The organism is Lentzea aerocolonigenes, assembly GCF_000974445.1.
In the GTDB taxonomy this organism is placed as follows: domain Bacteria; phylum Actinomycetota; class Actinomycetes; order Mycobacteriales; family Pseudonocardiaceae; genus Lentzea; species Lentzea aerocolonigenes.
Window position 1 is genome coordinate 56,123 of sequence record NZ_BBOJ01000019.1, and the last position, 56,488, is coordinate 112,610.

Consider the following 56,488-nt stretch of genomic DNA (forward strand, 5'->3'; position numbering starts at 1 on the left):
CGCCGCCAGGAACGAGATCAGGATGCTCAGCACCACCACGACCAGCGCGACGATCACGCTGTTCAGGAAGTAGCGCCCGAAGTTCGCGACGGTCAGCGCCCGCGTGAAGCTGTCGAGGGTTGGCCGCGTCGTCCACGGCACCGGGTCGGCCGAGATGATCTCGTCCTCCGGCTTGAACGCGGACAGCACCATCCAGAACAGCGGGAACGCCACGACCGCGGCGATGATCAGGACGAATCCCTCGGTCAGCCGGCGCTTCACAGGACCTCCCCCGACCGCCGCAGCGCGCGCAGGTAGAACAACGTGATCACCAGCAGCAGCACGGTCATCACGACACCGATCGCCGCGCCCAGGCCGTACTCCGAGGCCGCGAACGCCTGCTGGTAGGCGTAGACGTTGAGCACGAGGTTGCGCCCGGCGATGCCGCCACCGTTGGTCATCACGTAGATCTGTGTGAAGACCTTGAAGTCCCAGATGATCGACTGGATCGTCACCACGAGGATGATCGGCCGCAGCAACGGCAGCGTGACGCTCCACGCCGTGCGGAACGCCGACGCGCCGTCGAGTGCGGCTGCCTCCAGCACCTCACCCGGAATCGCCTTGATGCCCGCGTAGAGCGTCACCATGACGAACGGGAACGAGCACCAGATCACCTGTGCCGCAACGAGTCCGAACGCCGTCCACTTGTCGAACGTCCAGGAGAAGCCCTGGATGCCCAGGACCTCGTTGACGAACCCGAAGTTCGCGTCGAACAGGAACAGCCAGATCGTCGACCCGGCGACGGCGGGCGTGGACCACGCGCCGAGCGCCGCCAGGAACAACGTCATCCGCACCCAGGTGCGGACCCTGGTCGCGAGGATTGCGAGAAACGCGCCCACCAGCAACGTGCCGACCACGCAGACCGCCGCGAACGCGACGGTCTGCCCGAGGACCGTCCAGAACTGCTGGTTTCCCAACAGGTTCTGGTAGTTCCCGAGGCCGAGGAAGGTGAGCGGCGCGCCGCCGCTCACCTGCTCCTGGCCGTAGTCGTAGAGCGAGATGAGCACCAGCTGGTAGATCGGGTAGGCCAGCAGGCCCGCCAGCACCAGCAGCGCCGGTGTCAGGTAGGCGAACGCGGTCCGCCCCTGACCTCTGGCCGTCATGCTCACGATGAGAAGGCCGCGTTCATCGTCTTGGTGGCGTCCGCGGTGGCCGTGTCGACGTTCTTCGCGCCGGTGACGACCTCCTGCAGCATCGTCGGCACCACGGCCTGCGCCTCGATCTTCGCCCACGCCGGCGTGACGGGGACGAACTTCGTGCCGGACTGCAGGGTCTTCGTGAACGGCTCCAGGAACTTGTCTGAGTCGCTGACCTGCTTCTGCACGTCGCTGAACGTCGGCAGATTGCCCATCGCCGTGTACATCTTCTGCTGGTACTTCTTCGACGCGAGCAGCTGCGTGAACTCGTTGGCGAGCGTCTTGCGCTGCGTGCCCTTCATGACGCCGAGCAGGTTGCCGCCGGCGAACGCGGGTGCGATCGAGCCCGAGGTCTTGCCGGGCAGCGGCACGACGGCGTACTTGCCCGCGGCACTGCTGGCGTCGACGGACTTGCGGTTGAAGTCGCCGCCGATGGTCATCGCGGCCTTGCCCGCGCGGAACTGCTCGACGCTCGCGTCACCGCCGTTGCCCGCGCAGGTGGCGGGCGGGCAGATGTCGTCCTTGATCAGCTCGGTGTACTTCGCGACACCGGCCTTGGCCTCGGCGCTGTCGACGGTGGCGGTGAACTTGCCGCCGTCCTGCTTCGCGATGTCGCCGCCCTGCGCCCAGATGAACGGCAGTGCCGCGAAGAGGTACTTGCCACCGGCGGAGATGCCGAGCAGGTCCGGCTTGCGCTGCCGGATCTGCCTGGCGAGCGGCGCGATCTCGTCGAGCGTGGCCGGCGGCTTGAGGCCGAGCTCGGTGAAGACGTCCGTGCGGTAGTAGAGCGCGCGGACGCCGACGAACCACGGCACGCCGTAGGTCTTGCCGTCGACCTTGGCCGTGTCGAGGATCGTCGGGACCAGGTCCTTGGACTCGCTCCAACTCGACAGGTCCAGCTCGGAGAAGCCACCCGCGGAGACGTAGCCCGCGAGGTCGGTGTTGCCGAACTCGGCGACGTCCGGCGCGCTCTTCGGGTCGCTGAACGCGGCCTTGAAGCGTTCCGCCCGGCTGGACACCTGGATGTACTGGACGTCGACGGTGACGCCGCTGTGCTTGCCCTGGAACTCGGAGATCGCCTCCTTGACCACGGCTTCCTTGGGACCGCGGTTGACCTCGTCGAACAGCCACACGCGCAGCTGCCCGGTCTTCTCGTCGGTGCCTGAACCGGTCGGTCCGGACTGCACCGGTGCGCAGGCGACCACCGCGCCCACGCCCAGCACGGCCACGAGTGTCTTCAGCCTCATCGCACCCTCCGATTGCACATGTTGCAACGGTCATTTCACAGGAAGCAACGTGACTGTAGAACGGTCTCGAGCAAGGGTCTAGACCAGACGATTGACCCATTCGCGAACCGACGCACTGGAGACCGCTTCGTCCCACCCGCCGGGCCGCACCGCACTGCCGACGTGGAAGCCGGTCACACCCGCTGCCAGCAGTTCCGCGACGTGCCGTTGCTGGAGGCCGCCACCGACGAGCAGCGCGGGCGGAGCCTGGGTGACGAGTTTCTTCAGGTTCTCGATGCCGTCCTCGACACCCTTGGGGCTGCCCGCGGCGAGAACCGTGTCGCAGCCGAGGCCCTGGACGGTCGCCCACGAGCGGAAGACGTCGGCGGAGTTGTCGAGCGCGCGGTGGAACGTCCAGGCGCACCCTTCGAGCTCGGCGACCAGGTTGAGCGTGACGCCCTCGTCGATCTCCCCCTCGGCGTCGAGGAAGCCGAGGACGAACTCCGTGGCGCCGGCCTCCCGAAGCTCCCACGCCTGCCGCCGCAGCTGCTTGAGGTCGGCGGGCGCGAACCCGGTGGCGTCCCGAAGCATCACGCGAATCGGCAGATCGGTCGCCGATCGGGTTTCCTTGAAGGTGGCGACAGACGGGGTGAGACCGTCGGAGGCCATGTCGGCGACCAGCTCCAGCCGGTCGGCGCCACCGGCCTGCGCGGCCTCGGCGTCCCTGGCGTTCAGTGCGATGACTTCGAGAATCGACATGGTCTAGACCATAACGGCGATCGGGCGACCCGACCCCGCCATGTGCTTGCGCGAATCGGGAGCCACGTGAGCAGTTCGTGCGTCAGAACCTGTATCTGCTCGCCTGAGTTCCGCTCTGTTCCAGTGAGCGCATCGTTCAGGCGTGGAGCACGCGTCAGCCGGTTCGAGGGGTGCCGGCCGGCGCGGCTCCCAACACTGGCGGCCCGTGATCTTGAGGGGGAATCACGGGCCGCTGGCACGTCCGGGAGAAGATGAGGGCAACTGAGGCGGCAATACTGCTCCAATCGAGTGAATTTTGTATCTACCGCCCAGTTAGCCCTTCATGAGTTGGCGGACGGCGCTGACAGGGCGGCCGATCGGAGGTGCTGCATGGACGAGCTGCACACGGCGGATGACCGTCCGCCGTGGGACGGGCTTGAAGGCACCGAAAGGCACGCCGTGTGCGTGGCGGCCGCACGCGAGGGCAACCGCGACGCGATCAACGTCCTGGTGGACGAACTGACCCCGCTGTTGTGGCACGTAGCCCGCGGCCAGGGCCTCGACAGGGCTGCTGTCGAAGACGTCGTGCAAACCGTCTGGCTGGCGTTCTTGAAGAACATCAAGAACATCAACGAGCCAAAAGCCCTGGTGGGCTACCTGGTCGTCACGACGAGGCGTGAAGCACGCCGAACGTGGACACCCAACAAGCGTGAGACCCACCTGTCCGACGAATTCGCCGAACAACTCGAGTCCGACACCGGTCTGCCCGAGGACGTGACGCTGATGGACGACCGCGACCGCCGCCTGTGGCTCGCGTTCGGCCGCCTGACCACGAGGTGCCAGGAACTGCTCCGACTCACCGTGCTCGCGGGGCGCGCGGAGTACCGAGCAGTGGCCGCAGTGGCCGAGGCACTCGCCATGCCCCACGGCAGCATCGGTCCGACCAGGGGACGGTGCCTGACACTGCTGCGCAACTACCTGGAGACGGAAGGAGGATCGCGGTGAACGAGATCGACCCGCGCGACGACCGCAGGGGCCTTGAGGACACCGCAGTCCTCTCCGAGTTGAATCGTCTGGTCGATGAACTGGACCCGCCACCCGCAGACCTGGTGGACAGGGTGAAGTTCGCGATCGCCCTGGAATCCCTGGACGTCGAGGTCGCGCGCTGGGAGCGAGCCGGCTCGTTCGCCGGGGTCCGCGGAGGGCAGACCGGCACCATCACGTTCACCGTCGACAACCTGACCCTGATGGTGAACTTCACCTCCACCGGGTCTCGTCATCGGATCGACGGGTGGTTGGTGCCTGCCGGGGAGCACACGGTTGAGGTGCGGGTGGCCGATCACAAGTCTTCTTGCACTCGGGCGGACGATGGTGGGCGGTTCGTGCTGCCTGATGTGCCGGCTGGGACCACGCAGATTTTGGTGCATTTGGTGAATTCTCGTGGGGAGCCTGGGCGGACTGTGGTTACACCCACGATCATGCTTTGAGGTTTTGACGGCGGTTGAGGCGGCGGATTTCTGGGGTTTCTGGGGATTGACGGCGGGTGTTGCGCGGGTCGGCTTGGCTTGGTTCCGTGCCGGTTCCAGCGGAGGGGTCACCTTTTGCTGGTCTGGTCGCCTTGCGTTGGTGGGCGCGTGGGTCGTATGACGAGCCGGGTCATTTCATCGCCGCTTCGCGACGATTGCGATTGGGGCTTGACTTCGGGGCCCTTGCGAGGTGCTGTGTCGGGCGGAAAAGGTCGGATGCTTCGCACCCGCCCGGTCCGGAAAGGCTAGCACCTCGCTCCCAAAGTCAAGCCCCAATCGCAATCGTGCGTGGTTGCGTTCGGTTGTTCGGCTCACCCCATTACCGGTTGCCCGCGTTCGCATAGCCCTGTCCGGCTCGGCTTCGCCATCGCGGTTGTTGGGTGCTCGGCTTCGCCATCGACAGCGGTTTGGTGGAGCGGGTCGTGCTTTGCCATCGCGGCTTGTGGAACGCTCGCCGTTGCCTTCGTCTTCGCGGAATTGTTCATCCCGACCCGATCGCCACGCGGCAGGCAAGAAGGCCGCAGCCCATCCAGCCGTCGGGCAGGCAGCATCACTACGCCTGCCCGACCGTGGTCAGGCGGTGTTGATCAGATTGCGTCTGGGACTTCGCTGCGGATCGAGCCACGCCGGGGCGTAGAACGTCGGTATCCCGGTGACCAGCCTGACTTCCCACTCGCTCTGGTGGATCAGCGTGTGGTGGTGGCGGCAGAGCAGCACTGCGTTGTCGACGGAGGTGTCACCGCCGTTGGCCCAGTGTTTGATGTGGTGGGCGTCGCACTGTCTGGGTGGTCTGCCGCAGCCGGGGAAGGCGCAGCCCCGATCCCTGGTGACCAAGGTCCGGCGGATCGCGGCGGGGAAGGTGCGGGTTTTGCGGCCGACGTTGAGTGGCTGGCCTGCTCCGCCCAGCACCATCGGGATGATGCCCGCGTTGCACGCCAGCTCACGCACCTGCTCCACCGGGACGCGGTCGCCGCTGTCGAGCGTGGCGTGGCCGACTCCGTTGGCGAGGTCGTCGTAGGGCATGGTCAGCGTCAGGGTGACCGGCTCGCCGCCGTGTTCGGGGAGTTGGTCGGTGCGCAGCATCAGGTCGATCAGGTCGGCTAGGGCGTCGCCTTCGCGTTCCTCGCGGGTGCGCGGGTCGGGGCCTTCGTCGGCGGTGGTCGGGCGGGGCTTGGCCAGCGGGTCGAGCAGCGCCTCGTACTTGGCGCCGGTCACCTTGTCGAGCTTGGCCCGGATCTCCAGCTTGCCGTTCTTCCAGAACATCGAGTGCTGATTGCCCGGCGGCGCAGGCTTGGGGTCGCGAGGCTCGGGGTCGTTCTGGTGGATGGTGTAGGCGAGTTTCGTGCCCAGACGGCGGACCGTGACGGGCTCGAAGTCACGCGCGTAACCCACCACCGTGACCTCGTGCTCGGCGGGCACGGTCTTCATGATCTCGGCGACCACGGCGACGTGGTCGATCGACAGCGCGCCTTCGGCGACCGCCTCGGCGGTGAGCGGGAGTTTGGGAGCGAGTTCGCTGCCGGTCGGGGTGATCTCATTGGTCAGCAGCGCGGCATTGGCTATCCAGCGCCTGGCGGTGTGGAGATCCCAGCGGACGGCATGCCGCAACACGTGCGGCAAATCCTTGTAACCCAACTCGGCCGCAACCCCACGCCGCTCCAACTCGGCAAGCTTCTGCAATGCAGCGTTCTCACGAACCCGAATTTCCGTCACCTCATCGACGAGACTGCGGAGCAGCTCGTCTGTGGAGAGGAGACGGGTTTCGATCACGTGTTCTAATCTACCGCAAGATCACGACAAGATAACAGGGAAAGCTCGACACAATCGAGTGAATCACCCGACCCCACCCCACCGGGAACGCGATGGCGAAGCCGAGCCGGACAGGGCTATGCGAACGCAGGCAAGCGGTGATGACGGAAGCCGAACAACAAACGCAACCACGCACGACTGCGATTGGGGCTTGACTTTGGGAGCGAGGTGCTAGCCTTTCCGGACCGGGCGGGTGCGGAGCATCCGACCTTTTCCGCCCGACACAGCGCCTCGCAAGGGCCCCGAAGTCAAGCCCCAATCGCAATCGTCGCGAAGCGGCGATGAAATGACCCGGCTCGTCATAAAACCAATGCAACCACGCTGGAACCGCAACCCCCGCACAACCAAAGGCCCGGCCCCACCGAAAGGTGGAGCCGGGCCGATCAGGTCAAGCAGCTGGACCTCAGAAGTCCATGCCACCGGCGTCCGGCGCGGCCGGCGCGGCGTTCTTCTCCGGCTTGTCCGCGACGACAGCCTCGGTCGTCAGGAACAGCGCGGCGATCGAAGCAGCGTTCTGCAGCGCGGAACGGGTCACCTTGGCCGGGTCGATGATGCCCGCGGCGACCAGGTCCTTGTACTCGCCGGTCGCGGCGTCCAGGCCCTCGCCAGCCGGCAGGGACTTGACGCGCTCGACCACGACGCCGCCCTCGAGGCCGGCGTTGACGGCGATCTGCTTCAGCGGAGCCTCGACCGCGACCTTGACGATGTTGGCACCAGTGGCCTCGTCGCCGGTCAGGCGCAGGCCCGCGAAGGCGGCCTCGGCGGCCTGGAGCAGCGCGACGCCACCACCGGCGACGATGCCCTCCTCGACGGCGGCCTTGGCGTTGCGGACCGCGTCCTCGATGCGGTGCTTGCGCTCCTTGAGCTCGACCTCGGTGGCCGCGCCCGCCTTGATGACGGCGACGCCGCCGGCGAGCTTGGCGAGGCGCTCCTGGAGCTTCTCGCGGTCGTAGTCGGAGTCCGACTTCTCGATCTCGGCGCGGATCTGGTTGACGCGGCCCTGGATCTGGTCGGCGTCGCCCGAGCCCTCGACGATGGTCGTCTCGTCCTTGGTGACGACGACCTTGCGGGCCTTGCCCAGCAGCGAGATGTCGGCGTTCTCCAGCTTCAGGCCGACGTCCTCGGTGATGACCTGGCCACCGGTGAGGGTGGCGATGTCCTGGAGGATGGCCTTGCGGCGGTCACCGAAGCCCGGGGCCTTGACGGCGACGGACTTGAAGGTGCCGCGGATCTTGTTGACGACCAGCGTGGCCAGGGCCTCGCCCTCGACGTCCTCGGAGATGATCAGCAGCGGCTTGCCGGACTGCATGACCTTCTCGAGCAGCGGGAGCAGGTCCTTGACCGTGGAGATCTTGGAGCCGAACAGCAGGATGTACGGGTCCTCGAGGACCGCTTCCTGACGCTCGGGGTCGGTCACGAAGTAACCGGAGATGTAGCCCTTGTCGAAGCGCATGCCTTCGGTGAGCTCGAGCTCGAGACCGAGGGTGTTGCTCTCCTCGACGGTGATGACGCCTTCCTTGCCGACCTTGTCCATCGCCTCGGCGATGAGCTCGCCGATGGTGGGGTCAGCGGCGGAGATGGACGCGGTAGCAGCGATCTGCTCCTTCGTCTCGATCTCCTTGGCGGCCTTCAGCAGCTGCTCGGCGACGGCCTCGACGGCCTGCTCGATGCCGCGCTTGAGGCCCAGCGGGTTGGCGCCGGCGGCCACGTTGCGGAGACCTTCGCGCACCAGAGCCTGGGCGAGAACGGTCGCGGTGGTGGTGCCGTCACCGGCAACGTCGTCGGTCTTCTTCGCGACTTCCTTGACGAGCTCGGCCCCGATCTTCTCCCACGGGTCCTCGAGCTCGATCTCCTTCGCGATGGAGACGCCGTCGTTGGTGATCGTCGGCGCACCCCACTTCTTCTCGAGCACGACGTTGCGGCCCTTGGGACCGAGCGTCACCTTGACGGCGTCAGCGAGGGTGTTCATACCCCGCTCGAGACCGCGGCGGGCGTCCTCGTCGAACGCAATCATCTTGGCCATTGCGGTGTGTTCCTCCGCCTTTGTGGATTCTGGGCCACTGCGGGCCGGCAAAGCCCACAGCGGAACACGGTGCAGTGGCCAGGACCGGTGCCCGCGACGGACGACCCCCGGAGGGGCCTCACCTTCCCAGCCTCACTGCTTTGGCACTCGACTCAGCCGAGTGCTAGTTCGTGTTTAGCACTCGGGCACGTCGAGTGCAAGCGAACCCCGGGCGAACGTCAGCGTGAGGTGCGCACCGGCACAGAGGTGGGCAGCGGCTTCTTCGAGGCAGATCCGTCCTCGAGGTTCAGCGTCGGCGAGGAGTTCGTCTTGGGCTGACGTGCGGGCTCGTCGCGCGGCGTCAGGATCAGCACCACGATGATGATCACCACGATCGCCGCGGCGGCCGCGATGACCGGCGCGAACCACGCCGGGCGCTCCTTTTTCGACGACGTGAACGCGCTCACGCCCACCTGGTTCGGCGGGCGCAGCCGGACCGGGTCGGACAGCGGCTGCTGCTGGTAGCCGCCCTGGTACGGCGCCTGCTGCGCGGCCATCGGGCCGGACATCGGCGACTGCACCGGGATCGAGCCGGACGGGGTTCCGAGTTGAGCGGGAGCCGAGCCCTGCGCGACCCCGGCGAGAGCGACGCGGGCGGCGTTGACCAGCTCGGCGCAGTTCGCGTACCGCTGCGACGGGTCCTTCGAGGTGCCCTTGCGGATCACGTCGTCGATGGCCGGCGGCAGCGCCACGAGCTGCGAGAGCGCGGGAACGGTCTGGCCGAGGTGACCCTGGATGACCTCCTGCACACCGCCCTGGAACGGCGGGCGGCCGGACAGGCAGGCGAACAACATGCAGGCCAGCGCGTACTGGTCGGTGCGGCCGTCGACGGGCTCGCCGCGCAGGTGTTCCGGCGCCGCGTAGGTCGGCGAGCCGAGGAAATCACCCGTTCGAGTGCGGTGGCCGGTGGCGCCGCGGCGGGTCAGGCCGAAGTCGGCGACGTAGACGTGCTCGCGCGAGCCTTCCTTGGTGGTCACCAGGACGTTGGCCGGCTTCACGTCGAGGTGCACGAGCCCCTTGCCGTGCAGCATGTCGAGGGCCTCGGCGACCTGCGCGAGCAGCGTCAGCGTGCGCGCAGGGGTGAGCGGCCCCTCCTTGATGTGACCGGAGAGGTCCTGGCCGTCCACCAGCCGCATGGCGATGTACAGCAGGCCGTCGACCTCGTCGAAGTCGTACAGCGGCACGATGTTCGCGTGGTCGATGGCGGAGGTGTTGCGCGCCTCGTCGACGAACCGCTCGCGGAACTCCGCGTCGGGCGCGAGGTGTTCGCCGATGACCTTGAGCGCGACCTTCCGGCCAAGCCTCACGTCCGTGGCCTTGTACGTCACGCTCATGCCGCCGCGACCGAGCACGCCGTCGATCCGGTAGTGCGCGATCCGCCGTCCGCTCAGGTCCTCAGACACGCGAGGCAGCCTAACGCGCGCTCAGATCGTCGTGCTCCGGGTTGGTCGAAGCTGTGATCAGAAGTGCGCTCGGGTGCGGGTGTCCCGCAAGGCACTAACCGGCGCGGCGCACGTCCGATGCCTGGCTGCGTCCGTCCCGTCCGGCCTGCACCTCGAACTCCACCCGGTCGCCCTCAGACAGCGTCCGGAAGCCTTCCATCTGGATAGCCGAGTAGTGCACGAACACGTCGGGCCCGCCGTCGGTTGCGATGAAGCCGTATCCCTTTTCGGAGTTGAACCACTTGACGGTACCGAGAGCCAAGGCGTCCTCCTTCAGACCACGCAAAGAGCAGAACGCAACGCTAAAAGAAGAGGAGTCACTCGGATACCTCCTTACGGAGTCATGAACTCCAGCTGACTCCGTTGGCGCGCAACCAGGTGGTGAGCCGGCGAGGTCCCCGCGTCTGGGTCAGCACGGCACCGGGACCGGCGAAGTCGAACACCAAGCCCTCACCGGTGTGAATGGATTGCACGCCATCAGGCACGGATGGCCGAAGACGGCATTGCACGGTGTCCGCGAACGCCACCACGTGATCGCTGCTGATGGTCACCGCCTCTCCCGCTTCCAGCGTCACCAGGTCGAGCGCGCCGCAACAGGCGAGCACCACCGCGCCCTGGCCCTGTGCGTAGTTCAGGAAGCCCTCTCCACCGCCCAGCAGCGCCTGCAACGGCGGAGCCTCCGGGTTCATCGCCACCGTGCTGCTCGACGCGACCCAGGACAGCCGGTACAGCAGCCACCCGTGCGTCCCGTCGAGCTCGACGAGGTGCAGATCACCCGGCAGCACGGGCGCCGCGTCGATCCAGCCGCCCTCCGCGCCCGCCGTGCACAGCGCGACGGCCTTGACGCCCGTGCCCTTCACCTCGACCGCGAGCCCGTAGCTCGTGGCCGCGATGGTCAGCGGGTCGGCCAGCACCATCTCGCCGGGTGCGAGCACGAGTCTCGCCACGCCGAAGTTCGGTGTGTGCCTGGTCCGGACCTGCACGAACAACACCTCCGGGGAAGAACTCGGCCCAGCGATCGTCACGACCGCCACGACGTTGGCAGTATGCAGTCGTGTCCCCCACCACTGTCGCCGAACACCGCAAGCGCGTCGCGGAGCTCGTCGGGCTGATGCCCGTGTTGCAGCTGCCGCTCGACGAGTGCCTCGGGCTCGTGCTCGCGGCCGACGTGATCGCACCGCTGTCCCTGCCGCCGTTCGACAACTCCGCGATGGACGGGTACGCCGTGCGGGCCGCTGAGCTGGCCGGGGAAGGCCCTGTCACGCTCCCGGTCGCCGACGACATCCCCGCGGGCCGCACGGAGATCTCGCCGCTGGAGCCGGGGACCGTGCAACGGATCATGACCGGCGCCCCGGTGCCGCCCGGTGCGGACGCGGTGATCCAGGTCGAGCTGACCGACGGCGGCACGGAGACCGTGACGATCAACGGAAAGGTCCGGCCCGGCGCGAACATCCGGACCGCGGGCGACGACGTGCAGAAGGGTGATCCGGTGCTGACCGCGGGCACGGTCCTGCGCCCGTCCACCGTCGGTCTCGCCTCCGCGCTCGGGCTCCCCGAGCTGCCGGTGCGCCGCCGTCCGCGGGTGCTGGTCCTGTCGACGGGTTCCGAGCTGGTCGAACCCGGCCGGCCGCTGCAGCCGGGCCAGATCTACGAGTCGAACGGCACGATGCTCGCCGCGGCCGTGCGCGACGCGGGAGGCACCGCCGTGCAGCTGAAGTTCGTGCCGGACGACGTGGAGGAATTCCACCGCGCGCTGACGCCCTACCTGGGCTCGGTGGACGTGATCGTGACGTCCGGCGGGGTGAGCGCGGGCGCGTACGAGGTGGTCAAGGACGCTCTGGCCGGCCACGACGTGAAGTTCACCAAGGTCGCGATGCAGCCGGGCGGGCCGCAGGGCTCCGGGCGGTACGAGGGCGTGCCGGTGCTGACGCTGCCGGGCAACCCGGTGAGCGCGCAGGTGTCGTTCGAGGTGTTCGTGCGGCCCGCGCTACTCGCGTCGATGGGGCACACGCAGGTCGAACGGCCGACCGCGCGCGCAACCGTGACGAGCCCGCTCACGTCTCCTGCGGGTAAGACGCAGTTCCGCCGCGGCCTCTACGACCCGTCGTCCGGTCAGGTCGTGACGCCGGTCGGCGGGCCGGGATCGCACCTGCTGTCCGCGCTGGCGCTGTCGAACTGCCTGATCGAGGTGCCGGAGGACGTCACGGAGGTGGCGGCGGGAGCCGAGGTCGTCGTCAGACACCTGCAGTAGAAGGGCGGACTGGGGGATGAGGGCCGTACTGGCGCTGGTGATGCTCGCGGGCTTCTTCGTGCTCGCGGTGGCACTCGCCGGCGGTCTGGCGGCGATCGCGGTCTGGCGGTTCTCGCTCGGCGACGTCGAGGGCGGCACCTGGGCCCTCACGATCGCGCTCGTGCTGGGCGGACCGGCACTGTGGGCGACGCTGCGGGCGTTGTTCGCGCGGCCGGAGCCGAGCGGGTTCGGGATGACGCGCGACGCCCATCCCGAGCTCTGGCGGCACGTGGACGAGCTGGCGCGGCTCGCGGGCACGCGCGGTCCGGACGACATCCGGCTCGTCGACGGCGCGAACGCGAGCGTGTGGGAACGGCGCGGCGTGCGGTACCTGGAGCTCGGGCTGCCGCTGGTCGCCGGGCTGAGCGTGGGCGAGCTGCGGTCGGTGCTGGCCCACGAGTTCGGGCACTACGGCGGCGGCCACACGCAGCTGTCGGCGATGACGTACCGGGCGAAGCTCGCGCTGGAACTGTCGCTGCGCGAGGGGCACACGTTCGGGCTGCTCAGCGCGTGGGCTCATCTCTACGCGCTGGTCGCCGCGTCGGAGAGCCGTGATCACGAGCGGTTCGCCGACGAGGTGGCGGTCGCCGCGGCCGGGCGGGACGCGGCGCGCAGGGCGTTGCTGCGCAGCGGACCCGTGGGCGAGGCGTGGAACGACTACCTCACGTCGTACGTGTCGTTGGCTTTGACGGCCGGCCGCACGCCGCCGTTGCTCGAAGGGTTCCGCTCCTACCTGCGCCACCCGCGGCGCGTGCACGAGCTCAGGGTGCTGGAGAACGTGATCGCCGAACGCGAGCCGAAGTCGGTGTTCGACAGTCACCCGCCGATCCGCGAGCGGGTGGCCACCATGGCCCTGCTGAGCGGCGAGGACGTCCCGATCGACGAGAGGCCGGGCTGGACGTTGCTCTCGGGCGTCCCGCCGGAGGCCGTGTCGCACCTGCTCGGCGTGCGAGGACCGCGCGCGACGTGGGAGGAGCTCGTCGAGCTCAGCGGACCGGCTCACGTGCGGCGCTACGCCGACGCGTTGCGGCACGCGGGCAAGGTGAGCAAGGTCGGCGAGACGCTCCCGGACGTGCTCGCGGCGTTGGAACGCGGCGAGCTGCACAAGCTCACCGGGGCGCCGGTGGACGCCTCGCTGACCGCCGAGCAGGTGCACGAGGCGGCCGTCGACACCGTGACGGAACTCCTCGGGTACGCGGTCGCCGACCAGCTCCTCACGGCTAATCGCGCGACGCTGCACCTGAACTGGGGCGGAATGTTCGTGCTGCGCCTGCCCGACGGAGCTGCGCTCTACCCGGACGATCTCGTGGCACCCGCCGTCCGTGACGCTAACCGGGTTCCGGAGGTGCGGCTCCGGTTGCAGGCCGTTGGAGTGGACGGATTGTGACGGAACGCTCACCCACCGGCGTTGTTCACCCCATGTGACGGGGATTACACTGAACGCAGGTGCCGGTTCGGCCCGTGCATTCGTCGGGGGATGCACGGGGCGGACCGGCCACTTGCCTTTTCCGGGTCTTCCTGGCAGGCCCGGCGGGCGATTTGGCGTGTTGGCGTAGCGTGATGCCGCCCGACAACCACCGAAGCTACGGAACCCACAGACACGATGAGCAGCGAGAAGCCCGTCTCTCACTTCCTCGAACTCGCGCGCGGCATGGTGCCGCCGATGCACCCGGCCGGTCGCCCGTTCGTCGCCGGCGCGGCGATCGCGACCCTCCTCGTCCGGCTGCGCTTCAAGCGGCTGGGCGTCGTCCTCGCCCTGGTCACGGCGTGGGTGGCGTGGTTCTTCCGCGAGCCGAAGCGCGTGACGCCGACCCGCCCGAACATCGCGACGGCTCCGGCCGACGGCACCGTCTCGCACGTGGTCGACGCCGTCCCGCCCGCCGAGCTCGGCCTCGGCTCGCAGCCGATGACGCGCATCAGCGTGTTCCTCTCGGTCTTCGACGTGCACGTGCAGCGCGTGCCGGCGGACGGCGAGATCGTCCAGGTCTCGTACCACCCCGGCAAGTTCCTCTCGGCCGACCTCGACAAGGCCTCCGAGGAGAACGAGCGCAACACCGTGTGGCTGCGCACCGTCAACGGCCACGACCTCGTCGTCGTGCAGATCGCCGGCCTGGTCGCGCGCCGCATCGTGTGTGAGGTCTCCGAGGGCGAGAAGGTCGCCGCGGGCCAGACCTACGGCCTGATCCGCTTCGGCTCGCGCGTGGACCTCTACGTGCCGCGCGGCAGCCGCGTCCTGGTCGAGGCCGGCCAGCGCACGATCGGTGGGGAGACCGTCCTCGCCGAGCTTCCGGAAGCCTGATGGCTCCGAGCGGGCCGGGCGTTCGTCTGCTACCGAACGCGATCACGGTCCTCGCCATGTGCGCGGGCCTGTCCGCCGTGCACTTCGCGAACGTCGGCATGTGGGGCGCGGCCATCGCCTCGATCGCGGCGGCCGCCGTGTTCGACGGCCTCGACGGCCGCATCGCCCGCCTGCTGGACGCGACGTCGAAGATGGGCGCGGAGCTGGACTCGCTGGCCGACGCCATCTCGTTCGGCGTCGCGCCCGCCCTCGCGATCTACCTCTGGAAGTTCGAGGGCAACCGCGCGGGCTGGGTCATCGCGCTGATCTTCGCGGTCTGCATGGTGGTCCGCCTGGCCCGCTTCAACACGTTGCTGGAGAAGGAACAACCGCCGTTCGCGAAGGAGTTCTTCGTCGGCGTCCCCGCTCCGGCAGGCGGCCTCCTGCTGCTGCTCCCCCTGATCATCGAGGAGCAGGTGCGCACCGACGGCTGGTGGAACGACCCGATCGTCGTGGGCGTGTGGACGGTGATCGTCGCGATGCTGCTGGTCTCCCGCATCCCGACGCTGTCCGTGAAGACCGTGAAGGTCCCGCCGCGCGCGGTGGCACCTCTGCTGGTCCTGATCGCCCTGCTCGGCGCCGCGATCATCACCTACCCGCTGGTGGCACTGATCGTCGCGATGGTCGTGTACCTGGCCCACCTCCCGTACTCGGTGCGCAGGTACATGTGGCTGTCCAAGCACCCGGAGGCCTGGACCGTCACGGGTGTGGAGCGCCGCGCGATCAAGCGCGCGCACGGCGTCGCGGCTCGACGGCTCGGGCTGCGTCAGCCGTTGCACGGTCGTGTGGCCGGTGCGGCGATGCGCGCGGTGCGTCGTCCCCGGCGTGACGCGTCCACGGCGGCGGCCGCGGAAGGCGCGGTGCCGGCGGGCGGGCGTCGCCGTTCCTGGCGGCAGCTCGGCCTCCGGCGGCAGCCCAAGCGCTGATCGTCAGTTGATCGAACCGCGGGCCCGGACACGATGACCGTGTCCGGGCCCGCGGTCTTCGAAGTCCTCACGGCACCCGACGCGCACATCACGAGCAACTAGAGTCGTCGGGGTGATCACGCTGACGGCTCGCCTGTCCCCGTCCGCACTGGACACCCGGCGCGGCGTTGTCCGCCTCCACCCCGAGGTGCTCGACGCCTTGGGCCTGCGCGCCTGGGACGCCGTGAAGCTGACCGGCGCCCGCGTGAGCGCCGCCCTGGCCGCCTCCGGTGAACAACCTCCCGGCGTGGTCCTGGTGGACGACGTGACGCTCACGAACCTGGGTGTGGTCGAGGGCTCCGAGATCGTCGTGGCGCCCGTGCAGGTGGCCGGCGCCCGCTCGATCACCGTCGCCGGCTCCCGCCTGGCCACCACGGCCCTGACCCCGGATCACGTCCGAATGGCGTTGACCGGCAAGGTCCTCACCGTGGGCGACAACGTCTCGCTGCTGCCCCAGGACCTCGCGCCGCCGCCCGGCGCCAACGTCTCCGAGACGCGCCGCAAGCTGTCCAACGCCATCGGCATGACGTGGACCAACGAACTGATCACCATCACCTCCACCGACCCCGCCGGCCCGGTGGCCGTGCAACCGTCGAGCGTGGTGGGCTGGCGTTCGGCCTCGGCCCCCGCCGCCGAGGTGACCCCGGTCGTCGTGCAGGAGAAGCACGAGGCCCTCCCGGTAACCGACCTGGTCGGCCAGAAAGACCAGGCAAGGCGCCTGACCGAATGGCTGGAACTGATGTTCCGCCAACCAGAACTCCTGACCCGCCTGGGCGCCTCGGCCCGCCTGGCCGCCATGGTCAGCGGCCCGGAAGGCGTCGGCAAGGCAACCCTGGTCAGGGCAGTGGCCCAGTCCGTGGGCGCGGAGATCGTCGAACTGGCCGCACCCAGCATCGCCGTCCTCGAACCGGGCGCCATGGCCAAGCAGCTGGGCGACGCGATCGCCGGCGTTCCGGAGCAGCCCACGGTTCTCCTGCTCACCGACATCGACTCGCTGCTGCCCACCGCACCACCGCCAGTGGCAACCGTCGTGCTGGACATCCTGCGCACAGCCGTGTCCCGCCCCAACCTCGCCCTGGTGGTCACCTCGGCCAGGGCCGAGTCGGTGGACGCCCGCCTGCGCGCACCAGACCTGGTGGACCGCGAACTGACGCTTCCCCTGCCCGACACGGCAGGCCGCACCGAACTGCTGCGCGTACTGCTCAGGGACGTCCCGCTCGAGTCCGATGTGGACTTCGGTGAGGTGGCCGCCCGCACACCGGGTTTCGTGGCAGCCGACATCTGCGCGCTGAGGCGCGAAGCCGCCGTCCGAGCAGCCCTCCGACAGCGCGAGGCACCAGAACCCCGTGTAGGACAGGAAGACCTGCTGGCGGCCCTGGGCACGGTCCGCCCGCTCTCGATGTCGGCCTCCGACACGGTCCAGACCGGCGGCCTGACCCTCGACGACGTGGGTGACATGAAGGAGGTCAAGCAGTCCCTGACGGAGGCAGCCCTCTGGCCCCTGCGTTACCCGGACTCCTTCGCCCGCCTGGGCGTTGACCCTCCACGAGGCGTCCTCCTCTACGGCCCTCCCGGCTGCGGCAAGACTTTCCTCGTCCGAGCCCTGGCAGGCTCAGGCCAGCTCAACGTCCTGACGGTCAAGGGCGCCGAACTGATGGACAAGTTCGTGGGCGAGTCAGAACGAGCGGTCCGGGAACTCTTCCGCCGAGCGGCAGACGCGGCCCCGGCTCTCGTCTTCCTGGACGAGGTGGACGCCCTGGCCCCGAGGCGAGGCCAGTCCTCGGACGCCGGTGTGGCAGACCGGGTGGTGGCAGCCCTGCTCACCGAACTCGACGGCGTGGAACCTCTGCGAGACGTGGTGGTGATCGCCGCGACCAACCGCCCAGAACTGATCGACCCGGCCCTGCTCCGCCCGGGCCGCCTGGAACGCCTCGTCTACGTCCCGCCGCCGGACGCCGAAGCGCGCACGGAAATCCTCAAGGCCGCCTCCCGCAACACCCCACTGGCGAACGACGTGGACCTGCCCGCGCTGGCAACAGAGCTGGACATGTACTCGGCGGCGGACTGCGCGGCCCTGGTGCGAGAAGCGGCACTGACGGCGATGCGGGAGTCCCTGGAGGCAGCCGAGGTGACGCACGCACACCTGGCCAAGGCCAGGCAGGTGGTCCGCCCGTCCCTGGACCCGGCACAGCTGGCGTCTCTGGCGGCCTACGCGGCCAACCGCTGAGCGGCGGGGTGCAGCCCCGAAATCCCTGAACAGGAACGGCGACTGGTCCGCCTGCGAAACAGGCGGACCTTACTTGCTCTTGGAAACACCCTGATAGTCATTGGTGACGATCAGAATGATCCCGGCGGCAGCAGACTGAATCCCCTCGAACCGAGGTTCGACCCGTGCCCGCAACACCACGGCCAGCTCCTTCGCAGAAGCCTCTTCATCAGTGCCAGGCCGGTAATAGACCGTGGTGGTAGGGATGATTCCCTGCGAGTAGTTGCCCTTCTCGGCAACCTCCCACCCGTTGGCCCGAACCTCGTCTGAGGCCTTGTTCGCCAACCCGGTGATGTTCGAGTTGTTGTAAACGCGAACCGGCACCTTCACCGCCCCAGGCTGCTGGGTGACCGGTGGCGCAGCCGCAGAAGTCGTGGTCGGCGGAGCCGCGGTGGTGGTCGCGGCAGGCGCAGAAGACGCGGTGGTAGGGCCAGGCGACTCCGACGTCGTCTGCACAGGCGGCGTCTCGGAAGACGACTGAGCAGCAGGCGGAGACTCCTTCCCACCCCCGAACAAACTGACGACACCAATGATCAACGCCACCGCGGCAACGCCGAGCAGCGCGAAGCCGGCTGCCTTGGCCGGGCGGGACGGGCTAGCGGACTCGGGGGAGGTCATCAGTCCTCGGTGCTCCTGGCGCGTGCGCGAACCCTCTGTCGGCCTGTCCGCACGCCGCGCAACCGCTTGACCAGCATCGGATCGGCAGCCAGAGCGGCTTCCTTCTCAACGAGGTCGTTGAGCAGCTGGTAGTAGCGAGTGGCCGACATGTCGAACAGTTCCCTGATGGCCTGTTCCTTGGATCCCGAGTACTTCCACCACTGACGCTCGAACGCGAGCATCGTGCGTTCGCGGCTGGTCAGGCCATCAGCGGTGGCTAGCGTCTCGGCGTGATCCATCTGGCTCCCCACGGTCGCCACACCATCTCAGGTGCGGGCAATTCAATCACGTGATCGTTCCAACCTACCGCGCGACACCGACAGTTTTGGACGGCTTAAAGTCTGGGCATGGCCGTGCACCGCATCTGCATCGTTGGCGACCCCGTGCTCCACAACCCGACGCGCGAGGTCACCGAGTTCGACACCGAGCTGAAGACCCTCGTCGACGACATGTTCGAGACGATGGCCGCCGCTCGCGGAGTCGGGCTCGCGGCCAACCAGATCGGTGTCGACCTGCGAGTTTTCGTGTACGACTGCCCGGACGACGAGGGCGTCCAGCACCGCGGCGTGATCTGCAACCCCGTGCTGGAGACCTCCGAGATCCCCGAGACCATGCCGGATCCGGACGACGACTTCGAGGGCTGCCTGAGCGTTCCCGGTGAGGCGTACCCGACCGGACGCGCCCAATGGGCGAAGGTGACCGGCCAGGACGTCGACGGGCAGCCGTTCGAGGTCGAGGGCACCGGCTTCTTCGCGCGCTGCCTGCAGCACGAGACCGACCACCTCAACGGCTACCTCTACATCGACCGTCTCGTCGGCCGGTACAAGAAGGAGTCGAAGCGGATGCTGCGCGACAACGAGTGGGGGCAGCCGGGCCTCTCGTGGGACCCGGCCGACCCCGCGAACTTCGACGACGACGAGGACTAGGGCCGCAGCACCGACTCGACCTGGGCCAGTTCGTCCGCCGAAAGCGGCCCGAACGCCAGCGCACCCGCGTTCTCCTCGACCTGGGCCACCGTCCGCACGCCCGGAATCGGGATCAGCCGGGGAGAACGCGCCCAGAACCACGCCAGCGCACCCTGCACGAGGGTCCGTCCGCCCGACGTCAGCACGTCGCGCACGGCCTCCCTGGCCTGCAAGTACTCCGATGAGGGCTTCCCGTCGACGAAGAACCGCAGCCAGGTCGGGTTCGTGACGCGCACGTCGTCGGCGGGCAGCTCGGTGAACGTCTCCCGCGCGAGCAAACCCATCGCGAGCGGACGGCGGCACAGCACCGCGTACTCCCCCGCGTACATCTCCGGGTTGTCGAACAGCAGGTTGATGTCGGCCTGCGCCGCGACCCCGTGCTCACCGGCCGCGAAGAACCGCGCCCGCTCCACGTCGTCCGTGCTCCACCCGTAGCCGAGGATCTTGCCCTCGCGCACGAGCACCTCGCACTCGTCTCGCAGCAGCGCGGCCTGCTCCAGCGGCAAGTCACCGACGTGCAGCTGGTACAGGTCGATCCGGTCGGTACCCAGTCGCCGCAACGACCCCTCGACGGCGCGGCGCAGGTACTCGACAGACCCCTCGTCGCCGGTCATCCGGCGCGCCGCCGGGTCGAACCCGCAGCCCCACTTCGTCGCGATCACCACGTCGTCGCGCACTGACGCAAACGCTTGCCCGACCACCGTCTCCGCATGGCCGCAGCCGTAGACGTCAGCGGTGTCGAACAGCGTCACGCCCAGCTCGAACGCCCGTTGCAACGACTTCACCGACTCGGCGTCGTCAGCCGGTCCCCATCCAACCGGCGCACCGTCCGGGCCGGAGAACGGGCCACCCATCGCCCACGTGCCGAAACCCAGCTTCCCCATGTCCGTCATGAGCACCACCGAACATGCTGGAGCGCGCTCCAGGTCAAGAAACAAGTTGCTGCCGTCAGCGACCATCGACGCATGCCACTGGAAAACATCGTCGCCTTCGTCGCGGCCTCGTTCCTCATCGCACTGTCGCCCGGACCTGGCACGGCCATGGTCCTGCGACAGTCGGTGCACGGGCGGAAAGCGGCGCTGGCGACGGTGTTCGGCATGGAGGTCGGCGTGGCCTGCTGGGCGATCGCCGCTGCTCTGGGCCTGTCCGTGCTGCTCACGGCGTCCGAGATCGCCTATCACGCACTGCGGATCGGCGGCGCGGTCTTCCTGATCTACCTGGGCGTGAAGGCCCTGCTCAGCAAGACCAGGCCCGAGGCCGCACCTCCGCCGGCGAGCCACGCGTTCCGCAGCGGCCTGATCGTGAACCTGGCCAACCCGAAGCTCGGCGTGTTCGCGATCTCGTTCCTACCGCAGTTCGTGCCTGCCGGGGAGGCCGGCCAGGGGGTTCTGCTCTTCCTCGCCGTCGGCTGGGTCCTGATCGACACCGTCTGGTACCTGATCATCGTGTCGATCCTGCACACGATCCGCGGCTGGCTCAGCCGCCCGCGGGTTCGCCCGGCGCTCGAGAAGCTGTCGGGCGGCGTGCTGCTGGCGCTCGGAGTCAGGCTGGTACTCGACCCGCGTTGAGATGGGGTCGCCCCGGCGCCAGAACAGCTCGGGCAGCCCCGCCAGCTCGGCGAACGTGTGGCAGGCGGCCATCGACGCGTAGCCGCCTGCCAGCACGTGCGCACGGATCCGGTCGAGCCTGCCGAACTCGATCACCTCACCGGCGATCAGGAACGGCAGGACCAGCTGCCAGGCCTGCACCACCGCGGGCCTGCGCCGGTGAGGTGCGCGCAGGGCAGCGCGGGCGACTCGCAGAAGGTGCTCGTTCGCGCTCATCGTGTACGGGTGCGCCGAGTGGTCCCAGTGCCACCGGCGCTCCTCGGTCACCGCGCAGCGCACGCACTCGACCGGTCCGGTGCCGAGCTCGGCGCCGCAGCGGGAGCACGCCAGCAGCGTCATCGCCCAGTCGACGCACGTCCACGGGTACTGGCCGACGTCCGCGGAGGTGACCAGCTCGGCCAGCTCCCGGTCCGCCAGCTGGGACGACGTTCGCAGCGCCTCCCAGTCCGCGAGCCAGAACTGGTCGAGCAGTTCCGCGCAGAAACCACAGTCGGGGTAGCCGCGACCTGCGAGTTCACCGCAGGACGGGCATGCCGAGACCACGGCGGGACGTTGACCGCGACGCGCGCCGGGCGGGAACGGCTGATGATCCGCCACGAGGGAAGAGATTAGGGGCAAACGACGGCCTTGGCAGCTGTGGCGCGCGCTGACTATGGTCGGTTCTCGACAACTCAACACAACGCGGGAGCTCGCGCCTGAGCGGGCTGAGAGGGTGACTGGCTCCTGTGCCGGTGTCACCGACCGCCTGAACCTGACCGGGTAATGCCGGCGTAGGGAGGAATGTCGTGACGGCACTTGACGACCGTTCGGTCAAGCCCAGTGTGACCACCGGCCCGATCTCGGGCTCGCGCAAGGTGTACCGCGAGGTGTCCCCGGACATCCGCGTGCCCTACCGCAGGGTGGAGCTGACCAACGGCGAGCATGTCGATCTCTACGACACTTCCGGTCCGTATACCGACGACAACGCGACCATCGACGTCCACAGTGGACTTCCTGACCTGAGGTCGGGGTGGATCGCCGCACGGGAACCGATCAACGGAGCTGTCAGCCAGCTCGCGTACGCGAAGGCCGGGATCATCACCCCGGAGATGCGCTACATCGCGACGCGGGAGAACCTCGACGCGGAGTTCGTGCGCAACGAGGTCGCCATCGGGCGTGCGGTGATCCCGTTGAACCGCAAGCACCCCGAGGCCGAGCCGATGATCATCGGCAAGAAGTTCCTCGTCAAGATCAACGCCAACATCGGCAACTCCGCCGTGTCGTCGTCGATCGAGGACGAGGTGGAGAAGATGGTGTGGGCGACCCGCTGGGGTGCCGACACGATCATGGACCTGTCCACGGGCAAGCGGATCCACGAGACGCGCGAGTGGATCCTGCGCAACTCACCCGTCCCCGTCGGCACCGTGCCGATCTACCAGGCGCTGGAGAAGGTCAACGGCGATCCGGCCTCGCTGACGTGGGAGATCTACCGCGACACCGTGATCGAGCAGTGCGAGCAGGGCGTCGACTACATGACCGTGCACGCGGGCGTGCTGCTGCGGTACGTGCCGCTGACGGCCAAGCGCGTCACGGGCATCGTCTCGCGCGGCGGGTCGATCATGGCCGCGTGGTGCCTCGCGCACCACAAGGAGAGCTTCCTCTACACGCACTTCGAGGAGCTTTGCGACATCCTGCGTGCCTACGACGTGACGTTCTCGCTGGGTGACGGGCTGCGGCCGGGTTCCATCGCGGACGCCAACGACGAGGCGCAGTTCGCGGAGCTGCGGACGCTGGGCGAGCTCACGCACATCGCGCGGGCGAAGGACGTCCAGGTCATGATCGAGGGCCCCGGCCACGTGCCGATGCACAAGATCGCCGAGAACGTCCGGCTCGAGGAGGAGTGGTGCGGCGAGGCGCCGTTCTACACCCTCGGGCCGCTGGCCACGGACATCGCGCCGGCGTACGACCACATCACGTCCGCGATCGGTGCGGCGCAGATCGGCTGGCTGGGCACCGCGATGCTCTGCTACGTCACACCGAAGGAACACCTCGGCCTGCCGAACCGCGACGACGTGAAGACCGGCGTGATCACGTACAAGATCGCGGCGCACTCCGCCGACCTGGCGAAGGGCCACCCCGGCGCCCAGGACTGGGACGACGCGTTGTCCAAGGCGCGCTTCGAGTTCCGCTGGGAGGACCAGTTCAACCTGTCGCTCGACCCGGACACCGCGCGCTCGTTCCACGACGAGACGCTCCCCGCGGAACCGGCGAAGACGGCGCACTTCTGCTCGATGTGCGGGCCGAAGTTCTGCTCCATGAAGATCACGCAGGACGTGCGGCGCTACGCCGAGGAGCGTGGGCTGTCCACTGTGGAGGCGATCGAGGCGGGCATGGCGGAGAAGTCCGACGAGTTCGCCGACACGGGCAACAAGGTCTACCTCCCGGTCGTGGAGACTTCGTGACCGAGACACCACCCAGGGTCCTCACCATCGCCGGAAGCGACTCCGGCGGTGGTGCGGGCATCCAGGCCGACCTCCGCACGCTCTTCGCGTGCGGAGTGCACGGCTGCGTCGCGCTGACGGCCGTGACGGTCCAGAACTCCCTGGGCGTCACGGGTGTCGCCGAGATCCCGGCGGAAACCGTTGCGGCGCAGATCATCTCGGTGGCCGAGGACATCGGCGTGCAGGCCGCGAAGACCGGCATGCTGGCGTCGGCGGCCATCATCGAGGCCATCACGCCGGCGCTGGACCGCGTCGGCATCGGTTCGGGGAAGACGCCTTTCGTCGTCGACCCGGTCTCGGCCTCCATGCACGGCAACCAGCTGCTCGCCGACAACGCGCTGGACGCGTTGCGGGGCCTGCTGTTCCCGCGCGCGACCCTGGTGACGCCGAACCTGGACGAGGTCCGGCTGATCACGGGGATCGAGGTGAAGGACCGCGCGGACCAACGGGTGGCGGCGGAAGCGTTGCACTCGCTCGGCCCGCGGTGGGTGCTCGTGAAGGGCGGCCACATGTGGGACGACCCGGAGTGCCTCGACCTGCTCTACGACGGTCGCGAGTTCATCGAGCTCTCCGGACCGCGGTACGAGATCGAGCACACGCACGGCAGCGGTGACACGTTGGCGTCGTCGATCAGCTCGGCGCTGGCCCGTGGCGCCTCCGTTCCGGAGGCCGTGAAGTTCGGCAAGGACTTCATCGTGAAGTCCGTCGCGGCCGCTTATCCCCTGGGCGCCGGCGTCGGCCCGGTGTCGCCGCTGTGGAGGCTCGACAGGTAGCGGGCGTACATCGCCTTCAGGTCCGTCGTCTCGGGATCGAGCAGCCAGACCGTCAACGCGCCTTCCAGGAACGCGATCAGCTCTGTCGCGGCCGCTTCTCCGAGTTCTTCGGCGAAGTGGCCGCGCAGCAAGCGGTTCCGCGCGCGGAACCGGTGCGTGATCTCGTCGTCGCGTGCCAGGTGCTCGGCCTGCAACACCGTGTGCAGCGTCGCCAAGCCCTTGTGCGCCATGGTGTATTCCGCGTCCTCGAGCAGCGCGGGGATGAGGTCCTTGGAGGAGACGCGAGCTGCCGCCCGTGCGTCGAACTCGTCCAGAACCGCCTTGAGCAGGTTCTCCTTGGACCCGAAGTGGTGGATCACCGCCGACGGCGTGACGCCGGCCTTCTTCGCGATGGCCGCAACCCCAGTACCCGCGTACCCGTTGACGCCGAACAACTCGATCGCGGCGTCGACGATCTCGCGACGTCGCTCGACGCCGCGCTGCTGCACCTGACCCTTGATCCCGACGATGGGAAAAAGACTAGCCTGGCTCCATTATGCTGAACAACCATGCAGGAAAATGAGGTCAGGACAGAGCTGGTCATCCCCGCGCCGATCGACGACGTGTGGCGGGTGCTGGTGGACTTCGCGGGCTACGCGAAGTGGAACCCCGTCATGGAGTACACGCAGGTGGACGGGGTGAAGACGAAGGTGAAGGCGGCCAGGGGCACGGCGTTCGAGCGCGAGTTCGACGGCGAGATCACGTCGGCGGAGCCCTACGTGCTGGCGTCCCAGGGCGGCGATCCGGCGACGTTCTTCGGTCGCCACCGCTGGGAGCTCAGGTCCGTGGACGGTGGCACGCACCTGGTGAACGTCGAGTCGTTCACGGGCACGATGGCGGCCGGGGTGCTGACGCAGACGCGGGACGTGCTGGCGGCGGAGTTCGACACCTTCAACCAGGCGCTGGCTCGCGTCTTCGCCTGAGCATTCCATGTTCACCGACAAACAATTCCCCGCGACCCGTCAATCTTATCTGAAGATTTAATTCACTCCTTCACTTTCACTCGAACAGTCTACAACCAAGAGATGATCTAGAGGTAAGGTTGATTGTGGTCGCCCGGCAACGGGGACGGAGCGGCCGGGGGGTTGCCGTCAGAAGTGGCCGGCAGATATTCCACTTTCACCGGGGGACAAGCAGCTGCACGCGTCGCCCGATTTCAGGATGCCGTGCGCACTCCGGACACCAGTTCGACAAAGGCTCTATTCGGACCCATCGGTACCGGGAGCCCACGAGGTGCCCCCTTTGAAGCAATGACGTACAGAGGGGTGAGAATGTCCAGACTCAGACGAGCATCAATTCTCTTGTCCGCAGTGCTCCTCGCGGCATCTTCGGTATCAGCCCATTCGGGTGCCGCGGCGGTGGCGGCTCCCGGCCTGTCCCACACTCAGGCACAGGAGTTGCTGCACCGGTATCTGGCAGAGCGGGCGTTCAAGGTCACGCAGCCCGCCGCCGCCACTGCCGGTCGCTCTCTGACCGCCGTGTCCGTCACGCCGGCTTTGCGGGCCCGTCTCGATGCCGAATCCCATCTGCTCGACCAGGCACGCGCCCTCACCGCGAACACGTCGTGGCGGGGTTACGCCAAGGCCGACGTCGGTGTGGTCGTGGATCACCTCGAGTCCGGCGGCCCGTCCAAGGTCAACGTGCACGCCACGGAGCGGACGAAGTTGTACTTCGGGAACGTGGAAGGCAATGCGCCGCAGTTCGAGGGCTACAGCCTCGAACACGACTTCGTGTTCGTCGAGCAAGGTGGCGTGTGGATGCTCGACGCCGCGACGCCGAAGCTGGACGGCGGCGGGCCACCGATGGCGACCCAGTACGGCGTCAAGGTCGCCCGCAAGGACGACGGCCAGAAGGCACCGTCCCTGCCCGGCTCGCTGCCGTCCGCGAACGTGATCACCGCGGCCCGGGCGGGAGCCCAGGCACCCGCGGGCGTGACCGACAAGCGCCAGATCGCCAAGTCGGACGTTTCCGCGCAGTACAACTACACCGCGATGTACACCTACGCGATCGCCCACTGGGACAACTACAACTCGTCCTACCGGACGTTCGACAACGACTGCACCAACTTCATCTCCCAGATCATGGAAGCCGGGGGCTGGACCTACGAGTCCGGGTTTTACCAGGACAACCACTACTGGTGGTACAACTTCCTGAACCAGACGTACAGTTGGGCCGGCGCACACAACTGGGGCGTGTACGCACAGGTGTATTCGCACCGCACGGCGCCGCTGGCGTACGTCTACCAGATGCTGGTGACCGACGTCCTGCAAGCGGACTGGGAAAACGACGGAAACATCAACCACACCATGATCGTGACCGGATATTCGGGATCTGCCGGAGCGGCCAGCGAAATCTTTCTCACCTACCACACGACGAACCGGTTGAACGTGCCTTTCTGGGGCTGGCTGCTGCCACAGGAGCCGAACGCGGTGTGGTTCGCACACCGCACCTGATGGGATAATCTTCGATGTCATGAGCAGCCACCGGCAAGGCGCTTGGCATCGCTTCCGGGGGTGGCCGGCGCTCGTGCTGGTCACCGCCGGAATCATCGCCACAGTTGTGGTCGTATTACTTGTTTCGGGTAATTCATCCGGCGGGGCGCCGACTCGGGAGGAAGCCGTCGCTTCGTACGTGGACGCGTTGAACCGCCGCGATGCCGAGGCGTTGCAGCGGCTCTCCGGGAACGAGGGGCCGGCTCTCACGGCAGGCGTGCAACGACGGCTCGCTGAGTACGGTGGCCGCGAGATCAGGTTGACCGGCTCCGAGCTTCTGGACGGCGCCACCCCAGACCACTCGTACGCGGTGCTGTCCGGGTCGATGACCGGTGCCAACACCACCTACCGAGAACGCCTCTACCTGCGCGACGAGGACGGCCGTTGGTACGTCGATCTCCGCGAACCGCTGTCCCCGACGGACTCCCGTCCGCTGCCGCCCGCGAACACCGTCGTGTCTTCGACCGGTCGCTAACTCGCGTCTTCGCCGGCGAGAGCTGATCCGTGTCGCAGGCGCTCGAACCACGTGCCGATCGAGCGCCGGTAACCGGACGGCATGGTCAGGCCGTCCAGTTCAGCCTCGGTGAACAGGCCGAACTCCGCGTGCTCCGAGGACAGCACGGGCTCGCTGTCGCCCGCCACGAAACAGCCGTAGGTCACGATGAAGACGTTCTTCCCGACGGCCGCGATGTAGTACATCCACGCGTCGAGGATCGGGCCGGTGACCACGTTCCACCGCGTCTCCTCGGCGATCTCCCTCGCGACGCACTGTTCCGGCGTCTCGCCGGGCTCGATGCGTCCGCCGGGAAGCTCCCACTCCTCGCGGTCGTTCCTCAGCAGCAGCACCCTGCCGTCCCGGACCACGACGCCCTTGATCGAGACGGGCCACCTCATAGTTCAGGGTTCGCCGAGTACAAGGTTTCGACGACGTCCTCACGTTCGAGAACTGCGGCGCACCAGGCGAAGTGGCCGTCGGACCCGTCCGCGCTGAAGGAATTGGCCGTCGCGATCGCATAAGCCGCTCGGTAGAGCAGCATGCGAGCGAGCGAGTGGCCGTGCTGTTCCACCAGCACGGCCGTCAGCGCGTCGTCGGAAACACGGGCGCCAGGGCCGTACATGTCGAAGATGCCGGCGGCGACGGACGCTTCGAAGGTGTGGTCGCCGGCCGTGGTGAGGAAGCTCCAGTCGATCACGGCCGTCACCCGGAACTCGTCGTCCACCAGGATGTTCGGCGGGACGAGATCGCCGTGCAGGATCCGGTCGGGACCCGGTGGCACCCGCTTCAGCAGACGCTGCACCCGCACCAGCTTCTCGTCGAAGTCCGTGATCCTGGCGCGCAGCACCTCGGCGTGGGCCACGGCTCGCCGTTGGACCAGCGCCGCCAGGGCTTCGGTCCAGCGCTGATGTCCCGCCCACAACGACGTGGTCTCGTCCAGCACCGTCAACGCCCGTGCCGCGGGTCCGGCCTGTGCACCGGCCAGCCCGGTCGCCGCCGCCAGCGCAGCCTCGTGCGCCACCGCGAGGGGAATCCGCTCGTCCTGCAGCAGAACCGACAGCGGCGTGCCGGGCAACCGGCGTTCGAGCGTCACGGCACGCCCGTCCACCTCGTCGATCTGGACGATGAGCGGTGTCTCGTACGGCAGGTCCTGGGCGAGCAGTTCCTGCTGGAACTCCTGTGTGAGCAACAGATCAGCGGCCCCGCGCTGGAACCAGACCTTCCCGACCAGCCCGTCGCCCAGGTCGTGGACGACCCCTTCCACGCCGCGCCCCAGAAGCGCGACGGCAGGGTGGCCCTGCGCGCGGAAGTGGTCGGCCCAGCGCTCGTCCTGGATCACGCGCCCGCTACTTGGACTCTTCGCCGACGAGCGTCTCCAGCGCGTCCAACGCGTTCACCAGCGCGGCAACGTGTTCCGGCGTGAGCTGCTCGATCCTGCGCTGGAGCTCGCGCACTCGCGCGGACCGCACGCCGGACACCATCGTCTCGCCCTCGGGCGTGGGGGTGGCGAGCCAGGCGCGGCCGTCCTGCGGGTCGGGTTCGCGCTTCACGTAACCGGCTTCCACCAGTGCGGCGACGATGCGGGACAACGTCGGCGGCGCCACGCCTTCCTTGTTCGCCAGGTCGCCCAGGCGCATGGGGCCGCACCTGGCCAGCGTGGCGAGCGCGGAGACCGCGCCGGGGCCGAGTCCGGGGGAACCGGTGCGTCGCAGCAACCGGGCCAGCCGGCCGATCGCCAGGTACAGGCGCGCGGTCGCGTCCTCGACCTCGGCGTCAATGGGGGCCGTCACGGCTAGTCGTCCTCCTCGGCGGATTTCAGGTAGTGGTCAATCATCCCCCAACACGTGAGTACCCAAGGTAGCGACTCAGAGACCCGGCGAAGACGCTTGGGCCCAAAAGCGCTGCGGAATCCGTCCGGCCAACCGCGCCAGCCGTCCGCCCTCGACCGCACAACGCATGGCGGCGCCCATCCGTTCCGGGTCCTGCGCGCGCGTGACGGCCGTCGCCAGCAACACCGCTGAGCAGCCGAGTTCCATCGCCAGCGCCGCGTCCGACGCCGTGCCGATGCCCGCGTCGAGCACCACGGGAACGGTTGCGCGGGACGTGATCAGCTCGATGTTGTGCGGGTTGCGGATGCCGAGGCCGGTGCCGATCGGCGAGCCCAGCGGCATGACCGTGGCGCAGCCGATGTCCTGGAGCTTGAGCGCCAGCACCGGATCGTCGTTGGTGTAGGGCAGGACGACGAAGCCGTCGTCGACCAGGCGCTCGGCCGCGTCGAGCAGCTCGACGGGATCGGGCAGCAGGGTCTCCTCGTCGTGGACGACCTCGAGCTTCACCCAGTTCGTCTCCAGCGCCTCGCGGGCGAGCTGCGCGGTGAGCACGGCCTCCGCGGACGTGCGGCAGCCGGCGGTGTTCGGCAGGACCTCGATTCCAAGGCGCCGCAACAACTCCAGCACACCGGTCTGCCCGGCGGCGTCGACCCGGCGCATGGCCACAGTGGTGAGCTCGGTGCCGGACGCCACCAGGGCCCGTTCCAGCACGGAGAGGTTCGCGGCACCGCCGGTGCCGGTGATGAGCCTGGACCGGAACTCCCGGCCCGCGATGATCAGCGGATCGTCCACGTCACCCTCCCTGGACCGCGGTCAGCACCTCGACCACGCCGCCGTCCGGCACGATCGTCTTCTCCCACAACGCCCTCGGCACCACCGCACCGTCCAGCGCCACGGCCACACCCTTCGCCGGCGCCCCCACCAGCGCCACCACCGCGGCTATCGACGTGCCCTCGGCCAGGTCGCGCGAGGTGCCGTTGACCTGTGCTTTCACGAGCTTCCTCCCTTGAGCAGCTCGACGACTTCGCGAGCGGTGTGCGGGGCGAGCAGGAGTCCGTTGCGGTGGTGCCCCGTCGCGGCGATGACGCCGGGTTCCAGCCAGCGGACGACAGGGACGTTGTCGGGGCTGCCGGCGCGGAACCCGACCGCGGCTTCGGTGAGCGCGTACTCGGCGATGCCGGGGAGCACGGTTTCCGCGTCTCGCAACAGGTCTCGGACGCCGGCGACCGTGACGTCGGTGTCGAAGCCGGCCTCGTACTGGGTGGCGCCGACGACGATGCCGTCGTGGCGCGGCACCAGGTACACGGATCGGCCGGACACCGAGCCGCGGATGGTGCGTGTCGGTGGTGGCAGGGTGCCGGGGCGCCAGGCGAGTCGCAGGATCTCGCCCTTCACGGGGCGGATCACGTCTTTGAGGGCCGGGTGGAGGTTGCCGCTCCAGGCTCCGGCAGCGATCACCGTGACGGCTCGATGCGTCGTCGTGGTGGCCGGCTGCGTCGTCGCGGCGGCCAGTTGCGTCGTCGTGGTGGCCGGCCTCGTCGTCGTGGTGGCCGGCCTCGCCTCCAGAGCAGAATCGTCCACAGTGGATTCGAACTTCACCCCTGCTTCGACGCAGGCCTTGCGCAGCGCGGAAAGCAGCTCGCGGTTGTCGACCGCCAGATCGCCCGGCACGAACATCCCGCCGCGGACCGCCGGACCGAGGGAGGGTTCGAGTTGTCGGATCGCTCGACTGTTCAACAATTCAACGCCGGGATTGTTCAACGATCCCACGCTCGGATTGTTCAACGATCCAACGCCACGAGCGGTCAACGATCCAACCTGGGGATTGTTCAACGATTCTACGTCCGGATTGTTGAACAATTCGACGATCCTACGCAGGTCAGCCAGGTCACCGGGTGACGTCGCGACAGTGATCGTCCCCTTGTTGAACAATTCGACACCGAGCGCCGCCGCGAACTCCGGCCACAGCACCAACGCCTCGACACCTTGCGCCGTAACGGTTTCCTCACCGTGCCAAGCCTCGGCGACAGGGGCGAGCATCCCGCCCGCCACGCGCGACCCGGCGTGCGGCGACCCGAGATCGCTCAACGACACCGAGAACCCGGCACGCGCCGCGCACCAGGCGACGGACAGGCCGATGACGCCGCCACCCACGACGGCCACTTCCACACTGCTCAAGGCATTCACGCTCCCTGCGCCGGCATGACCCGGATCAGGTTCGACGGTCGGAGCGAACCACGCTCCCTCTCAGCCCGGTGATCTCCAGGCTCCCGTGCGGACCGACACCAACATAACGGTTACCGTGCGAGCGTGCCAGGACTCGACGGAAACCTGATCAGGCAACGACTCGCCGACGCGACGCTCTACCTCTGCACGCCGAACCGGCCGGATCTGGCCGAGTTCGCGGACGCCGCGCTCGCCGGTGGCGTCGACATCATCCAGCTGCGGGACAAGTCGCTCGAGGCGAAGCAGGAGATCGCGGCGCTGGAGATCCTCGCCGAGGCCTGCGACACCCACGGCAAGCTCCTCGCCGTCAACGACCGCGCGGACATCGCCCACGCACTGCGGGCCGACGTGCTGCACCTCGGCCAGGACGACCTGCCCGTGTCGTGCGCGCGCCACATCATCGGCGAGCACCCGGTGATCGGGCGGTCCACCCACGACGTCGGGCAGATGCAGGCCGCGGCGACCGAGCACGGCGTCGACTACTTCTGCACCGGGCCGTGCTGGCCCACGCCGACCAAGCCCGGTCGCCCAGCCCCCGGACTGGACCTCGTCAGGGCCACCAAGGGCATGCGCAGGCCGTGGTTCGCGATCGGCGGCATCGACCACACGAACCTCCACGAGGTCAAAGCCGCGGGAGCCACGCGCGTGGTCGTCGTCAGGGCCATCACCGAGGCCGAGGACCCCCGCAAGGCAGCAGAGTTGTTCAAAACTGAACTTAGTAGTTGAAATTTGAACAATCAGGCGTACTCTCGAAGACGTGAGCGCACCTGTGCTGTACCTGAGCCACGGGGCTCCCCCGCTGGCTGATGACGAGACGTGGACCAGAGAGCTCAAGGACTGGTCCGCCACCCTCCCGCGCCCGGAGGCCGTGCTGATGGTCTCCGCGCACTGGGAGGAGGCGCCGACGACCATCGGCGCGACCACGACCGTGCCGCTGGTCTACGACTTCTGGGGTTTCCCGCAGCGGTACTACGAAGTCACGTACGAGGCGCCCGGCGCGCCCGAGCTCGCCGACGACGTGCGCAAGCTCCTCGGCGGGCACGTCGAGCAGGACGCCGCGCGCGGGCTCGACCACGGCGCTTACGTGCCGCTCAAGGAGATGTTCCCCGACGCGGACGTGCCGGTGCTGCAGATGTCGATGCCGACGCTCGACCCGCGCGAGCTCCACGCGATCGGCAAGAAGCTCGCGCCGTTGCGGGACAAGAACGTCCTGATCGTCGGCAGCGGGTTCATGACGCACAACCTGAGCTGCGTGCACTTCGACCGGGGCACGGACTACGAGCCGCCGTCGTGGTCGAAGGAGTTCGACGACTGGGCGAACCAGCAGCTGGCCGACGGTGACGTCGACGCGTTGCTCGACTTCCAGCAGAAGGCTCCTGCCGCCGGGATCGCACATCCGAGGACTGAGCACTTCGCGCCGTTGTTCGTAGCGCTCGGCGCCGCGAGCGACGAGAAAGCCCGCACCAGCGTTGAAGGCTTCTGGTACGGGCTCTCGAAACGGTCTGTTCAGTTCAGTTAGCCGCTCCGTCCAGGAACAGCGTCGCGAGCCGCTGTGCGATGGCAGGCGTCCCGTTGCGGACGCCTCCGGCCGCCATCAGCAGGAGCACCACGTCGTCGACCGAGAAGTCTGCACGCAGCAACCCGGTCGTCTTCGCCCGGCGGATGAGCTCGGCGAGCTCGCGGAACGCCGTGTCGCGCACCGCCGCGAAGTCGATCGCCTTCGGGTAGGCGTGGGTGAACGCAGCCGAGAACCCGCGGTCCAGCACGTGGAGCAGGCACACCTTCTCCACCGTGTGCCGGAAGCCTTGCCACGGATCGGGGTGAGCGAGTCCCTCGTCGACCGCCGTCGTGCAGGCCGCCATCTGCTCGGAGAACGCCTCCACGACGAGCGCCTCCTTCGTCGGAAAGCGGCGGTAGAGGGTCGCCGGGCCGACACCGGCACGACGAGCGACCTCGCGCATCGACACGTCCAGCCCTTCGGCGGCGAACGCCTCGCGCGCGACCGCCATGATCCGGTCGCGGTTGTCCTGGGCGTCCGAACGCAGGTTGTGAGTCAGATTCGCCGTCACCGTCTCAGTTTCGGCTAAGCGGACGCCCTGTTCCACTAATTTCGCCGACATGCGAGCACTCCAGTTCACCCAGCACGGACCCGCCGACGTGCTGCACGTCGCCGAAGTCGCGGAACCGCACGCCGGCCCCGGACAGATCCGCATCGCGGTGCGCGCCTCTGGTGTCACCCCCGCCGACGCCGGGCTGCGCGCGGGACGGTTCGGCACGGCGGTGCCGCTGCCGCACGTGCCCGGCGTGGACGCGGCCGGCGTCGTCGACGAGATCGGCGCGGGCGTCACCGGCGTGCAGCTGGGCGACGAGGTCTTCGGGATGGTCGACCTGGCCCGGCTCGGCGGCGCCAACGCCGAGCACGCGGTGCTGGCCGGGTGGGCGCCGAAGCCGGCGGCCCTGAGCTGGGAGCAGGCAGGTGGTGCCGCGGCCAACGTGGAGACCGCCACCAGGGCGTTGGACCTGCTCGGCGTGCGCGACGGCGTGACGTTGCTCATCGCGGGCGCGGCGGGCGGCGTCGGCACGGTCGCCATCCAGCTGGCCACCGCACGAGGTGCGACGGTGATCGGCACGGCAGGCCCGGCGACCCAGGACTTCGTCGCGGGACTGGGCGCCGAACCCGTCGTCTACGGCGAGGGCCTGGCCGACCGGGTCGGCAAGCCCGATGCCGTGCTGCACTGCGCCGGCACTGTCGGAGACCTGGTGGCGATCGCGGGCTCACCGGACCGCGTGCTGACGATCTCCGACCTGTCCGGCGAGCACGGCGTCCGGCTGACCCACACGGCAGCCGGGCCCGGCGCGGACCCGCAGGCGCTGCACGGCCTCGCGATCGCCGCGGAACTCGCCGGGAAAGGCGCCTTCACCGTGCCGCTGGCCGGCGTCTTCCCGCTGGAGGACGGCCGGGCCGCGCACGAGCTGAGCGAGACCGGCCACGCCCACGGCAAGATCGTCCTCGTCAACTGAGGAAGCGCTGCGGCACCGGGGTGCCGCAGCGCTTCACAGGTGGAGCCGGGAGAGCGTGCCGACCGATCAGCCGGTCACGAGGCGCAGGCCGTAGCGGGACAGGATCGGGTTCACCGGCTGGAAGTACGTGGTGCCGCCGGAGGTGCAGTTGCCGGAACCGCCGGACGTCACGCCCTGGGCCTGACCGAAGCCGGAGCCCGCCACCCACGAACCACCGGAGTCACCGGGCTCCGCGCAGGCGTTGGTGCGGGTGAGGCCGCGGACCGTGCCCTGCGGGTAGCTCACCGTCTGGTTCTTGGCCTGGACGGTGCCGCAGCGCCAGCCGGTGGTCGAGCCGGAGCGGCAGATCTGCGCGCCGACGGCCGCCTCGGACGAGCCCTTGACGATCACGTTCGCGCCGCCGTAGCGGTTCACCCACGGCCGCGGCGTCCAGTTCGCGTTGGTCCGCACCCACGAGTAGTCGTTGCCGGGGAAGGTCGAACCGGCGAACGTGCCGGCCGCGACGCGGTTGTAGCCGGAGACGGCCGTGCCCGTGGTGCCGCAGTGGCCCGCGGTCACGAAGCCGCCCTGGACGGAGAAGCCGAGCGAGCAGCGGCCGCCGCCCATGTAGATGGCGTCGCCACCGCGCAGGTCGTACAGCGGTGTCGGGTTCTCGGTGACCTCCTCGACCGTGACGGCCGAGCCGAGCGACTTCGCGGTGGCGATGAACTTCTCCGCCGCCGCGTCGCGGGTGTTCTTGTTGACCTCGACGACGACGCTGTTGGACTTCTCGTCCACGCGCCAGCTGGTGATCGCCGAGGGGGCGCTCATGAGGTCGAGCACCGACTTGGTGCCGTTGAGCTGAGTGAGCGAGTTCTTGACGACCTTGACGTCGGCTCCGGTCACGGAGAGTCCCGACTTGGTCACGGCGACGGTGAGCTTCCCGCTCGCCTGGTCGATCCAGGCTCCGCCGAACGCGTCACCGAGAGAGGCCTTCGCCTGCTCGGCGAGTTCGCTCGACCTCTGGTCACTGGCCATCCGGACGCGCGCCTGCTCAGCGTTCAGGCCCAAATCACGCTGGACCGCTTGGAGCAATTCGGCCGGGTAGCTCTCCGTGTCGGAACCGGTTGGGGCGACTGGTGCGGCAGAGGCGCCAAACGCCGGTACGCTGAGAGCAGTCACGACTCCGGTGGCGAGCAACACGGCACCGGTAATACGGGCCGCACTCGTGCGGTTCATCAGACGTCTCCCTCACTTTCGGGTGCAGGGGAACCCGAGAGATCGGTTGCAGGGACCTCTCTCGGGGGCTCTAGGGGGACGGGTGGTGGGGCGGCGGCAGGGGTCGCCCCACCCCTCCAATCCCCAGTTCTGGCGCGTCTCTTTCGAAGGCGCAGCGCTCAAGTGGTCCTTCCACGAGCCTCATTGCGCCCCCTTCCGGCCTCATTTGGACCGAATCTTTCGCCCGTTCGAGTGACGTTATGGGCCTGTTATCTATGACGCCCGACCTCGACCGTGGACGAAGTGTGTCACAGCTCACGACAGATCAACTGCGGTGCGTAGCAATTGACAGTTAACTGTCGCTCAAAGTGATGACGTGATCACCGAATGGGGTCGACAGTTGACGAGGGTTTAGAGCTGTCGGTCGGCTGTCCGGAACCTGTCGACGACGTGGGCGGTCCGGTCGTCGTGGTGCTTTCGGTCGGCGACTGACTGGACGTGCTCGGCGGGACCGTAACGGTGATCGTCTCGGTCTTCGTCGTCTCGGTGCGGGTCTCGGTGTGCGTGCTCGTGGACGTCGTGGGTTCGCCGGGGTCGGCCGTGACGGGTTTGCCGGTGACGAGCTGGACGCTCGTCGCGGTGAGGACAGTCACCACGAAGACCAGCAGGCCTCCGACCGCGATGACCTGCCAACGCTTCTCGCGTTCCATCGACCGTTGGTAGAACGCGGCGCCCACAGTGGTCACCACGCTCGCGAGGACCGCACCCACGATGGTGCCGACGACGTTGAGGCGAAGGCTCAGCACGGCCGCGGTGACGGCGGCGAGCACACTCGCGACGAGCTTGACGGGGGTGATCTTCTCCTTATCAGCCATGACACACGTAGGACGTTGGGCACAGTTCACCGGTTGTGCCCCGGTGACGTGCATCATCGACACATGCGCTTGGTGACCCTCGAAGACGTCCACGCGGCCGCCGCCGCGATCGCGCCGCACGTGGTGCGCACTCCGTTGCTGCCCTTCGACTCCGGCCTGTCGATCAAGCCCGAGTGCCTCCAGCCGATCGGGGCGTTCAAGCAGCGCGGCGCGGTGAACGCGTTGTCCCGCATACCTTCCGAGGACCGGGCGCGCGGTGTCGTGGCGTATTCGAGCGGTAACCACGCGCAAGCGGTCGCGTACGCCGCCAAGATGCTCGGCATGCCCGCGGCGATCGTCGTGCCGGAGAACACGCCACAGCTGAAGATCGACGCGACGCGCGCACACGGCGCCGAGGTGTTCGTCGTCGGCATCACCGAACGGGAGTCGCGCGCCGCCGAACTGGTGGAGGAGCGCAAGGCGACGCTCATCCCGCCGTTCGACCACCCGGACGTGATCGCGGGCCAGGGCACGATCGGCCTGGAGATCTGCGCCGACTTCCCCGACGTGGCAACGATCCTGGTGCCGGTGAGCGGCGGCGGGCTCATCGCGGGCGTCGCGACGGCCGTGAAGTCCTTGCGCCCCAACGTCCGCGTGATCGGTGTCGAACCTGAACTGGCCTCCGACGCCGCCGCTTCGTTCACCGCGGGCTCGCTCGTCCGGTGGGACGCGCACGACCGCGCCCGCACCATCGCCGACGGCCTGCGCGCCGAACCGTCCGAGCTGACCTGGGCGCACATCCACGAGTACGTGGACGACATCATCACCGTGTCCGAGGAAGAGATCCGCGACGCGGTGAAGCAGATCGCCCGCCGCACCCGGATCGTGTCGGAGACCAGCGGAGCCGTTCCCGTCGCGGCGTACCTGAACCGCTCGCTGCCCGCCGGCCCGGCGGTCGCCGTGGTGTCGGGCGGCAACATCGAGCCGAAGCTGTTCGCGGAACTGATCTCCGGGTGATCACGCTCGACGACGTCTGTGCGGCCGCGACGGTGATCGCGCCACACGTGGTGCGCACGCCGCTGCTGCCGTTCGGCGCGGGCTGGCTGAAGCCGGAGTCGCTGCAGCCGATCGGCGCGTTCAAGCTCCGCGGCGCGCTGAACGCGTTGGCGCGCTTGGAGAACCGCTCGAACGGCGTCGTCGCCTACTCCAGCGGCAACCACGCCCAGGCGGTGGCGTTCGCGGCCAGGCTGCACGGCGTCCCGGCCGCGATCGTGATGCCGGACAACACACCGGCGGTCAAGATCGAGGCCACGAAAGCGCTGGGAGCAGAGGTCTTCATCGTCGGCATCACCGAACGCGTCGAACGGGCGCAGGCACTCGTCGCCGAACGCGGCGCCGCGCTGATCCCGCCGTTCGACCACCCCGACGTGATCGCGGGCCAGGGCACGATCGGCCTGGAGATCCTGGAGGACCTGCCCGACGTCGGCTCCGTCGTGGTGCCGATGTCCGGCGGCGGACTGATCTCCGGCGTCGCCACGGCGATCAAGGCGCTGCGCCCGGACGTCCGCGTGATCGGCGCCGAGCCCGCACTGGCGGCCGACATCGCCGACTCGCTGCGCAAGGGTTCGGTAGTGCGCTGGGACCCCAACGAGCGCGCGCGCACTGTCGCGGACGCGTTGCGGGACGAGCCGTCGGAACTGACCTGGGCGCACATCAGCGAGTTCGTGGACGACGTGATCACCGTGACGGAGGACGAGATCCTGGCGGCGGTGGCCGACCTCGCGCGACGTGCCCGGCTGGTCGCCGAGCCCAGCGGCGCCGTCGCGGTCGCGGCCCAGGCGAAGGTCGGGGGCGGGGTCGCCATCGTGTCCGGTGGCAACGTCGACCCGGCGCTGCTCGCTTCAGTCCTGACGAGAGGCTGAGGCGGGAACAACGATCACGTGGGCCGGCGTGACGGTGGCGGCCGAGGCTGGTGGCGACGTCGACCCGGACCTACTCGCCCGAGTCCTGAGCTGAGAGCCGTTCGGCGATCACGTGGGCCAGCGCGGCCACCCGGCGGTACGGGTCGGTCGCGCCGGCCCGTTCCTCGCACTCCAGCAACGTCGTGAGGTCGCCGGGCACCTCGGCGTCGGTGTCCGCGGCATCGGTGAACACCCGCACGCCGTACCAGGCGCGCACGGACATCTGCCGGGCCGCGAGCGAAGCGATCAGGTCGTCGACGCGGTCCGCGCGGGCGGTCACACCGATGCGGTTGTCGTAGCACGAGCTCTCGAACGCCCGGAGCGTCGCGTCCCAGTCGCCGAGCAGCCCAGGCCGCATCGCCAGCGCGTCGCCGTTGCGGACCAGCAGCGACAGCACGCCTCCTGGTCGGACGAGTCTCGCCAGGTCGTCCAGCAGCGGCTCCGGATCGGCGAAGTACATCAGCACGCCGTGGCAGAGCACGACGTCGAAGCGCTCAGTGAACAGCGAACCCAGGTTCCGGACGTCGTCCTCGACCGTCCTCACCCGGTCCCTGACGGTCGCCTGCTCACCGTCCAGTGCGCGCCGGAGCTCGGCGAGCAGAGCCTGAGACGAGTCCACACCCGTCACGTGGTGCCCGGCCTGTGCGAGCCGCAGCATCTGCGTGCCCTGACCACATCCGACGTCCAGCACGCGCAACGGTGCCCGCGCCGGGATGTGGGCCGCCAGCTGCCGGGACACCAGTTCCTGCCGGACGACCTGCCGCAGCGTGCCCAGACGAGCGCGCCACCGCTCCTCGCCCGCCGCGAACCCCGTCATCGCGTTAGTGGTGCGCGCTGCCCGAGCGGACGTGCGTCGGCGGACCCTCGACGCCGCAGTGCAGGCACTCGCCGGGGTGCGGGTTGTCGGGCTGCTCGTGCTCTGTGGACAGCACGCCGTTGTCGACGCCGATCGCGAGCAGACCACCGATGATCGCGGCGACCGCGCACAGCACCAGGGCCATCTGCCAGCCCTCGGTCATCACGGCCGGGTTCGCGTAGTCCTCGCCGACCAGGCCGACGGCCGCGGGCAGCACGGCCATCGCGAGCAGGCTGCCGGTGCGGGCCACGGCGTTGTTGACGCCGGACGCGACGCCCGCGTGGTGGTCGGGTGCCGAGGCCAGCACCGTCGCGGTGACCGGGGCGACCACGACGGCCAGGCCGATGCCGAACACCAGGACGCCCGGCAGCACGCCGAACAGGTACGAGGCACCCGGCACGGCGTTGCGCAGCAGGAGCATGCCCAGGCCGACCAGGATCGGGCCCGCGATCAGCTGCAGGCGCGGGCCGTGGCGCTGGGCGAGCTTCCCGGACGTCGACGACGCCAGCAGCATGATGATCGTGATCGGCACGCTGGCCAGGCCCGACGCCGTCGGCGAGTAGCCCAGCGAGATCTGCAGCTGCAGGACCAGGAGCACCATCACGCCACCGAGCGCGGCGTAGACGAGGAACGTCAGAATGTTGGAAAGTAGGAACGTTCTATTGTTGAACAATTCTACAGGGACCAACGGGTCGCTCGACCGCTTCTGCAGCACGCCGAACACGACCATCGCGAGCAATCCGAGGATTGTCACAACGTAGGATTGTTCAACAATCCCACCAGTCAACAAGGCGAGCCCCGCCGCACCGACCAGCGCGGACAGGTAGTTCGGGTGCCCAGCCGAGTCGTCGCGAGACTCCGGCACGAACCGCAGCGCCATCCACACGCACAGGAGGGCGACCGGCAAGTTCACCAGGAACGCGAGCCGCCACGACCACGCCTGCACGAGCAGCCCGCCGACCAACGGCCCGACGGCGGTCGCCACCCCGGAGAGCCCCGACCACGCGCCGATCGCCCGCGACCGGTCCTCCCGGTTGAACGACGACTGCAGGATGGCCAACGCACCAGGGGTGAGCAAAGCCGCGCCCACACCCTGCAGAACGCGCGCGGCCACCAGCACCGGCACGTTCCACGCGGCACCGCACAGCAGCGAGGCGACGCCGAACCACACCACGCCGATCACGTAGACCCGGCGCCGCCCGAACCTGTCGCCGAGCGAACCGGCGATCAGGATCAGCGAGGCGAGCGCGAGCAGGTACCCGTTCAGGATCCACTGCAGGTCGGTGACCGACGCGGTGAACTCCGCGCCGATCCGGGGCAGCGCCACGTTGACGATCGTGCCGTCGAGCATCGCCATGCCCGAGCCGAGGATCGTCGTGGCGAGCACCGCGCGAGCGCGCGGTGTGCCCCAGGCGATCAAGACGGTCGATTCAGCGTGGCGACGAACTTGTACCGGTCACCGCGGTAGACCGAACGCACCCACTCGATGGGGTTGCCCTCGGTGTCGAAGGAGTGCCGCGACAGCAGCAGCATCGGCAGGCCGATGTCCGCGCCGAGCAGCTCCGCCTCTTCCGGCGAGGCCAACGCCGTCTCGATCGTCTCCTCGGCGTGGCCCATCTCGACGCCGAACCGCTCGGACAGCACCTGGTACAGCGACGCACCGGGCGCCAGGTACCGCCGCAGCCCGCGGAACCGGCCGAGCGCGAGGTGGGTCGTCTCGATCGCCATCGGCTCGTTGTCGGCGAGACGCAGGCGGTGCAGCCGCAGCACCTTGGCGCCGGGCCGCACGCCGAGCAGCCGCGCGAGCTCGGCCTCGGCCGGCATCTCGGAGGCCTCGATCAGCTTCGACGACGGCACGCGGCCCTGGGCGCGCATGTCCTCTGTGTACGAAGACAGCTGCAACCTCTGGGCGACCTTGGGTTCCGCCGCGAAGGTGCCCTTGCCCTGCACACGGAGCAGGCGGCCTTCCACCGTCAGCTCGGCGAGCGCCTGGCGAACGGTCGTCCTGGAGACGTCGAACTCCGCTGCCAGCGACCGTTCCGTCGGGATCGGTGAACCAGGCGGCAACGCCCTCAACAGGTCGAGCAGGTGCCGCTTGAGACCCCAGTACTTCGGTTCGCGCTGTGCACGCGTCCTGGCGTCCACGCCTGATGCAGGCGTCGTCTCCAGCATGGCCTCCTCCTCGCACTCCACGTCACGCCACACAAGGATGCCTTGTCCGTGTCGATTCGTGCGTTCGAACCCCCGCCAATCGACACGAAATTGGTCCGATGACTCCGCAACGCTTTGGCAACGCGCTTGACAGGACCGGTGACGCAGCACACGCTGTTCCGCATTGGTCTACACCACTTGGGCGTTCCGGCCGAGGGGCCGGGCTTGCTGAAAGGGCGCGACTGTGAAGGGCTGGAGAGGACTCGCTGCTGGTGCCGCCGCGCTGGCAGTGGCCGTGTCAGGCTGTGGCACGAGCACGAACAGCGGTAGCACCACGGAGACCAAAGAGATCACCGTGTGGCTCATGGACGGCTCCGCGCCGACGACCCTGACCGACGCCTTGAACAAGGAGTTCGAGTCGGCGAACGGCATCAAGGTCAAGTACGAGGTCCAGAAGTGGACCGGCATCCAGGAGAAGCTGACCACCGCGCTGGCCAGCAGCACGCCCCCGGACGTGATCGAGCTCGGCAACACCCAGACCGCGAGCTTCGCGGACCAGGGCACGCTCGCCGACCTCACCGCGGACGCGAGCCAGTTCAACGGCGGTGAGTGGCTCGGCGGTCTCAAGGACTCGCTGACGCTGAACGGCAAGCAGTACGGCGTGCCGTTCTACGCCGCGAACCGCACCGTCATCTACCGCACCGACCTGTTCCAGGCGGCGGGCATCGCGAAGCCGCCGACGTCGCGTGCCGAGTGGATCGACGCGATCAACAAGCTCAAGGCCGCGAACGCGTCCAACCCGGACTTCCAGGCGCTGTACCTGCCCGGCCAGTCCTGGTACTTCCTCCTCTCGCTGCTGTGGGACGAGGGCGGCGACGTCGCCAAGCAGGACGGCGGCAAGTGGACCGGCACGCTCGACACCGCGCAGGCCAAGGCGGGCTTCGAGGCCTACAAGGCGCTGTACGACGCGTCGGCCGCCAAGAAGGTCCCCGCGGACATCGACGAGGCGAAGCCCCAGCAGATGGAGGTCTTCGGCACGGGCAACGTCGGCATGATGGTCGGCCTCCCGTGGGAGCTCGCCGGTGCCGTCAAGGCCAAGCCGGAACTGAAGGACAAGACCGCGGCGTTCCCGATCCCGTCGAAGAAGGCCGGCTCGACCGCGCCGGTGTTCCTCGGTGGCTCGAACCTCGCGATCCCGGCTGCCAGCAAGAACGCCGCCGCGGCCAAGAAGTACCTGTCGCTGCTGTCGTCCAAGAAGTACCAGGAGATGCTCGCCGAGGGCGGCGCGGTTCCCGGCACCTCGAAGGACACCGCGAAGCTCGCCACCACCCCGCTCGGCAAGGCCATGGCCGAGTCCTCGCAGAACGGCAAGGTCACCCCGGTGACGCCGAAGTGGGCGGCCGTCGAGGCGGGCCAGAACCCGCTCAAGGACGCGCTGACCGCGTACCTCACCGGTGCCAAGTCGCTGGACCAGGCAACGAAGGACGCCAGCGACGCCGTCACCAAGGCAATGAGCTAGCTCAGCCGAGATGACGGCCGTCAAGACGACCGAAACGGCAGCGCCGGCCGGGGAGATCCCGCCGGCGCTGCCGCCTGCCGTGACGGGTGGGGCGCGCAAGCGTCGCCGCCGGGGCGGCGCCTTCGACCGGGCGCTGCCCTACCTGCTGCTGGCTCCGGCGCTCATCGCGATCCTCTGGCTGATCGGGTTCCCGGTCGTCTCGGTCTTCGTGACGAGCTTCCGCCAGCTCAACCTCGGCGAACTGGTCCGCGGCGAGATCGTGTGGACCGGCTTCGACAACTACGTGACGGTGCTGAAGGACGAGCGGTTCTGGACCGTCTCCTTGCGCACCATCGTGTTCACCGTCGCCGTCGTCGGCGCCTCGGTGGGCGCGGGCCTGCTGATCGCGTTGCTGATGCGCGTGCTCACGCCGTGGGTGCGGGTCGCGTTGCAGATCGCGATGCTCTGCGCGTGGGCGATGCCGATCCTCGCGTCCACCACGGTCTACCAGTGGATGTTCGACCAGAACTACGGCATCTTGAACAAAACCCTGGTGCAGCTGGGTTTTGATTCATACGCGAACTACTCGTGGTTCTCGTCCGGAACGTCGACGCTGTCCGTCGTCGGCCTGCTGATCGTGTGGCAGGCGATCCCGTTCCTCGCCTTCTCCCTCTACGCCGGGCTCGTCGGCATCCCGCGCGACCTCTACGAGGCGGCGGGCATCGACGGTGCCTCGGGCTGGCAGACGTTCCGCGCGGTGACGTGGCCGGAGATCCGGTCGTTGCTGATGATGGTGACGTTCCTGTCGACGTTGTGGGACTTCAAGGTCTTCGCCCAGATCTGGGTGTTCAAGGAGGGCGGCCCGAGCGGCGAGAGCACGACGCTCGCCGTGCTGCAGTACCTGGAGGGCATCGCGAAGAGCCACTTCGGTGTCGCCGCCGCGATCAGCGTCCTGATGATGCTCATCCTGGGCCTGATCACCTTCCAGTACCTGCGCCGGTTGCTGCAGACCGAGGAGGGCAAGATCTGATGCTCAAGAAGTCTGCCGCGAACGTCGCAGGCCTCGTGCTCGCGCTGTTCTTCCTGTTCCCGACGTACTGGATGATCACGTCCGCGTTGAAGCCCAAGGGCTCGACGATCACGTCGGACTACGACCTCGTCCCGTTCTCGGTGACGTTCTCGAACTTCGTCACCGCGTGGACGAAGCCGGGCTTCCTGTCCGCGCTCGGCAACAGCCTGGTGGTGACCCTGACCGCGGTGCTCGCCGCGATCATCGTCGGCATCACGGCCGCGGTGGCCATGTCGCGCTTCGCCTTCCGCGGCCGCAAGAGCTTCGTGCTGCTGATGCTGGTGGCGCAGATGGCACCGTTCGAGGCGTTGCTGATCCCGATGTTCCTGATGATGCGGGATCTCCAGCTCTACGAACACCTCACCTCGCTGGTGCTCGTGTACTTCGCGGTGACGCTGCCGTTCTGCGCGTGGACGTTGCGCGGGTTCGTCAACGGCATCCCCGTCGAGCTCGAAGAGGCCGCGATGGTGGACGGCTGCGGTCGCTGGGGCGCGTTCCAGAAGGTGACCCTGCCGTTGCTGGGACCGGGTCTCGTCGCGACGTCCGTGTTCGCGTTCATCACGGCGTGGAACGAGTTCCTCTTCGCCAAGGTGCTGATCCGCAGCCAGGACAGGGAAACCCTCCCGGTGTGGTTGTCGGGCTTCCAGACCGCGTTCGGCACGGACTGGGGTGGCGCGATGGCCGCGTCCGTCCTGTTCACCGTGCCCGCTCTGGTGTTCTTCCTGATCGTGCAGCGCAAGATGGTCGCCGGCGTCACCGCCGGTGCAGTGAAGGGATGACGCGTGGATCAGTTGGCCGCTGCCGTTCTGCTTCCCGGATTCCACGGAACGACCGCCCCCGACTGGTTGCTGCGGCGGGTCGCTGACGGCCTCGGTGGCGTTGTGCTCTTCGGGCGCAACGTCGTCGACGACGCCCAGGTGACCGAGCTGTGCGGCGAGCTGCGTTCGGTGCGCCCGGACGTGGTGATCGGCATCGACGAGGAGGGCGGCGACGTCACGCGTCTCGACGCGGGCCGCGGCTCGGAGGTGCCGGGCAACCACGCGCTGGGCGCGGCGAACGACCTCGACCTGACCCGCTCGGTCGCCGCGTCCATCGGTTCGCGGCTGGCGAAGTGCGGGATCTCGCTGAACCTGGCCCCGTCCGCCGACCTGGTGCTGACGCTGGACGACCCGATCATCGGCGTCCGCGCGTTCGGCTCGGACCCGGTGCTGGCCGCGCGGCACGTGGCCGCGTGGGTCGAGGGCCTCCAGGCCGTGGGCGTCGCCGCGTGCGCCAAGCACTTCCCCGGCCACGGAGCGTCCACAGAGGACTCCCACGAGCAGCTCCCCGTGCTGCCGCGCACCGAGGAGCAACTGCGCGCGGTGGAGCTCGTGCCGTTCCAGGCGGCCGTGAACGCGGGCGTGCGCTCGATCATGACCGGCCACCTCGTGGTCCCCGAGTGGGGCACCGCACCGGTGACGCTGAACAAGCACGCCATCGACCTGCTGCGCACCGAACTGGGCTTCACCGGCGCGGTGATCACCGACGGCCTGGACATGAAGGCCGTGGGCGGCGACCTCGCCGTCGGTGCCGTCCGAGCTCTGGCCGCCGGCGTCGACGCGTTGTGCCTCGGCGGCATCGCACTGGGCGACGACGACCTCCAGTGGTTGATCGACTCGATCGTCGCGGCCGTGAAGTCCGGCGAGCTCTCCGAGGAACGCCTGACCCAGGCAGCCGCACGGTCGCTCGCGCTGGGCCTCCCGCCGTCGACCGTCGACGCGCACGACGCCGAGATCGGTCTCACGGCCGCCCGACGTGCTGTCGAAGTGCGCGGCCGCGTTGATGTCGGTGCCGACCCGGTCGTGGTCGACCTGGTCGTGGACCCGTCGATCGCCGTGGGCGACGTGCCGTGGGGCCTGGGCCCCTACCTGCGCGAGGTGCTTCCGGGCACCGAGGTGATCGCCGCCCGCGACATCTCCGCCGACGAAGTTGCGAAAGCGGCCGGCGACCGGACGATTGTGGTTGTGACCCGAGACGCCCACCGCCACACGAGCGCTCGACAACTGGTAACAAACTTAACTAATCTGGATCTGGACGTCGTGCACGTCGAAACCGGTGTGCCGGGTCCGGACCTGGGCAGCGTCGCCCGCATCGACACCCACGGCGGTTCTCGGGTGAGCCTCCGAGCCGCGGCCGAGCTGATCCTGAAAGGCACGACATGACCACGCCCCAGCCAGGCCGGCACATGGCAGCGGAGATCGCCGCACAGCCGTCGATCTTCTCTTCTCTCTACGGGAGCCGCTCCTCGATCGCCGAGGTGGCGGCCGTCATCCGCGAACGGGCCCCGCGGTTCGTCCTGTTCGCGGCCCGCGGCTCCAGCGACCACGCGGCGATCTACGCGAAGTACCTGACCGAGATCCTGCTCCAGCTGCCCGCGGGCCTGGTCTCCGCCTCCACGACGACGTTGTACGGCGCCGAGCCCGATCTCCGCGACGTCCTGCTGATCACCGTGTCGCAGTCCGGCGGCTCTCCGGACCTGTTGGAGGTCACCGCCTCCGCCCGTCGCCGCGGCGCGCTCACGGTGGCCGTGACCAACACGGCCAACTCGCCGCTGAACGCGGCCGCCGAACTCTCGGTGGACGTCTCGGCGGGCGTGGAGCACGCGGTGGCGGCGACGAAGACGTACTCGGCGACGCTGCTGGCGCTGTACCTGCTGATCGACGCCGTCCGCGGCGGCAACGGCGAGGCGGCCGCACCTCTGGGCGATCTGGCACAGGTGACCCTGGACTCCTCGGCCCCGTCGGTCGAGGAAGCCGTGCGGCGCTACCGGTTCGTGGACCGGGTCCTCACCACCGGCCGCGGTTACTCCTACGCCACGGCGCTGGAAGCGTCACTGAAGCTGGCCGAGACCTCCTACCTCGCCGCCCGCGCCTACAGCGGCGCCGACCTCCTCCACGGCCCGGTCGCCGCGGTCGACGGCGAAACCGCAGTGCTGGCAATCACTTCCCTGGGCAAGGGCGGTGACTCGCTCCGTGACGCCCTGGACGTGGTGCACCAGCGCGGCGCGGACGTCGTCGCGGTCGGCTCGGCCTCGGAGAAGGTGGGCGCGACCCTGTCGATCGGCATCCCGGAAACGGCCGAAGAAGTGGCTCCCGTGCTGGAGATCCTGCCGGTGCAACGCCTCGCGTACGGCCTGGCGCTGGCACGCGGCGGCGACCCGGACAGCCCGCGGGGCCTGAACAAGGTCACGCGCACGCTGTAGTCGTGCAACGCGGAAGGGCCGCTCGGATGCGAGCGGCCCTTCGTCGTTCGTCAGCCGAACACCTCTTCGACGAGCTTCTTCGTGATCGTCTGGAACGCCGGTGCGAGGGACAGGTCGGGATCGTCGACGTAGTTCAACGCGGCGACCAGGGTCTTGCTGCCGTCGGGCGTGCTGTACATCAACGCGCCGTGGCCCATCGCGCCGCCGTTGTGCGTGATGACCTTGCCGCTCCCCGTTTCCTGCACGAACACCCCGAGGCCGTAGCCCACCTTCGGGTGCGGCGTCAGCATCTCCGCCAGCAGCGGTGCGGGCAGCAGCTCGCCGCCCACGAGCGCCGTGATGAACCTGCGGAGGTCCTGGGTCGTGGAGATCATGTCGCCGCCGCTGGAGAGCCACGACGGGTCGTGCCGGGTGACGTCGATCGTCTTCTGCTCGCCGTCGTCGTCGTACCGGTAGTAGGCGTGGGCGTGCGGCTCGGGGATCTCCTGGCCGTCCGGCACGACGGTGCCGGACAACCCGAGCGGGCCTGAGATCAGCCGCTGCACCTCCTCGGCGAGCGAGCGGCCGGTGACCTTCTCGATCAACAACCGGGCCACCACGTAGTTGGTGTTGGAGTAGCTCCAATCCGCACCCGGCTCGAACCGCACGGGCTTCGACAGCGCGAACCGCACGAGGTCCTCCGGCCGGTGGACCTTGAACCTGCTGTCCACCCAGGCCTTGCCCTGCCAGGGAATTCCCGGTGCGACCGTGCCGTCCTCGTAGTACTCGCCGGTGTGGTTGAACAGCCCGCTGGTGTGCTGGAGCAGCATCCGCACCGTGATCCGGCGGTCGAAGCCGAACTCGGGCAGGTGGTCGTCCACCGGGTCGTCCAGCCCGATCCTGCCCTCCGCCACGAGTTGCAGGACCACGGTCGCGACGAACGTCTTGGTGTTGCTGCCGATCCGGACGTGGCCGTTGGGCGGAGGTTCCGCGTCCTGCCCCAGTTCGCTCACGCCGGCTCTGCCGACCCACTCACCGCGTTCGTCCTGCACGCGCAACACCACACCGGTGAACCCGGAGTCGATCATCTCCTGGAGGATTTCCCGCAGCTGCTCGGACATCATCGTGCTCCTGTCACTCGTTGTTTCTGATGAGCGAAAAGCTACGTTGCGTTCGCAGACAGCTGCAACAACCTTCGTTGCGCATTGATCCAGAAAACGCAGGTAGAGGCACGAATATCGTTGCAACCGGGTCGAGATCTAACGCAACGATCATGCCTCGTTGCGTTGCAATGAGCGGAAATGAACGAAGGGCGCCCTCCCGGCAGGAGAGCGCCCTTTCGTCGTTGCTCGTTACTGACCGGCGGTGGCGTAACCGGCGGAGACGGGCTGAACCGGCACCTCGGCGTCGAACACGACCCGCCCGTCGACCCACACCTTCTTGGGCCGCAGTTCGTCGTCCCACCACACCAGGTCCGCGACGGCACCCGGCGCGAGGCGGCCGAGACCGGACTCGCCGATCACCTCGGCCGGCACGATCGTCGCCGAAGCCAACGCGTCGGCCACCGGCACGCCCACGGACACGATGTTGCGCACGGCCCGGTCCAGCGTGAGCGCCGACCCGGCGATGGTGCCCTCGGGCGACCGCGGCACCCCGTCCTCGGTGAGCAGGACGTCCGCGCCGCCGAGGTGGTACCGCCCGGGCGGCATTCCGGCAGCCGCAACGGCATCGGTCACCAGCGCGACCCGTGCCCCGGCGGCGTTGAACACGAGGCGGCACACGTCCGGCCCGACGTGGGCCAGATCGGCGATGAGCCCCAACGTGAAGCGCTCGTCGACCAGTGCCACGCCGGGAACACCCGGCTCGCGGTGCCCGAGCGGCCGTTGCGCGTTGAAGAGGTGCGTCACCATGCGCGCACCCGCGTCGGCGGCGGCACGGGTCTGCTCACCGGTGGCGTCGGAGTGCCCGACAGCCACCAGAACCCCCGCTTCAGCGAGCCTGCGCACGGCCTCGAACCCGCCCGGCTGCTCCGGCGCCAGCGTCACCATGCGCAGGGCGCGCCGGAGCGTGTCGTCGTCCAGCAGGGCCGAGATCTGGTCCGGACCGGGCTCGACCATGAACGACGGGTCGTGCACCCCTGCCCGTTTGGGCGACAGAAAGGGGCCCTCGAGGTGCACGCCGAGGGGGCGTGCTCCCACTCCGTCCGGCAACGCGGCGGAGGCGGCCAGCACGGCCCTGGCCTGCCTCAGTACGACGTCGACCGGCGCGGTGATCAGGGTCGGCAAGAACCTGGTCACACCGGTGGACGGCAGAGCTTCTGCGACGGAGCGCATCCCGGCGGCGTCCACCTCGGCGAAGTCGACGCCGACGGCGCCGTTCACCTGCACGTCCACCAGGCCCGGTGTCAGCAGGCCGTCGGACAGGACCTCCGCGCCGGGCGGTGCTTCACCGGTGGTCACCTCGACGATGCGGCCGTCCCTGATCCGCACCGCGGCTGGACCGACGATCGTGCGACCGAGCAATGCGCGCGGTGCTGCGACAACGGCGTCCAAGATCCCTCCTCGAATGGTCCAGACCATTATGGCGACAACAGGGGTTCCCGTCACGTATCGTTAGTAGATAACCATCTCACATATCACTTCGTGAATCACGGCCACAAGTACCGGGATGCGCCGAAGATGACCAACCGTGGCGCATACTGAGCCTTAGACATCCGAGGTCTACGACGAGTTGAGGGTGCGGTGGCAGTCACTGACGATGCGATCCTGCGCGTCAAGGAGATGATCGTTTCGGGCGAGCTGAAGCCCGGCGACCGTCTCCCGCGTGAGGCTGACCTGGCAGAACGCCTGGGCCTGTCGCGCAACTCCCTGCGCGAGGCCGTGAAGGCCCTGTCACTCGTCCGAGTGCTCGACGTCCGCCAGGGCGACGGCACGTACGTCTCGTCGCTGCGAGCCGACGACCTGCTCGGCGCACTCTCGTTCGTCCTCGACCTGCACCGAGGCGAGGACTCGGTGCTGGAAGTCCTCCAGGTCCGCCGAATCCTCGAACCGGCCGCCGCCGCCATGGCCGCCCAGCGCGTGGACGCGGAAGAGATCATCAAGCTCCGCGCCCTGTGCGACGCCGCCGAGTCCGCGAAGTCCGTGGAGGAACTGGTCGAGCACGACCTGGAGTTCCACCGCGCCATCGCCCAGTGCTCGGGCAACGCCTATCTGGCCCAACTCCTAGACACGCTGGCCGGCCCGACCGTGCGCGTGCGGATCTGGCGCGGCATCACGCAGTCCAACGCGGTGGACCGCACGGTGGCCGAGCACCGGGCGATCGTGGACGCTTTGGCGGCACACCAACCGGAGCTCGCGCGCAGCTGGTCGACGGTGCACGTGGCCGGCGTGGAGCAGTGGCTTTCCGACCTGGCCTGACCGTTGTTCGACATCCAGGGCTACAAACCCCGGTGGCTCAGGGGTTTGCCGTCGATCGCCGCCGCCCACGGCCCACGGCTCCAGGCGCTGACCGGACGTCGTCTGCGGCACATCTGGTTGCTCTGGGACCACACCGATGACGAGTGGTTCGCCGACGGCCCGGTCCTGTTCGACTTCGGCGGCGAACAGGTCGAGATCAACCACAAGAAGTTCGACGACCTGTCCATCACGTGGAACACCGTCGACCCGTCGGACGACCGGCCTGGACCCTCGGCGACCCGAGCGAGGAGGGCGTCCACGTCTTCCGGCTCGCCTGGCGGCACGACGCGCGAGCGGAGACCGCCGCGCTGCACGGCCAGGAGCTCCAAGCAGTCGAACTGCTCGAGTACGCCGGCGAGGACGTGGCCAACGGCATGGTGGCCGTCAGCTTCGCGTTCCCGGACGGGCGGGTGACCGTCTCCAACGGACTCGACGAGAACCTTCTCGAGTTCGGCGAGCCCGACCCCGGCTTCCGCCGTCAAAGGTCAGACCTGGCCTGACCGGCCGCGGGCAAAAAGAAACCCGGCCCACGAGGGACCGGGCGGATATGCACCCATGCTAGCACGTTGCATGCACGCATGCATTGATCACCAGCCCGGTGGCCGGGTGTAACGACCTGCAGGGTCCGGCAACTGGTGACGTTGAAAGTCGGACGCGGCCAGCGTCCGCCACCAGTGATGCCCTGTACCCACGCCAGTTCCCGCACTCGTCGAGAGCGCGCCCGCCGTGTAACCGCTGCCCGGATTGATCACACCGACCGGCACCCTCCGCCAAGCCTGATCGACCGGCAGACGAAGGTCGCTGTCGTTGCTGATGAGCACGACCGCGTCAACCGCCCCACCGAGCACGTCGACGAGCAGGTGAGCAGCAACGTTGACGTCAGAGCCTTTTCCTCGAACGTCGCCACCGATGCCATGAAACAGGCACCGACGACCGGTTGGCCTTGTGCTTGAACCTTGATCGGCCACTCCGGCTGAACCAGAACGGGCCGACCACGGTTGCCTTCAGTCGCCAACGGCCGTTTGATCACTTTGCTGATGTAGTTGCCGTACTCGATGTGGTCGACGCTGCCTGCCGCTAGCAAGGCCTTCAGGTAGACGTCTTGGTCCTGCGATCCGGACGCGTTGTGAGCCGAACTGATCCGTGCGGTGCAGTAGACGATCCGGTCGATGTGAGCTCCTGGCCAGTTCGCGGCCTGCTCGCCCAACAACGACTCGGCCAACGCTCTCACATCGAGCCAGCGCCAACCCGCAGTCCCACGGCCACAGTGCTTTCTTCCGCCGTAGTAAAGGTTGTAGCCATCTACGTACACACCGACACGCATTCAGTGACGATAGCCCGAATCCACATTGGACCCAAACGAGTGAACCGTCAGACCTGGCGCAGCTCTTCCAGCACCGCCCGCACCGCAGGCTGCCCCTCCGCCCGATTCCGCACCACCGCGGACACAGTCCGAAACACCTGCTGCTTCAACGGCCGCAACGCCACCCCAGGCCGCCGAGCCACGGACGGCACCAAAGCCACCCCGAGCCCGGCTTCGACCAGCCCGCACATCACCCCGAAGTCATCGCAATAAGCCTGCGCCCGAGGCACAAACCCAGCCGCACCACAGGCACGTTGCGTCAGCTCGTGGCACGACGCATCGGTGCGCGGCATGATCCAAGGCCGGTCCGCCAGCACGCTCAAATCCACCGAGTCCTGCTGCACCAACGGATCCGACAGCGGCAAAGCAACATTCACCTGTTCCACGAACAGCTCGAACGACTCGCACGACGTGGGCAGCGAGCGCGGCATGATGTTGTACGAGTGGATGACCGCGATGTCGATGTCCCCGCGCCGCAACGCAGGCAGGGACGCCTCCGGTTCCATCTCGTGCACGAAAAGGTCCACATCGGACCCGTGCGCGGACCGCAGCACCTGGATCACTCGTGGCAGCAACGCGGCGACGGACACGAACGCGCCGATGCGCACCACGCCCGAAACCGAGGTCCGCAGCGAAGCCAGATCGGCCTCGGCCGCGGCCAGCTGATCGAGCACCAGCTGGGTGTGCGCCGCCAGCACGTGTCCGGCACGGGTCAGGACCAACTTCCGCCCGTCCCGTTCCACCAGAGCCACCCCGGCCTCGCGTTCCAGAGCGGCCAGCTGCTGGGACACCGCGGGAGAGGTCACGTGCAGGGCCTCGGCGGCGGCCGTGACCGTGCCGTGGACCGAGAGAGCGTGCAGCAGCCGGAGCCGGCGAACATCCAACACAAAGCTCAGCTTAACGTTCCGGGCAGAACTTCTAACTGGAACTTTCCATAGACCAGAGCCACGCTTGAGTCATGTTCGGACGAGTGCTGGTAGCGATGGTCACCCCGTTCACCCCCGACGGTGACCTGGACCTCAAGGGTGCGCAGGAGCTGGCGGCGCACCTCGTGGACAAACAACGCGTGGACGGGCTGGTCCTCAACGGCACGACCGGTGAGGCGCCGACCACGACGGACGAAGAAAAGGCCCAGGTCATCAGGGCCGTCAAGGAAGCTGTCGGAGAGCGCACCAAGATCCTCGCGGGCGTCGGCACCAACTCCACCCGCCACACCATCGAGCTCGCGCGGCAGGCCGAGGAGAACGGCGCGGACGGCCTGCTGGTCGTGACGCCGTACTACAGCCGGCCCACGCAGGAGGGCGTCGAGAACCACTTCCGGCAGGTGGCGAACGCGTCGGGGCTGCCAGCGCTCCTCTACGACATCCCCGGCCGCACGGCCACCGCGATCGAGACCGACACGCTGATGAGGCTCGCGGAGCACCCGCGGATCGTCGGGGTCAAGGACTGCAAGGTCGACCTGCTCGCGACGGCGAAGGTCATCGCCGAGACCGGGCTCGACTTCTACTCCGGCAACGACGAGCTGATCCTGCCGTTGTACTCGATCGGTGGTGTCGGCACGGTCAGCACCGTCGGGCACGTCGTCGGCAGCGAGATCAAGGCCATGCTCGACGCCTACGACGAGGGCGACAACAAGGAAGCCCTGCGCCGCCACCAGGCCCTGCTGCCGGTGATCACCGCGATCATGACCCGCGAGCCCGGTGCCGTCGCGGTCAAGGCCGCGCTCAACCTGCTCGGGCTCCCGGCGGGCCCGGTTCGCGAGCCGCTCGCCGAGGCCACGCCGAAGCTGATCGACGAACTCCAGGCGCTCTTCGTCTAAAGGCCGTACACCCGGCGAGCAGTGCCCGAGAAGATCGCGGCCTGCTCGTCGGGTGACAGCTCCGAGGTCAGCTCCTGAGCGGCCGAAAGCCACTCGTCGTACGAAGCGGCCAGAAGACAGACAGGCCAGTCGGAGCCGAACATCAGGCGATCCGCACCGAACGCGTCGAGCACCACCTCGAAGTACGGCCGCAGATCGGCGACGGTCCACGACTTCCAGTCGGCCTCGGTGACCAGGCCGGACAGCTTGCACGTCACGTTCTCGTGCGCCGCCAACGAACGAATCAGCTCGGCCCACTCCCCGACACCCGACCCGATCGCGGGCTTCGAGCAGTGGTCCACGACGAACGGAACGTTGCCCAGTGCCGCCACGGTCCGCCGCGCGGCCGGCAGCTGGTGCGGCAACGTCAGCAGCTCGTAGACCAGCCCGTGCGCGCCCACTGCCGCAAGCCCGCGCCAGACGTCCTTGCGGCACAACCACTCCGGGTCCGGCTCGCTCTGCACCTGGTGCCGGATCCCGCGCAGCCAGGAGCCGTCGGGGCCGTCCACCAACGAGTCCAGCGCATCGCCCACACCCGCGGACGTCAGATCGGTCCAGCCCACCACCGCGCCGACGACGTCGGAAGACGCCGCCACCGCGAGGAACTCCGGTGTCTCCTCCGGCACGCAGACCGTCTGGACCAGCACCGAAGCCGACACGGAAGGTGCCGCGGCGATGAAGTCCGGCTCCAGGAACGAACGACGGATCGCACCCATCGGCGGATCGGTGATCCAGTCCTGGTCCCGCACCGCCAGGTCCCACAGGTGGTGGTGAGCGTCGACGATCACGGCGTGGGAACCTCCGAACCCAGCAGCCCCGACGACTTCAGCTCCTCCCACAACGCAGCGGGAATCGACGCGGAGAAATAGCGAGCGTTGGCGGTCATCTGCTCCGCCGTCCGCGACCCGATCACCACCGACACCACGGCGGGATGCCCGAGAGCGAACTGGATCGCCGCCTCCGGCAAGGTCACCCCGTGCCGCTCGCACACGGCGGCGATGGCCCGAGCCCGTTCCACCAGCGCAGAAGGCGCGTTCTCGTAGTTGTACTTGGCATCGGCGGCCACGACCGGCTTCGACAGCAGCCCGGAGTTGAAGACACCGCACGCCACCACCGAAACACCGCGCTCCACGCACGCGGGCAGGAACGACGGCAGCGCGGGCTGTTCCAGCAACGTGTACCGCCCGGCCAGCATCACCACGTCGATGTCGGTCTCGCGGACGAACCGCTCCGGCATCTCCCACTGGTTCATGCCCACGCCGATCGCGCCCACGACACCCTGCGACCGCAGCTCCTCCAACGCCGGGTAAGCCTCACCGAACGCAACATCCCAGTAGTCATCGGGATCGTGGATGTAGACGATCTCCACGCGGTCGGTGCCGAGACGCTCCAAAGAGGACTCGATGGACCGGCGAACGCCGTCCGCCGAGTAGTCCCGCACCCGACGGAAGTGCGCGGGCACCGCGAAACCCTCGTCGTCGAGCCCCGAGCCGTCGAACGGTTCCAGCAGCCGCCCGACCTTCGTGGAGATCACGTACTCGTCGCGCGGCCGCCCGGCCAGCGCCACGCCCAACCGACGCTCGGACAACCCGAGCCCGTAGTGCGGCGCGGTGTCGAAGTACCGGACGCCGTTCTGCCACGCCGCCTCGACCGCGCCGAGAGCCTCGAAGTCGGAGACCTCCCGGTACAGGTTGCCGATCGGCGCGGCACCGAAGCCCAGACGAGAAACAGCAACCTTCACGACTCACTCCTGCTTCTGACCGGTCGCGAACCGGGTCACGATCAACGCCAGGATGATCACCGCGCCGTACGAGGCCTTGATGTAGAAGCCGGACACGCCCTGCAACCGCAGGATCTGCTCGACCAGGCCGAGCATCAGCACGCCGGACAGCGCCCCGAACAGCGTGCCCTTGCCGCCCTGCAACGAGATGCCGCCGATCACCGCGGCCGCGAAGACCTGGAAGATCATGCCCTCGCCCTGCGTCGCGGCGACCGAACCGAGTCGCCCGGTCATCAGGATGCCCGCGACCACGGCCAGCACGCTGCCGATGATCAGCACGATCCACACCACGCGGTCGACGCGGATACCGGCGGCACGCGCGGCCTCCGAGTTGCCGCCGATCGCGTACAGGGAACGGCCCGCGCGCAGGTACTTCAGCACGAAGATGCCCGCGGCGTAGCAGACGATGCAGATCCACACCGCCGCCGGCAGCCCGAGCCAGGACGTGGAACCCAGGTACAGGAACGACTCCGGCACGTCGATCAGCGACTTGCCCTCGGTGATCGCGAGCTGCAGACCGCGCAGCATGGTCAGCATGCCCAGGGTCACCATGAACCCGGACAGGCCGACCTTCAGGATCAGGAACCCGTTCAGGCCACCGACCAGCACACCGATGAGCAGGCACAACGGCAGCGCCATCCAGGCGGCGAGCCCGACGTCGAGACCGCCGGACGACGCCGGGATGATCAACGCGACCGCCAGCGCGGGCGCGAGACCGACCGTCGACTCGAGCGACAGGTCCATCTTGCCGACGATCAGGATCATCGCCTGGCCCAGCACCAGCAACGAGAGCTCGCTCTGCTG

60 protein-coding genes and 2 riboswitches (2 of these 62 cut by a window edge) are annotated in these 56,488 nt (G+C 68.5%); of the genes, 28 read left to right on the top strand and 32 right to left on the bottom strand.

Annotated features, from left to right (window positions below; all coding sequences use genetic code 11):
* The 4 genes from AOM45_RS33355 to AOM45_RS33370 form a co-directional block, all read right to left on the bottom strand.
* Positions 1-261, bottom strand: the start of a protein-coding gene (locus AOM45_RS33355) for a carbohydrate ABC transporter permease (protein ID WP_030470904.1). Its footprint begins 573 nt before the window's first position; 261 of the gene's 834 nt are visible here — the first part of the coding sequence; the start codon lies at positions 259-261; its stop codon lies beyond the left edge, outside the window.
* Complete coding sequence (locus AOM45_RS33360; protein WP_030470905.1) at positions 258-1,142, bottom strand: carbohydrate ABC transporter permease; 885 nt, start codon at positions 1,140-1,142, stop codon at positions 258-260. Before AOM45_RS33360 ends, AOM45_RS33355 begins: the two co-directional genes overlap by 4 nt.
* A gap of 2 nt (positions 1,143-1,144) precedes the next feature.
* On the bottom strand, positions 1,145-2,422 hold the full coding sequence (locus tag AOM45_RS33365) for an extracellular solute-binding protein (RefSeq protein WP_030470906.1): 1,278 nt from the start codon (positions 2,420-2,422) through the stop codon (positions 1,145-1,147).
* Positions 2,423-2,500: 78 nt separating this feature from the next.
* A complete protein-coding gene (locus AOM45_RS33370; protein WP_030470907.1) occupies positions 2,501-3,160 on the bottom strand; it encodes a copper homeostasis protein CutC in 660 nt (219 codons plus the stop codon).
* A gap of 369 nt (positions 3,161-3,529) precedes the next feature.
* Here AOM45_RS33370 and AOM45_RS33375 point away from each other — a divergent pair, with 369 nt between their 5' ends.
* Together AOM45_RS33375 and AOM45_RS33380 are read left to right on the top strand one after the other, a co-directional pair.
* Positions 3,530-4,144, top strand: a complete 615-nt coding sequence (locus AOM45_RS33375) for an RNA polymerase sigma factor (protein ID WP_059362825.1) — start codon at positions 3,530-3,532, stop codon at positions 4,142-4,144.
* A 5-nt stretch (positions 4,145-4,149) separates the two neighbouring features.
* Positions 4,150-4,626 (top strand): hypothetical protein, encoded by a 477-nt coding sequence (locus AOM45_RS33380; RefSeq protein ID WP_030470909.1) that lies wholly within the window; start codon positions 4,150-4,152, stop codon positions 4,624-4,626.
* A gap of 612 nt (positions 4,627-5,238) precedes the next feature.
* On the opposite strand, the gene AOM45_RS33385 is transcribed toward AOM45_RS33380, so the two are convergent.
* The 5 genes from AOM45_RS33385 to AOM45_RS33405 all read right to left on the bottom strand — a co-directional run bounded on the left by AOM45_RS33385 (position 5,239) and on the right by AOM45_RS33405 (position 10,961).
* Entirely contained in the window at positions 5,239-6,435 is a 1,197-nt protein-coding gene (locus tag AOM45_RS33385; RefSeq protein WP_051784268.1) for an HNH endonuclease signature motif containing protein, read from the bottom strand.
* A gap of 442 nt (positions 6,436-6,877) precedes the next feature.
* A complete protein-coding gene (gene groL, locus AOM45_RS33390; RefSeq protein WP_059362828.1) occupies positions 6,878-8,497 on the bottom strand; it encodes a chaperonin GroEL in 1,620 nt (539 codons plus the stop codon).
* Positions 8,498-8,715: 218 nt separating this feature from the next.
* A complete protein-coding gene (locus AOM45_RS33395; protein ID WP_030470912.1) occupies positions 8,716-9,939 on the bottom strand; it encodes a serine/threonine-protein kinase in 1,224 nt (407 codons plus the stop codon).
* Between the two features lie 94 nt (positions 9,940-10,033).
* A complete protein-coding gene (locus AOM45_RS33400; RefSeq protein WP_030470913.1) occupies positions 10,034-10,240 on the bottom strand; it encodes a cold-shock protein in 207 nt (68 codons plus the stop codon).
* Positions 10,241-10,319: 79 nt separating this feature from the next.
* A complete protein-coding gene (locus AOM45_RS33405) occupies positions 10,320-10,961 on the bottom strand; it encodes an AIM24 family protein (RefSeq protein ID WP_030470914.1) in 642 nt (213 codons plus the stop codon).
* A gap of 71 nt (positions 10,962-11,032) precedes the next feature.
* Here AOM45_RS33405 and moeA point away from each other — a divergent pair, with 71 nt between their 5' ends.
* From moeA to AOM45_RS33430, 5 genes are all read left to right on the top strand, one after another.
* Positions 11,033-12,229 carry a molybdopterin molybdotransferase MoeA gene (gene moeA, locus AOM45_RS33410; protein ID WP_030470915.1) on the top strand — a complete coding sequence of 399 codons (1,197 nt, stop codon included), beginning with the start codon at positions 11,033-11,035 and terminating at the stop codon, positions 12,227-12,229.
* Positions 12,230-12,245: 16 nt separating this feature from the next.
* On the top strand, positions 12,246-13,655 hold the full coding sequence (locus AOM45_RS33415) for a M48 family metallopeptidase (protein WP_059362831.1): 1,410 nt from the start codon (positions 12,246-12,248) through the stop codon (positions 13,653-13,655).
* A 216-nt stretch (positions 13,656-13,871) separates the two neighbouring features.
* Positions 13,872-14,567, top strand: coding sequence for a phosphatidylserine decarboxylase (locus AOM45_RS33420; RefSeq protein ID WP_030470917.1), 696 nt, complete (start codon positions 13,872-13,874; stop codon positions 14,565-14,567).
* On the top strand, positions 14,567-15,532 hold the full coding sequence (gene pssA, locus AOM45_RS33425; RefSeq protein ID WP_156094168.1) for a CDP-diacylglycerol--serine O-phosphatidyltransferase: 966 nt from the start codon (positions 14,567-14,569) through the stop codon (positions 15,530-15,532). Before AOM45_RS33420 ends, pssA begins: the two co-directional genes overlap by 1 nt.
* A 112-nt stretch (positions 15,533-15,644) precedes the next feature.
* Positions 15,645-17,798, top strand: coding sequence for an AAA family ATPase (locus AOM45_RS33430; RefSeq protein ID WP_030470919.1), 2,154 nt, complete (start codon positions 15,645-15,647; stop codon positions 17,796-17,798).
* Between the two features lie 69 nt (positions 17,799-17,867).
* Here AOM45_RS33430 and AOM45_RS33435 read toward each other — a convergent pair whose 3' ends face one another.
* On the bottom strand, positions 17,868-18,455 hold the full coding sequence (locus AOM45_RS33435; RefSeq protein ID WP_030470920.1) for a LytR C-terminal domain-containing protein: 588 nt from the start codon (positions 18,453-18,455) through the stop codon (positions 17,868-17,870).
* Complete coding sequence (locus AOM45_RS33440; RefSeq protein ID WP_030470921.1) at positions 18,455-18,733, bottom strand: DUF3263 domain-containing protein; 279 nt, start codon at positions 18,731-18,733, stop codon at positions 18,455-18,457. The genes AOM45_RS33435 and AOM45_RS33440 overlap by 1 nt, the downstream gene beginning before the upstream one ends.
* 108 nt (positions 18,734-18,841) lie before the next feature.
* Between AOM45_RS33440 and AOM45_RS33445 the strand changes: the two genes are divergently transcribed.
* Entirely contained in the window at positions 18,842-19,420 is a 579-nt protein-coding gene (locus AOM45_RS33445) for a peptide deformylase (RefSeq protein WP_030470922.1), read from the top strand.
* Here the strand turns inward: AOM45_RS33445 and AOM45_RS33450 are convergent.
* On the bottom strand, positions 19,417-20,352 hold the full coding sequence (locus AOM45_RS33450; RefSeq protein ID WP_156094169.1) for an aldo/keto reductase: 936 nt from the start codon (positions 20,350-20,352) through the stop codon (positions 19,417-19,419). The genes AOM45_RS33445 and AOM45_RS33450 overlap by 4 nt on opposite strands.
* 72 nt (positions 20,353-20,424) lie before the next feature.
* On the opposite strand from AOM45_RS33450, the gene AOM45_RS33455 reads away from it, so the two are divergent.
* From AOM45_RS33455 to thiD, 4 genes are all read left to right on the top strand, one after another.
* The gene (locus AOM45_RS33455; RefSeq protein ID WP_030470924.1) at positions 20,425-21,027 is read left to right on the top strand and encodes a LysE family translocator; all 603 of its coding nucleotides are present in this window, start codon (positions 20,425-20,427) and stop codon (positions 21,025-21,027) included.
* 96 nt (positions 21,028-21,123) lie between these two features.
* Positions 21,124-21,678: a hypothetical protein gene (locus tag AOM45_RS53125; protein ID WP_162185722.1), complete on the top strand. Its 555-nt coding sequence runs from the start codon at positions 21,124-21,126 to the stop codon at positions 21,676-21,678.
* 59 nt (positions 21,679-21,737) lie between these two features.
* Positions 21,738-21,862: riboswitch (TPP riboswitch) on the top strand.
* Positions 21,852-23,507: a phosphomethylpyrimidine synthase ThiC gene (gene thiC, locus AOM45_RS33465; RefSeq protein ID WP_030470926.1), complete on the top strand. Its 1,656-nt coding sequence runs from the start codon at positions 21,852-21,854 to the stop codon at positions 23,505-23,507. It overlaps the preceding riboswitch by 11 nt.
* Positions 23,504-24,319, top strand: coding sequence for a bifunctional hydroxymethylpyrimidine kinase/phosphomethylpyrimidine kinase (thiD, locus tag AOM45_RS33470; RefSeq protein WP_030470927.1), 816 nt, complete (start codon positions 23,504-23,506; stop codon positions 24,317-24,319). Before thiC ends, thiD begins: the two co-directional genes overlap by 4 nt.
* On the opposite strand, the gene AOM45_RS53670 is transcribed toward thiD, so the two are convergent.
* The gene (locus tag AOM45_RS53670) at positions 24,262-24,807 is read right to left on the bottom strand and encodes a TetR/AcrR family transcriptional regulator (RefSeq protein WP_201780113.1); all 546 of its coding nucleotides are present in this window, start codon (positions 24,805-24,807) and stop codon (positions 24,262-24,264) included. The genes thiD and AOM45_RS53670 overlap by 58 nt on opposite strands.
* A gap of 60 nt (positions 24,808-24,867) precedes the next feature.
* Here AOM45_RS53670 and AOM45_RS33480 point away from each other — a divergent pair, with 60 nt between their 5' ends.
* From AOM45_RS33480 to AOM45_RS33490, 3 genes are all read left to right on the top strand, one after another.
* Positions 24,868-25,281, top strand: a complete 414-nt coding sequence (locus AOM45_RS33480) for an SRPBCC domain-containing protein (RefSeq protein WP_030470929.1) — start codon at positions 24,868-24,870, stop codon at positions 25,279-25,281.
* Positions 25,282-25,668: 387 nt separating this feature from the next.
* The gene (locus AOM45_RS33485) at positions 25,669-26,811 is read left to right on the top strand and encodes an amidase domain-containing protein (RefSeq protein ID WP_236703925.1); all 1,143 of its coding nucleotides are present in this window, start codon (positions 25,669-25,671) and stop codon (positions 26,809-26,811) included.
* Between the two features lie 19 nt (positions 26,812-26,830).
* Positions 26,831-27,325, top strand: a complete 495-nt coding sequence (locus AOM45_RS33490) for a hypothetical protein (RefSeq protein ID WP_156094170.1) — start codon at positions 26,831-26,833, stop codon at positions 27,323-27,325.
* Here the strand turns inward: AOM45_RS33490 and AOM45_RS33495 are convergent.
* The 6 genes from AOM45_RS33495 to AOM45_RS33520 all read right to left on the bottom strand — a co-directional run bounded on the left by AOM45_RS33495 (position 27,322) and on the right by AOM45_RS33520 (position 31,353).
* Positions 27,322-27,744: an NUDIX hydrolase gene (locus tag AOM45_RS33495; protein WP_051784270.1), complete on the bottom strand. Its 423-nt coding sequence runs from the start codon at positions 27,742-27,744 to the stop codon at positions 27,322-27,324. The two genes, AOM45_RS33490 and AOM45_RS33495, sit on opposite strands and share 4 nt — an antisense overlap.
* Positions 27,741-28,685: a phosphotransferase gene (locus tag AOM45_RS33500; RefSeq protein ID WP_051784271.1), complete on the bottom strand. Its 945-nt coding sequence runs from the start codon at positions 28,683-28,685 to the stop codon at positions 27,741-27,743. The genes AOM45_RS33495 and AOM45_RS33500 overlap by 4 nt, the downstream gene beginning before the upstream one ends.
* A 7-nt stretch (positions 28,686-28,692) precedes the next feature.
* The gene (locus tag AOM45_RS33505) at positions 28,693-29,136 is read right to left on the bottom strand and encodes a MarR family winged helix-turn-helix transcriptional regulator (protein ID WP_233439171.1); all 444 of its coding nucleotides are present in this window, start codon (positions 29,134-29,136) and stop codon (positions 28,693-28,695) included.
* A gap of 75 nt (positions 29,137-29,211) precedes the next feature.
* Entirely contained in the window at positions 29,212-29,967 is a 756-nt protein-coding gene (locus tag AOM45_RS33510; protein ID WP_030470935.1) for a thiazole synthase, read from the bottom strand.
* Position 29,968: 1 nt separating this feature from the next.
* Positions 29,969-30,169 (bottom strand): sulfur carrier protein ThiS, encoded by a 201-nt coding sequence (gene thiS / locus AOM45_RS33515; RefSeq protein WP_030470936.1) that lies wholly within the window; start codon positions 30,167-30,169, stop codon positions 29,969-29,971.
* On the bottom strand, positions 30,166-31,353 hold the full coding sequence (locus tag AOM45_RS33520; RefSeq protein WP_030470937.1) for an FAD-dependent oxidoreductase: 1,188 nt from the start codon (positions 31,351-31,353) through the stop codon (positions 30,166-30,168). Before AOM45_RS33520 ends, thiS begins: the two co-directional genes overlap by 4 nt.
* Positions 31,348-31,459: riboswitch (TPP riboswitch) on the bottom strand. It overlaps the preceding gene by 6 nt.
* Before the next feature lie 26 nt (positions 31,460-31,485).
* Here AOM45_RS33520 and thiE point away from each other — a divergent pair.
* Together thiE and AOM45_RS33530 are read left to right on the top strand one after the other, a co-directional pair.
* On the top strand, positions 31,486-32,127 hold the full coding sequence (gene thiE, locus AOM45_RS33525; RefSeq protein ID WP_030470938.1) for a thiamine phosphate synthase: 642 nt from the start codon (positions 31,486-31,488) through the stop codon (positions 32,125-32,127).
* A 31-nt stretch (positions 32,128-32,158) separates the two neighbouring features.
* Positions 32,159-32,920, top strand: coding sequence for a dioxygenase family protein (locus AOM45_RS33530; protein ID WP_156094171.1), 762 nt, complete (start codon positions 32,159-32,161; stop codon positions 32,918-32,920).
* Here AOM45_RS33530 and AOM45_RS33535 read toward each other — a convergent pair.
* A complete protein-coding gene (locus AOM45_RS33535; protein ID WP_051784273.1) occupies positions 32,913-33,470 on the bottom strand; it encodes a TetR/AcrR family transcriptional regulator in 558 nt (185 codons plus the stop codon). The genes AOM45_RS33530 and AOM45_RS33535 overlap by 8 nt on opposite strands.
* A 49-nt stretch (positions 33,471-33,519) precedes the next feature.
* On the opposite strand from AOM45_RS33535, the gene AOM45_RS33540 reads away from it, so the two are divergent.
* A complete protein-coding gene (locus AOM45_RS33540) occupies positions 33,520-34,422 on the top strand; it encodes an NADP-dependent oxidoreductase (RefSeq protein WP_030470941.1) in 903 nt (300 codons plus the stop codon).
* A gap of 66 nt (positions 34,423-34,488) precedes the next feature.
* Here the strand turns inward: AOM45_RS33540 and AOM45_RS33545 are convergent, their stop codons facing one another.
* Positions 34,489-35,640, bottom strand: a complete 1,152-nt coding sequence (locus tag AOM45_RS33545) for a S1 family peptidase (RefSeq protein WP_030470942.1) — start codon at positions 35,638-35,640, stop codon at positions 34,489-34,491.
* 359 nt (positions 35,641-35,999) lie between these two features.
* Positions 36,000-36,494, bottom strand: coding sequence for a hypothetical protein (locus tag AOM45_RS33550; RefSeq protein WP_030470943.1), 495 nt, complete (start codon positions 36,492-36,494; stop codon positions 36,000-36,002).
* Positions 36,495-36,557: 63 nt separating this feature from the next.
* On the opposite strand from AOM45_RS33550, the gene AOM45_RS33555 reads away from it, so the two are divergent.
* On the top strand, positions 36,558-37,490 hold the full coding sequence (locus tag AOM45_RS33555; RefSeq protein WP_030470944.1) for a threonine ammonia-lyase: 933 nt from the start codon (positions 36,558-36,560) through the stop codon (positions 37,488-37,490).
* Positions 37,490-38,395, top strand: coding sequence for a threonine ammonia-lyase (locus AOM45_RS33560; protein ID WP_030470945.1), 906 nt, complete (start codon positions 37,490-37,492; stop codon positions 38,393-38,395). Before AOM45_RS33555 ends, AOM45_RS33560 begins: the two co-directional genes overlap by 1 nt.
* Positions 38,396-38,465: 70 nt before the next feature.
* Here the strand turns inward: AOM45_RS33560 and AOM45_RS33565 are convergent, their stop codons facing one another.
* From AOM45_RS33565 to AOM45_RS33575, 3 genes are read right to left on the bottom strand one after another with little or no spacing between them, the layout of a single operon-like run.
* The gene (locus AOM45_RS33565; RefSeq protein WP_030470946.1) at positions 38,466-39,251 is read right to left on the bottom strand and encodes a class I SAM-dependent methyltransferase; all 786 of its coding nucleotides are present in this window, start codon (positions 39,249-39,251) and stop codon (positions 38,466-38,468) included.
* A 4-nt stretch (positions 39,252-39,255) separates the two neighbouring features.
* A complete protein-coding gene (locus AOM45_RS33570; protein WP_081902492.1) occupies positions 39,256-40,647 on the bottom strand; it encodes an MFS transporter in 1,392 nt (463 codons plus the stop codon).
* A 59-nt stretch (positions 40,648-40,706) separates the two neighbouring features.
* Entirely contained in the window at positions 40,707-41,462 is a 756-nt protein-coding gene (locus AOM45_RS33575) for a GntR family transcriptional regulator (RefSeq protein WP_030470948.1), read from the bottom strand.
* Between the two features lie 223 nt (positions 41,463-41,685).
* Between AOM45_RS33575 and AOM45_RS33580 the strand changes: the two genes are divergently transcribed.
* From AOM45_RS33580 to AOM45_RS33600, 5 genes are read left to right on the top strand one after another with little or no spacing between them, the layout of a single operon-like run.
* Entirely contained in the window at positions 41,686-42,960 is a 1,275-nt protein-coding gene (locus AOM45_RS33580; RefSeq protein WP_030470949.1) for an extracellular solute-binding protein, read from the top strand.
* Between the two features lie 10 nt (positions 42,961-42,970).
* On the top strand, positions 42,971-43,969 hold the full coding sequence (locus AOM45_RS33585; RefSeq protein ID WP_030470950.1) for a carbohydrate ABC transporter permease: 999 nt from the start codon (positions 42,971-42,973) through the stop codon (positions 43,967-43,969).
* A complete protein-coding gene (locus tag AOM45_RS33590) occupies positions 43,969-44,787 on the top strand; it encodes a carbohydrate ABC transporter permease (RefSeq protein WP_030470951.1) in 819 nt (272 codons plus the stop codon). The genes AOM45_RS33585 and AOM45_RS33590 overlap by 1 nt, the downstream gene beginning before the upstream one ends.
* Before the next feature lie 3 nt (positions 44,788-44,790).
* Positions 44,791-46,209, top strand: coding sequence for a glycoside hydrolase family 3 protein (locus tag AOM45_RS33595; RefSeq protein WP_030470952.1), 1,419 nt, complete (start codon positions 44,791-44,793; stop codon positions 46,207-46,209).
* Positions 46,206-47,249, top strand: a complete 1,044-nt coding sequence (locus tag AOM45_RS33600; RefSeq protein ID WP_030470953.1) for an SIS domain-containing protein — start codon at positions 46,206-46,208, stop codon at positions 47,247-47,249. Before AOM45_RS33595 ends, AOM45_RS33600 begins: the two co-directional genes overlap by 4 nt.
* A gap of 50 nt (positions 47,250-47,299) precedes the next feature.
* On the opposite strand, the gene AOM45_RS33605 is transcribed toward AOM45_RS33600, so the two are convergent.
* Both AOM45_RS33605 and nagA read right to left on the bottom strand, forming a co-directional pair.
* Entirely contained in the window at positions 47,300-48,349 is a 1,050-nt protein-coding gene (locus tag AOM45_RS33605) for a serine hydrolase domain-containing protein (protein ID WP_030470954.1), read from the bottom strand.
* A 231-nt stretch (positions 48,350-48,580) separates the two neighbouring features.
* Complete coding sequence (gene nagA / locus AOM45_RS33610) at positions 48,581-49,780, bottom strand: N-acetylglucosamine-6-phosphate deacetylase (protein ID WP_051784274.1); 1,200 nt, start codon at positions 49,778-49,780, stop codon at positions 48,581-48,583.
* A 189-nt stretch (positions 49,781-49,969) separates the two neighbouring features.
* On the opposite strand from nagA, the gene AOM45_RS33615 reads away from it, so the two are divergent.
* Complete coding sequence (locus AOM45_RS33615) at positions 49,970-50,644, top strand: FadR/GntR family transcriptional regulator (protein WP_030470956.1); 675 nt, start codon at positions 49,970-49,972, stop codon at positions 50,642-50,644.
* Between the two features lie 230 nt (positions 50,645-50,874).
* A complete protein-coding gene (locus AOM45_RS53135) occupies positions 50,875-51,183 on the top strand; it encodes a hypothetical protein (protein WP_236703917.1) in 309 nt (102 codons plus the stop codon).
* 248 nt (positions 51,184-51,431) lie between these two features.
* Here the strand turns inward: AOM45_RS53135 and AOM45_RS33625 are convergent, their stop codons facing one another.
* Positions 51,432-52,007 (bottom strand): PIN domain-containing protein, encoded by a 576-nt coding sequence (locus AOM45_RS33625; RefSeq protein ID WP_201780115.1) that lies wholly within the window; start codon positions 52,005-52,007, stop codon positions 51,432-51,434.
* A gap of 47 nt (positions 52,008-52,054) precedes the next feature.
* Positions 52,055-52,933, bottom strand: a complete 879-nt coding sequence (locus tag AOM45_RS33630) for a LysR family transcriptional regulator (RefSeq protein ID WP_030470957.1) — start codon at positions 52,931-52,933, stop codon at positions 52,055-52,057.
* 71 nt (positions 52,934-53,004) lie between these two features.
* On the opposite strand from AOM45_RS33630, the gene dapA reads away from it, so the two are divergent.
* Positions 53,005-53,865 carry a 4-hydroxy-tetrahydrodipicolinate synthase gene (dapA, locus tag AOM45_RS33635; RefSeq protein ID WP_030470958.1) on the top strand — a complete coding sequence of 287 codons (861 nt, stop codon included), beginning with the start codon at positions 53,005-53,007 and terminating at the stop codon, positions 53,863-53,865.
* Here the strand turns inward: dapA and AOM45_RS33640 are convergent.
* The 3 genes in view from AOM45_RS33640 to AOM45_RS33650 are tightly spaced (at most 3 nt apart) and all read right to left on the bottom strand, a layout consistent with a single transcriptional unit that may run on beyond the window.
* A complete protein-coding gene (locus tag AOM45_RS33640) occupies positions 53,862-54,692 on the bottom strand; it encodes an amidohydrolase family protein (RefSeq protein ID WP_030470959.1) in 831 nt (276 codons plus the stop codon). The genes dapA and AOM45_RS33640 overlap by 4 nt on opposite strands.
* Complete coding sequence (locus tag AOM45_RS33645; RefSeq protein WP_030470960.1) at positions 54,689-55,645, bottom strand: aldo/keto reductase; 957 nt, start codon at positions 55,643-55,645, stop codon at positions 54,689-54,691. The genes AOM45_RS33640 and AOM45_RS33645 overlap by 4 nt, the downstream gene beginning before the upstream one ends.
* A gap of 3 nt (positions 55,646-55,648) precedes the next feature.
* Positions 55,649-56,488 carry the 3' portion of an ABC transporter permease gene (locus AOM45_RS33650; protein WP_030470961.1) on the bottom strand. 177 nt of this gene lie beyond the right edge of the window, so the window shows 840 of its 1,017 coding nt (coding positions 178-1,017); its start codon lies off the right edge, out of view; the stop codon is at positions 55,649-55,651.

Coding starts and splice junctions, on each gene's coding strand:
- AOM45_RS33440 (WP_030470921.1), bottom strand. CDS start 18,733: ATGGATCACGCCGAGACGCTAGCCACCGCTGATGGCCTGACCAGCCGC.
- groL (WP_059362828.1), bottom strand. CDS start 8,497: ATGGCCAAGATGATTGCGTTCGACGAGGACGCCCGCCGCGGTCTCGAG.
- dapA (WP_030470958.1), top strand. CDS start 53,005: ATGTTCGGACGAGTGCTGGTAGCGATGGTCACCCCGTTCACCCCCGAC.
- AOM45_RS33600 (WP_030470953.1), top strand. CDS start 46,206: ATGACCACGCCCCAGCCAGGCCGGCACATGGCAGCGGAGATCGCCGCA.
- AOM45_RS33445 (WP_030470922.1), top strand. CDS start 18,842: ATGGCCGTGCACCGCATCTGCATCGTTGGCGACCCCGTGCTCCACAAC.
- AOM45_RS33545 (WP_030470942.1), bottom strand. CDS start 35,640: ATGAACCGCACGAGTGCGGCCCGTATTACCGGTGCCGTGTTGCTCGCC.
- AOM45_RS33495 (WP_051784270.1), bottom strand. CDS start 27,744: ATGAGGTGGCCCGTCTCGATCAAGGGCGTCGTGGTCCGGGACGGCAGG.
- pssA (WP_156094168.1), top strand. CDS start 14,567: ATGGCTCCGAGCGGGCCGGGCGTTCGTCTGCTACCGAACGCGATCACG.
- AOM45_RS33625 (WP_201780115.1), bottom strand. CDS start 52,007: ATGCGTGTCGGTGTGTACGTAGATGGCTACAACCTTTACTACGGCGGA.
- AOM45_RS33605 (WP_030470954.1), bottom strand. CDS start 48,349: ATGTCCGAGCAGCTGCGGGAAATCCTCCAGGAGATGATCGACTCCGGG.
- AOM45_RS33450 (WP_156094169.1), bottom strand. CDS start 20,352: ATGACGGACATGGGGAAGCTGGGTTTCGGCACGTGGGCGATGGGTGGC.
- AOM45_RS33565 (WP_030470946.1), bottom strand. CDS start 39,251: ATGACGGGGTTCGCGGCGGGCGAGGAGCGGTGGCGCGCTCGTCTGGGC.
- AOM45_RS33415 (WP_059362831.1), top strand. CDS start 12,246: ATGAGGGCCGTACTGGCGCTGGTGATGCTCGCGGGCTTCTTCGTGCTC.
- AOM45_RS33420 (WP_030470917.1), top strand. CDS start 13,872: ATGAGCAGCGAGAAGCCCGTCTCTCACTTCCTCGAACTCGCGCGCGGC.
- AOM45_RS33575 (WP_030470948.1), bottom strand. CDS start 41,462: ATGCTGGAGACGACGCCTGCATCAGGCGTGGACGCCAGGACGCGTGCA.
- AOM45_RS33435 (WP_030470920.1), bottom strand. CDS start 18,455: ATGACCTCCCCCGAGTCCGCTAGCCCGTCCCGCCCGGCCAAGGCAGCC.
- AOM45_RS33585 (WP_030470950.1), top strand. CDS start 42,971: ATGACGGCCGTCAAGACGACCGAAACGGCAGCGCCGGCCGGGGAGATC.
- AOM45_RS33550 (WP_030470943.1), bottom strand. CDS start 36,494: ATGGCTGATAAGGAGAAGATCACCCCCGTCAAGCTCGTCGCGAGTGTG.
- AOM45_RS33365 (WP_030470906.1), bottom strand. CDS start 2,422: ATGAGGCTGAAGACACTCGTGGCCGTGCTGGGCGTGGGCGCGGTGGTC.
- AOM45_RS33455 (WP_030470924.1), top strand. CDS start 20,425: ATGCCACTGGAAAACATCGTCGCCTTCGTCGCGGCCTCGTTCCTCATC.
- AOM45_RS33570 (WP_081902492.1), bottom strand. CDS start 40,647: ATGGCGATGCTCGACGGCACGATCGTCAACGTGGCGCTGCCCCGGATC.
- AOM45_RS33375 (WP_059362825.1), top strand. CDS start 3,530: ATGGACGAGCTGCACACGGCGGATGACCGTCCGCCGTGGGACGGGCTT.
- AOM45_RS33480 (WP_030470929.1), top strand. CDS start 24,868: ATGCAGGAAAATGAGGTCAGGACAGAGCTGGTCATCCCCGCGCCGATC.
- AOM45_RS33555 (WP_030470944.1), top strand. CDS start 36,558: ATGCGCTTGGTGACCCTCGAAGACGTCCACGCGGCCGCCGCCGCGATC.
- AOM45_RS33540 (WP_030470941.1), top strand. CDS start 33,520: ATGCGAGCACTCCAGTTCACCCAGCACGGACCCGCCGACGTGCTGCAC.
- AOM45_RS33490 (WP_156094170.1), top strand. CDS start 26,831: ATGAGCAGCCACCGGCAAGGCGCTTGGCATCGCTTCCGGGGGTGGCCG.
- AOM45_RS33360 (WP_030470905.1), bottom strand. CDS start 1,142: ATGACGGCCAGAGGTCAGGGGCGGACCGCGTTCGCCTACCTGACACCG.
- AOM45_RS33590 (WP_030470951.1), top strand. CDS start 43,969: ATGCTCAAGAAGTCTGCCGCGAACGTCGCAGGCCTCGTGCTCGCGCTG.
- AOM45_RS33370 (WP_030470907.1), bottom strand. CDS start 3,160: ATGTCGATTCTCGAAGTCATCGCACTGAACGCCAGGGACGCCGAGGCC.